Annotated in this window: 54 protein-coding genes (1 of these 54 running past the window's edge); 24 read left to right on the plus strand and 30 right to left on the minus strand. The window is 74.3% G+C overall.

The window, feature by feature from the left end; genetic code table 11:
* Positions 1-164: 164 nt before the first annotated feature.
* Both speD and WCD74_RS24180 read right to left on the minus strand, forming a co-directional pair.
* A complete protein-coding gene (gene speD, locus WCD74_RS24175; protein WP_337697453.1) occupies positions 165-1,418 on the minus strand; it encodes an adenosylmethionine decarboxylase in 1,254 nt (417 codons plus the stop codon).
* Positions 1,415-2,587, minus strand: coding sequence for a type III PLP-dependent enzyme (locus WCD74_RS24180; protein WP_337697454.1), 1,173 nt, complete (start codon positions 2,585-2,587; stop codon positions 1,415-1,417). The genes speD and WCD74_RS24180 overlap by 4 nt, the downstream gene beginning before the upstream one ends.
* Positions 2,588-2,723: 136 nt before the next feature.
* On the opposite strand from WCD74_RS24180, the gene WCD74_RS24185 reads away from it, so the two are divergent.
* From WCD74_RS24185 to WCD74_RS24195, 3 genes are read left to right on the plus strand one after another with little or no spacing between them, the layout of a single operon-like run.
* Positions 2,724-4,544, plus strand: a complete 1,821-nt coding sequence (locus WCD74_RS24185) for a hypothetical protein (protein WP_337697455.1) — start codon at positions 2,724-2,726, stop codon at positions 4,542-4,544.
* Positions 4,545-4,568: 24 nt separating this feature from the next.
* Entirely contained in the window at positions 4,569-5,399 is an 831-nt protein-coding gene (locus WCD74_RS24190) for an SDR family NAD(P)-dependent oxidoreductase (RefSeq protein ID WP_337697456.1), read from the plus strand.
* A gap of 13 nt (positions 5,400-5,412) precedes the next feature.
* Positions 5,413-5,823, plus strand: a complete 411-nt coding sequence (locus WCD74_RS24195; protein ID WP_337697457.1) for a pyridoxamine 5'-phosphate oxidase family protein — start codon at positions 5,413-5,415, stop codon at positions 5,821-5,823.
* Positions 5,824-5,896: 73 nt separating this feature from the next.
* Here WCD74_RS24195 and WCD74_RS24200 read toward each other — a convergent pair whose 3' ends face one another.
* The 3 genes from WCD74_RS24200 to WCD74_RS24210 all read right to left on the minus strand — a co-directional run bounded on the left by WCD74_RS24200 (position 5,897) and on the right by WCD74_RS24210 (position 9,581).
* Positions 5,897-7,888 carry an ArnT family glycosyltransferase gene (locus WCD74_RS24200; protein ID WP_337697458.1) on the minus strand — a complete coding sequence of 664 codons (1,992 nt, stop codon included), beginning with the start codon at positions 7,886-7,888 and terminating at the stop codon, positions 5,897-5,899.
* Positions 7,889-7,953: 65 nt separating this feature from the next.
* Complete coding sequence (locus WCD74_RS24205; RefSeq protein ID WP_337697459.1) at positions 7,954-8,856, minus strand: TIGR03854 family LLM class F420-dependent oxidoreductase; 903 nt, start codon at positions 8,854-8,856, stop codon at positions 7,954-7,956.
* Complete coding sequence (locus WCD74_RS24210) at positions 8,853-9,581, minus strand: glutamine amidotransferase-related protein (RefSeq protein ID WP_337697460.1); 729 nt, start codon at positions 9,579-9,581, stop codon at positions 8,853-8,855. The genes WCD74_RS24205 and WCD74_RS24210 overlap by 4 nt, the downstream gene beginning before the upstream one ends.
* Positions 9,582-9,623: 42 nt before the next feature.
* On the opposite strand from WCD74_RS24210, the gene WCD74_RS24215 reads away from it, so the two are divergent.
* On the plus strand, positions 9,624-10,064 hold the full coding sequence (locus WCD74_RS24215) for an HIT family protein (RefSeq protein WP_337697461.1): 441 nt from the start codon (positions 9,624-9,626) through the stop codon (positions 10,062-10,064).
* A 238-nt stretch (positions 10,065-10,302) separates the two neighbouring features.
* Positions 10,303-10,587 (plus strand): hypothetical protein, encoded by a 285-nt coding sequence (locus WCD74_RS24220; RefSeq protein WP_337697462.1) that lies wholly within the window; start codon positions 10,303-10,305, stop codon positions 10,585-10,587.
* Between the two features lie 30 nt (positions 10,588-10,617).
* Here the strand turns inward: WCD74_RS24220 and WCD74_RS24225 are convergent, their stop codons facing one another.
* Positions 10,618-11,679 carry a tryptophan--tRNA ligase gene (locus WCD74_RS24225; RefSeq protein WP_337697463.1) on the minus strand — a complete coding sequence of 354 codons (1,062 nt, stop codon included), beginning with the start codon at positions 11,677-11,679 and terminating at the stop codon, positions 10,618-10,620.
* Positions 11,680-11,720: 41 nt separating this feature from the next.
* Here WCD74_RS24225 and WCD74_RS24230 point away from each other — a divergent pair, with 41 nt between their 5' ends.
* On the plus strand, positions 11,721-12,368 hold the full coding sequence (locus WCD74_RS24230) for a Crp/Fnr family transcriptional regulator (RefSeq protein WP_337697464.1): 648 nt from the start codon (positions 11,721-11,723) through the stop codon (positions 12,366-12,368).
* 70 nt (positions 12,369-12,438) lie between these two features.
* Here WCD74_RS24230 and WCD74_RS24235 read toward each other — a convergent pair whose 3' ends face one another.
* From WCD74_RS24235 to WCD74_RS24255, 5 genes are all read right to left on the minus strand, one after another.
* Complete coding sequence (locus tag WCD74_RS24235; protein ID WP_337697465.1) at positions 12,439-13,245, minus strand: hypothetical protein; 807 nt, start codon at positions 13,243-13,245, stop codon at positions 12,439-12,441.
* Between the two features lie 175 nt (positions 13,246-13,420).
* Positions 13,421-14,158: a maleylpyruvate isomerase family mycothiol-dependent enzyme gene (locus tag WCD74_RS24240; RefSeq protein WP_337697466.1), complete on the minus strand. Its 738-nt coding sequence runs from the start codon at positions 14,156-14,158 to the stop codon at positions 13,421-13,423.
* Positions 14,152-17,265 (minus strand): adenylate/guanylate cyclase domain-containing protein, encoded by a 3,114-nt coding sequence (locus tag WCD74_RS24245; RefSeq protein WP_337697467.1) that lies wholly within the window; start codon positions 17,263-17,265, stop codon positions 14,152-14,154. Before WCD74_RS24245 ends, WCD74_RS24240 begins: the two co-directional genes overlap by 7 nt.
* A 51-nt stretch (positions 17,266-17,316) precedes the next feature.
* Complete coding sequence (locus WCD74_RS24250) at positions 17,317-17,625, minus strand: DUF3817 domain-containing protein (RefSeq protein WP_337697468.1); 309 nt, start codon at positions 17,623-17,625, stop codon at positions 17,317-17,319.
* Positions 17,622-17,834: a hypothetical protein gene (locus tag WCD74_RS24255; protein WP_337697469.1), complete on the minus strand. Its 213-nt coding sequence runs from the start codon at positions 17,832-17,834 to the stop codon at positions 17,622-17,624. The genes WCD74_RS24250 and WCD74_RS24255 overlap by 4 nt, the downstream gene beginning before the upstream one ends.
* Positions 17,835-17,906: 72 nt before the next feature.
* Between WCD74_RS24255 and WCD74_RS24260 the strand changes: the two genes are divergently transcribed.
* Positions 17,907-18,152, plus strand: coding sequence for a toll/interleukin-1 receptor domain-containing protein (locus WCD74_RS24260; RefSeq protein ID WP_337697470.1), 246 nt, complete (start codon positions 17,907-17,909; stop codon positions 18,150-18,152).
* On the opposite strand, the gene WCD74_RS24265 is transcribed toward WCD74_RS24260, so the two are convergent.
* Positions 18,153-18,722 carry a TetR/AcrR family transcriptional regulator gene (locus WCD74_RS24265; protein ID WP_337697471.1) on the minus strand — a complete coding sequence of 190 codons (570 nt, stop codon included), beginning with the start codon at positions 18,720-18,722 and terminating at the stop codon, positions 18,153-18,155.
* Between the two features lie 79 nt (positions 18,723-18,801).
* On the opposite strand from WCD74_RS24265, the gene WCD74_RS24270 reads away from it, so the two are divergent.
* Positions 18,802-19,689, plus strand: a complete 888-nt coding sequence (locus tag WCD74_RS24270) for an SDR family oxidoreductase (protein WP_337697472.1) — start codon at positions 18,802-18,804, stop codon at positions 19,687-19,689.
* A gap of 4 nt (positions 19,690-19,693) precedes the next feature.
* Here WCD74_RS24270 and WCD74_RS24275 read toward each other — a convergent pair whose 3' ends face one another.
* A complete protein-coding gene (locus WCD74_RS24275; protein WP_337697473.1) occupies positions 19,694-20,566 on the minus strand; it encodes a LysR family transcriptional regulator in 873 nt (290 codons plus the stop codon).
* A gap of 76 nt (positions 20,567-20,642) precedes the next feature.
* Between WCD74_RS24275 and WCD74_RS24280 the strand changes: the two genes are divergently transcribed.
* The 4 genes from WCD74_RS24280 (at position 20,643) to WCD74_RS24295 (ending at position 27,935) form a co-directional block, all read left to right on the plus strand.
* Positions 20,643-21,320: an alpha/beta fold hydrolase gene (locus WCD74_RS24280; RefSeq protein WP_337697474.1), complete on the plus strand. Its 678-nt coding sequence runs from the start codon at positions 20,643-20,645 to the stop codon at positions 21,318-21,320.
* A 6-nt stretch (positions 21,321-21,326) separates the two neighbouring features.
* The gene (locus WCD74_RS24285; RefSeq protein WP_337697475.1) at positions 21,327-23,432 is read left to right on the plus strand and encodes a S9 family peptidase; all 2,106 of its coding nucleotides are present in this window, start codon (positions 21,327-21,329) and stop codon (positions 23,430-23,432) included.
* Between the two features lie 157 nt (positions 23,433-23,589).
* Positions 23,590-26,136 carry a cutinase family protein gene (locus tag WCD74_RS24290; protein WP_337697476.1) on the plus strand — a complete coding sequence of 849 codons (2,547 nt, stop codon included), beginning with the start codon at positions 23,590-23,592 and terminating at the stop codon, positions 26,134-26,136.
* A gap of 137 nt (positions 26,137-26,273) precedes the next feature.
* Entirely contained in the window at positions 26,274-27,935 is a 1,662-nt protein-coding gene (locus WCD74_RS24295) for an acetolactate synthase large subunit (RefSeq protein WP_337697477.1), read from the plus strand.
* 7 nt (positions 27,936-27,942) lie between these two features.
* Here WCD74_RS24295 and WCD74_RS24300 read toward each other — a convergent pair whose 3' ends face one another.
* Positions 27,943-28,386, minus strand: a complete 444-nt coding sequence (locus tag WCD74_RS24300; RefSeq protein ID WP_337697478.1) for a pyridoxamine 5'-phosphate oxidase family protein — start codon at positions 28,384-28,386, stop codon at positions 27,943-27,945.
* A gap of 115 nt (positions 28,387-28,501) precedes the next feature.
* A complete protein-coding gene (locus WCD74_RS24305; RefSeq protein ID WP_337697479.1) occupies positions 28,502-28,717 on the minus strand; it encodes a DUF2795 domain-containing protein in 216 nt (71 codons plus the stop codon).
* 113 nt (positions 28,718-28,830) lie between these two features.
* Between WCD74_RS24305 and WCD74_RS24310 the strand changes: the two genes are divergently transcribed.
* Positions 28,831-30,030: an MFS transporter gene (locus WCD74_RS24310; protein WP_337697480.1), complete on the plus strand. Its 1,200-nt coding sequence runs from the start codon at positions 28,831-28,833 to the stop codon at positions 30,028-30,030.
* Here the strand turns inward: WCD74_RS24310 and WCD74_RS24315 are convergent.
* The 3 genes from WCD74_RS24315 to WCD74_RS24325 form a co-directional block, all read right to left on the minus strand.
* Positions 30,024-31,217: an acyl-CoA dehydrogenase family protein gene (locus tag WCD74_RS24315; RefSeq protein ID WP_337697481.1), complete on the minus strand. Its 1,194-nt coding sequence runs from the start codon at positions 31,215-31,217 to the stop codon at positions 30,024-30,026. The genes WCD74_RS24310 and WCD74_RS24315 overlap by 7 nt on opposite strands.
* Positions 31,218-31,344: 127 nt before the next feature.
* A complete protein-coding gene (locus WCD74_RS24320) occupies positions 31,345-31,977 on the minus strand; it encodes a class F sortase (protein ID WP_337697482.1) in 633 nt (210 codons plus the stop codon).
* A complete protein-coding gene (locus tag WCD74_RS24325; RefSeq protein ID WP_337697483.1) occupies positions 31,974-32,147 on the minus strand; it encodes a hypothetical protein in 174 nt (57 codons plus the stop codon). Before WCD74_RS24325 ends, WCD74_RS24320 begins: the two co-directional genes overlap by 4 nt.
* Before the next feature lie 274 nt (positions 32,148-32,421).
* Here WCD74_RS24325 and WCD74_RS24330 point away from each other — a divergent pair, with 274 nt between their 5' ends.
* Positions 32,422-32,673, plus strand: coding sequence for a hypothetical protein (locus WCD74_RS24330; RefSeq protein ID WP_337697484.1), 252 nt, complete (start codon positions 32,422-32,424; stop codon positions 32,671-32,673).
* 90 nt (positions 32,674-32,763) lie between these two features.
* On the opposite strand, the gene WCD74_RS24335 is transcribed toward WCD74_RS24330, so the two are convergent.
* Both WCD74_RS24335 and WCD74_RS24340 read right to left on the minus strand, forming a co-directional pair.
* Positions 32,764-33,738: an HTTM domain-containing protein gene (locus WCD74_RS24335; RefSeq protein ID WP_337697485.1), complete on the minus strand. Its 975-nt coding sequence runs from the start codon at positions 33,736-33,738 to the stop codon at positions 32,764-32,766.
* Positions 33,735-34,289, minus strand: a complete 555-nt coding sequence (locus WCD74_RS24340) for a hypothetical protein (protein ID WP_337697486.1) — start codon at positions 34,287-34,289, stop codon at positions 33,735-33,737. The genes WCD74_RS24335 and WCD74_RS24340 overlap by 4 nt, the downstream gene beginning before the upstream one ends.
* 56 nt (positions 34,290-34,345) lie before the next feature.
* Here WCD74_RS24340 and WCD74_RS24345 point away from each other — a divergent pair, with 56 nt between their 5' ends.
* The 3 genes from WCD74_RS24345 to WCD74_RS24355 all read left to right on the plus strand — a co-directional run bounded on the left by WCD74_RS24345 (position 34,346) and on the right by WCD74_RS24355 (position 37,996).
* The gene (locus WCD74_RS24345) at positions 34,346-35,104 is read left to right on the plus strand and encodes a phosphotransferase (protein ID WP_337697487.1); all 759 of its coding nucleotides are present in this window, start codon (positions 34,346-34,348) and stop codon (positions 35,102-35,104) included.
* A 48-nt stretch (positions 35,105-35,152) separates the two neighbouring features.
* Positions 35,153-35,920 (plus strand): alpha/beta hydrolase, encoded by a 768-nt coding sequence (locus tag WCD74_RS24350; RefSeq protein WP_337697488.1) that lies wholly within the window; start codon positions 35,153-35,155, stop codon positions 35,918-35,920.
* A gap of 96 nt (positions 35,921-36,016) precedes the next feature.
* A complete protein-coding gene (locus WCD74_RS24355) occupies positions 36,017-37,996 on the plus strand; it encodes an HNH endonuclease signature motif containing protein (protein ID WP_337697489.1) in 1,980 nt (659 codons plus the stop codon).
* Between the two features lie 11 nt (positions 37,997-38,007).
* Here the strand turns inward: WCD74_RS24355 and WCD74_RS24360 are convergent, their stop codons facing one another.
* The 3 genes from WCD74_RS24360 to WCD74_RS24370 form a co-directional block, all read right to left on the minus strand.
* The gene (locus WCD74_RS24360) at positions 38,008-40,020 is read right to left on the minus strand and encodes a S9 family peptidase (RefSeq protein ID WP_337697490.1); all 2,013 of its coding nucleotides are present in this window, start codon (positions 40,018-40,020) and stop codon (positions 38,008-38,010) included.
* Between the two features lie 49 nt (positions 40,021-40,069).
* Complete coding sequence (locus WCD74_RS24365; RefSeq protein ID WP_337697491.1) at positions 40,070-40,390, minus strand: antitoxin; 321 nt, start codon at positions 40,388-40,390, stop codon at positions 40,070-40,072.
* Positions 40,391-40,843: 453 nt separating this feature from the next.
* Entirely contained in the window at positions 40,844-42,211 is a 1,368-nt protein-coding gene (locus WCD74_RS24370) for an NAD(P)/FAD-dependent oxidoreductase (protein WP_337697492.1), read from the minus strand.
* 156 nt (positions 42,212-42,367) lie between these two features.
* Here WCD74_RS24370 and WCD74_RS24375 point away from each other — a divergent pair, with 156 nt between their 5' ends.
* Together WCD74_RS24375 and WCD74_RS24380 are read left to right on the plus strand one after the other, a co-directional pair.
* Positions 42,368-42,775 carry a PPOX class F420-dependent oxidoreductase gene (locus tag WCD74_RS24375; protein ID WP_337697493.1) on the plus strand — a complete coding sequence of 136 codons (408 nt, stop codon included), beginning with the start codon at positions 42,368-42,370 and terminating at the stop codon, positions 42,773-42,775.
* A 25-nt stretch (positions 42,776-42,800) separates the two neighbouring features.
* Positions 42,801-43,496: a DUF998 domain-containing protein gene (locus tag WCD74_RS24380; RefSeq protein WP_337697494.1), complete on the plus strand. Its 696-nt coding sequence runs from the start codon at positions 42,801-42,803 to the stop codon at positions 43,494-43,496.
* Here the strand turns inward: WCD74_RS24380 and WCD74_RS24385 are convergent.
* The 3 genes from WCD74_RS24385 to WCD74_RS24395 are packed head-to-tail and all read right to left on the minus strand — an operon-like array spanning position 43,423 to position 46,843.
* Positions 43,423-43,812 carry a DUF6194 family protein gene (locus tag WCD74_RS24385; protein WP_337697495.1) on the minus strand — a complete coding sequence of 130 codons (390 nt, stop codon included), beginning with the start codon at positions 43,810-43,812 and terminating at the stop codon, positions 43,423-43,425. The genes WCD74_RS24380 and WCD74_RS24385 overlap by 74 nt on opposite strands.
* A 53-nt stretch (positions 43,813-43,865) precedes the next feature.
* The gene (locus WCD74_RS24390; RefSeq protein WP_337697496.1) at positions 43,866-45,053 is read right to left on the minus strand and encodes a cytochrome P450; all 1,188 of its coding nucleotides are present in this window, start codon (positions 45,051-45,053) and stop codon (positions 43,866-43,868) included.
* An 8-nt stretch (positions 45,054-45,061) separates the two neighbouring features.
* On the minus strand, positions 45,062-46,843 hold the full coding sequence (locus tag WCD74_RS24395) for an MFS transporter (RefSeq protein ID WP_337697497.1): 1,782 nt from the start codon (positions 46,841-46,843) through the stop codon (positions 45,062-45,064).
* A 149-nt stretch (positions 46,844-46,992) separates the two neighbouring features.
* Here WCD74_RS24395 and WCD74_RS24400 point away from each other — a divergent pair, with 149 nt between their 5' ends.
* From WCD74_RS24400 to WCD74_RS24415, 4 genes are all read left to right on the plus strand, one after another.
* Entirely contained in the window at positions 46,993-47,637 is a 645-nt protein-coding gene (locus WCD74_RS24400) for a TetR/AcrR family transcriptional regulator (RefSeq protein ID WP_337697498.1), read from the plus strand.
* 71 nt (positions 47,638-47,708) lie between these two features.
* Positions 47,709-49,142, plus strand: a complete 1,434-nt coding sequence (locus WCD74_RS24405; protein ID WP_337697499.1) for a DHA2 family efflux MFS transporter permease subunit — start codon at positions 47,709-47,711, stop codon at positions 49,140-49,142.
* A 41-nt stretch (positions 49,143-49,183) separates the two neighbouring features.
* Complete coding sequence (locus tag WCD74_RS24410; RefSeq protein ID WP_337697500.1) at positions 49,184-50,062, plus strand: polysaccharide deacetylase family protein; 879 nt, start codon at positions 49,184-49,186, stop codon at positions 50,060-50,062.
* Positions 50,063-50,102: 40 nt separating this feature from the next.
* On the plus strand, positions 50,103-51,824 hold the full coding sequence (locus WCD74_RS24415; RefSeq protein WP_337697501.1) for an FAD-dependent oxidoreductase: 1,722 nt from the start codon (positions 50,103-50,105) through the stop codon (positions 51,822-51,824).
* Here the strand turns inward: WCD74_RS24415 and WCD74_RS24420 are convergent.
* Together WCD74_RS24420 and WCD74_RS24425 are read right to left on the minus strand one after the other, a co-directional pair.
* The gene (locus tag WCD74_RS24420) at positions 51,811-52,674 is read right to left on the minus strand and encodes an LLM class flavin-dependent oxidoreductase (protein ID WP_337697502.1); all 864 of its coding nucleotides are present in this window, start codon (positions 52,672-52,674) and stop codon (positions 51,811-51,813) included. The genes WCD74_RS24415 and WCD74_RS24420 overlap by 14 nt on opposite strands.
* Positions 52,671-53,699 (minus strand): aldo/keto reductase, encoded by a 1,029-nt coding sequence (locus tag WCD74_RS24425; protein ID WP_337697503.1) that lies wholly within the window; start codon positions 53,697-53,699, stop codon positions 52,671-52,673. Before WCD74_RS24425 ends, WCD74_RS24420 begins: the two co-directional genes overlap by 4 nt.
* Positions 53,700-53,790: 91 nt before the next feature.
* Between WCD74_RS24425 and WCD74_RS24430 the strand changes: the two genes are divergently transcribed.
* Complete coding sequence (locus WCD74_RS24430) at positions 53,791-54,333, plus strand: TetR/AcrR family transcriptional regulator (protein WP_337697504.1); 543 nt, start codon at positions 53,791-53,793, stop codon at positions 54,331-54,333.
* 167 nt (positions 54,334-54,500) lie between these two features.
* Here the strand turns inward: WCD74_RS24430 and WCD74_RS24435 are convergent, their stop codons facing one another.
* The gene (locus tag WCD74_RS24435; protein WP_337697505.1) at positions 54,501-55,847 is read right to left on the minus strand and encodes an MFS transporter; all 1,347 of its coding nucleotides are present in this window, start codon (positions 55,845-55,847) and stop codon (positions 54,501-54,503) included.
* A gap of 69 nt (positions 55,848-55,916) precedes the next feature.
* On the minus strand, positions 55,917-56,159 hold the final stretch of the coding sequence (locus WCD74_RS24440; RefSeq protein WP_337697506.1) for a TetR-type transcription factor C-terminal domain-containing protein. It continues 387 nt past the right edge of the window; the window shows 243 of its 630 coding nt (coding positions 388-630); its start codon lies beyond the right edge, outside the window; it ends in the stop codon at positions 55,917-55,919.

Consider the following 56,159-nt stretch of genomic DNA (forward strand, 5'->3'; position numbering starts at 1 on the left):
AGGCCGGACCGAGAATGGCCGCGACAAGGCGGCGCCGGTCGACGCCGAGTGGGCGTCCATCCGGCCGAGGACGCCCGCCGAACCCGATGAGCGCCCACTCGACACGACGAGCGAGCACCTACGGCGGTCCGACCGACTGTCCGCCCGCCGTAGGTGCTCGGTGATCAACCCCGACGCACGTCGAATGGCAGGATCGCGCCCCGCACGAGCGCTTCGGCGTCCACCGACGACAACGACGGGAACCGGTCCAGCCGCGAGACCGCCAGCGCCACCGGGTCCTCCACGGCGTCCAACCGACCCGTCAGGTACGCCCACTCGTGCTCGTCGGAGCAGTACGGCAGCACCGTCGAGAACACCGACGAGAACCGGGCCGACATCCGCTTCAACGTGTCGTTGCGCCACACCGTCGGACAGCCGGCCTGCGAACACACGACCCCGCCGGGTGCGAGCACCGACGAACACCGCTCCAGGAACGGCGTGCCGTACAGCCGTGCGTGCTGGGCCGGGTCGTCGACCTCCACGGGCTCGTCGGGCAGGTCCACGATCACGACGTCGTACCGGTCGCCCCGCGCCGCGGCCGCCGCCAGGAACTCCCAGCCGTCCTCGTAGTGCACCCGCACGGGCCCGTCGCCCGATTCGGCGACCTCGAGCTCCGCCGCCGAGTAGCCGTACGGCAGCAGCGACGCGCACCGGCGGACGCATTCGGTGTCGATGTCGACGTGGTCCACCACCGACGCTCCCGCCGCCACCGCGAGCTGGGACACGACGCCCTCAGAGGAGCCCACGACCAGCACCCGGTCCAGCCGGTCGGCCAGCAGCAGCGGCGGCACGGCGAGGGCCTCGTGGTAGACGAGCTGGGTCTGCTCGGTCGACTGCCGCTCGCCGTCGCAGAACAGCGAGATGCCCTGCGCCGTCCGCGCGACGATCATGTCCTGCCACGCCGTGCGGCCCCGGAACAGCACCTCGTCGATCCGCCAGCGCCGGCGCATCCCCTCCGCGAGCGGTTCGTCGACCTCCCGCTGCCCGACGACGTCCGGCGCGAGCCCCGCCCCGCGGGCCACGATCTGCGCGCGGACCTCGACGGCGCCGACCTCCCGGCCCAGCACCTCGACGATCCGCTCCGGATCGGCGTGCTCCCCGCAGGTGAAGACGTCCACGAACGCCGCGCCCGCCTCGGGATAGGCGTGCACCGAGGCATGGGACTCGGCCAGCAGTGCGAGCACGGTCGTGCCCTGCGGCTCGAACCGGTGGGCCACGACGTCGAGCACCGTGGCGCCCCCGGCGTCGAGCGCGGTGCGCAGCGCGCGGGTCACGGCGGCCTCGTCACCGAGCAGCGCGGCGGAGACCCCGCGCAGCTCGGCGAGCACGTGGCGCCCGGCGAACGAGGGGGCAGGAGCGGAGACGGCGGACGTCGTCAATCAGGGGTCCTCTCAGGGGTAGGAGGGCGAACGGTGAACGTCGGCAGCGGTGGCAGGCCGTTGAAGCCGACGGAGGCATAGCTGGACGTGTAGGCGCCCGCGCCGAGGAACTCGACGACGTCGCCCGGGACGAGGTCGACCGGCAGCCGGACGTCCGCACGGCGGTAGAGCACGTCGTCGCCGTCGCAGGTCGGGCCGGCCAGCACCACCGGGCCGAGCTCGGCGTCGGGCGGATGCCCCGGGCAGCGCAGCCGGTACACGATCATCTCGGCCTCGGTCTCGGCGAGTCCCTGGTAGCGGCCGACGTCGAGGTAGACCCAGCGCCGTCCGGCCCGCTCGGTCACGAGCACGACCTCCGCCACGAGCACGCCGGCGTCCGCCACGAGCACCCGGCCGGGCTCGGCGACCAGGTGCGGACGCCACCCGTCGAGCTCGGCGTCCACCGCCGCCGCGATGTCCTGCAGGCCCGGGACGGGGCCCGCCGCGTGCACCGTCGGGAAGCCGCCCCCGAGGTTCAGCTCGGCGACCGGCCCGCCGAAGACCGCCGCGGCGCGACGACAGGCCGCGATGCCCCGTCGCCACGACGACGGGTCGGTCTGCTGCGAGCCCGGGTGGAAGCCGAGGCCGTGCGCGCGGAGACCGGCCTCGTCGGCCCGGCGCAGGAGCGCCGCGGCCTCGTCGGGCGGAACGCCGAACTTGCCCGCGAACGGGGTCGCGGACCCGTCGTCGTCCACGGCCAGCCGCACCGTCACCGCGGCTCCCGGCGCCTCGCGGGCGAGCAGATCGACGTCGGCGGCGGAGTCGGTGGTGAAGCGGGTGACTCCCGCGGCGACCGCGGCGCGGACGTCGGACGGCTTCTTGACGGGGTTGCCCCAGCTCATCCGGCGCGGGTCCACCCCGGCGAGCAGGCACGCGTCGAGTTCTCCCACGGACGCGAGATCCACGCTGGCGCCGAGGCCCGCGAGGAGCGAGAGCACCTCCGGGTGCGGGTTCGCCTTGACCGCGTACGCAGGCTCGATCTGGGGGAAGGCACGCGTGAAGGTCCGGTAGGCATCCCCGACGACGGCGAGGTCCAGCTCCAGACGGGGGCTGGTGCTAGGCCTTCCGGACGACGGATAGGGCCAGGTCAGCGCGCCCTCGTGCGCCTGCACGGCCCGCTGTGCACCCACACGCTCCATCGTGCCTGTAACCGAGCACCCGCGAAGTGCGAAACGACTGACGTGAGACGTATCGGACGCGTACTGTCCGAGATCTCCTGATCTGGCGGGATCGGGAGTGGCGGGTCGGGGAGAAAGCAGGACAGGTATGCCTTCGGGCTCCCAGGGAGGATGGGAGACGGGTCGGCGGCGGCAGCGGTGGCCGCACTGGTCGGCCCGCAGCACGGCGGTCACCGGGCTCTTCGCGGTGGCCGTGACGGCGGCAGCACTCGGGGTGGGGCGCACGGTCGTGGCGCCTCCCGGTCCGAGCGAGCAGGCCGCCGGGACGGCGGGTACCTCGCGCACGCTCGTGCCCGGGACCACCGAGGAGGAGGCCCCGGCCAGGCGCGGCAGCCTGCCGGCGACCACCACCACGCCGCCGCTCGGCGAGCCGGACACGGGCACGGCGGACGACGACGCCCTCGCCCCACCTCTGACCCCCATCCCGGTGCCGGGCTCCCGCGCGCCGTCCAGCGCGCCCGCCCCGGCCACCAGCACCCCCTCAGGATGGGACCCGCCGTTGGCGCCCATCGTCCCCGGAGGCGCAGCCCCGGCGGCGCCGCCGTCGTCGTCCGAGGCGCCGGCGGCCCCCGCGTCACCGGTCGTGCCGGCACCCGCGTCGCCGGTCGTCCCGGCTCCGGTGCTCCCCGGGCCCGGCGCGGGGCAGGCACCGACCGCCGAACGGCCCGGGGTGCTCGACCTGCCGGGCCGGGTGCTCGGCACGCCCGAGCCCGCCCCGGAACGCACCCCGGAGGAGACCCGCGACCGGGCGCCGCGGCCCGAGCGCACCGAGGCGGACCGGCCCGCCGCGAACGACCGCGAGGAGCGGGCTCCCGGTGGTCGGGACCGCGGCGGCGAGCGCGGGGACGACGGCGCCGCGGAGGACCGCGCGCCGCGGACCGCCGCCCTCCCGGCCGCCGCGCCGGCCGGCTGGCCGATCCCGCTGCTCGGCCCGAGCAGCTCCGACGCCCCGTCGTCCTCGGCCACCACCACCGCCGACCTGCCCGGCGAGGCGACCTCCACCGGTACCGGGTCGACGCTCACGCCGAGCCGTGGCACGGCGACCGGCGGCGCCCTCCCCGAGGGCTGGCCGGTCCCGACCCTGGGGACCGCGTCCACGGACGCCCCTCCCGGGTCGTCCGACGCGATCACCACGACGACGGGGCCGGGTGCGGCCACCCGCAGCACCGGCACCGACGACCCGACCGCGACGTCGGCCCCGGGCACCCGCGTCCAGGCCCCGGGGTCAGGTCAGCGGTCGGCGCCGACCACGGCGAGCGCGCCCGCCGACGAGCCGGAGTCCACGCGGACCGACCCGACCACGGGCGTCACCACCACGCGGAGCCGCTCGGTCGACCCGGGCAGCGGGGCGGTGACGACGCGGTCGACCACCACCGATCCCGGCAGCCGCTCGCGGACCAGCCAGACGACGACCCGGTCCGCCGACTCCTCGAGCGTGGAGGTCACCACCACGCGGGAGTCGACCGACGAGGACGAGCCGACGTCCACCCGCTCGGCCGAGCCGTCGTCGGAGTCGTCCCGGGAGTCGCGGGAGTCGCGGGAGTCGTCGAGCGGATCGTCGTCGAGGTCCACCAGCTCGTCCGCACCGAAGTCCTCGTCGTCCCCGAAGTCGTCCCCGAAGTCCTCGTCCTCCTCGAAGGCCTCGCCGACCTCGCGGTCGTCCAGCTCGTCGGTGAAGTCCAGCACCTCGCAGGACTCCGACGGCTCGACCGTCCGCGAGACGACGACCTCCGACGACGAGGGCAACAGCGTCACCAAGCGCAGCGTCACGTCCTCCGACGGCGAGTCGAAGACGGTGTACAGCGCCCAGTCCTCGGACGGGCAGTCGTTCGAGTACGAGACGTCCGCCGGGTCGGTCGCCGACACGGGTGGCACCGAGAGCTGGTGGTCGCGCCTCTGGTCGTGGTGAGCCGCCAGCGGGTACAGGGCCGGGATGCCGCTGCCGCCTCCCGGACCCGACACCCACGTCCTCGTGACCGGCGCCTCCTCCGGGATCGGCGCCGAGATCGCGCGGGTGCTCGCCGCCCGGGGGTACCCGACCCAGCTCGTCGCCCGCCGCGAGGAGGCGCTCGCCGACCTGGCCGCCGAGCTCACGACGACCTCCGGGCTCGCCAACGAGGTGCACGCCGCGGACCTGGGTGACGATGCCGGCCGGGACGCGGTCCGCGACCTCGTGCTCCACGACGAGCGCATCGTCGGGCTGGTCAACGCGGCGGGTTACGGGGTCACCGGGCGCGTCGCGTCCCTCGCCGACCGGGCCGAGGACCGCGCGGCGCTCGACGGCCTGGTCCGGCTCAACGTCCTCGCCCTGCACGACCTCACCGTCGCCGCCGTCGGGGCGTTCGTCGGGCGGGCCCGCGCGACCCGCCGGAGCGCCGCGATCCTCAACGTCTCCTCGATCACCGCCTTCCAGCCGCTGCCCGGCGTCGCGAGCTACGCGGCGAGCAAGGCGTTCGTGCAGTCGTTCTCCGAGGCGGTGCACGCGGAGCTGGCCGGCACCGGCATCTCCCTCACCACCCTCAGCCCCGGCCTCACCCGCACCGGGTTCGCCGACGCGGCCGACACCGACGCGTTCGACAAGGCGCCCGACCTCGTCGTGGGTGAGGCCGCGGACGTCGCCGAGGCCGGGGTCGCGGCCATGGCGGCCGGCCACCGCAGCGTCGTGCCCGGTCTCGTGAACCAGCTCAGCGCGGCGGGAGGACGGCTCGCACCCCGGACCCTGCTGCTCCCGGCCATCAACACCGCGATGGACTGGTTCGGCTGAGATCATCGTCGTCGTGACCGTCACCGCAGCCGACCTGCACGCCCGCGGCGAGGAGTTCGCCGAGTTCTGGCGCGAGTACCACCTCTGCACGCTGACCACCCTGCGCCGCGACGGCAGCCCGCACGTCGTCCCCGTCGGCTGCACGCTCGACCTCGACACCGCCATCGCCCGCGTCATCACGTCCGGCACCAGCGCCAAGGCCCGTCACGTGCGCGCGGCCGGCGAGGGCGGGGCACGGGTTGCCGTCACCCAGGTCGACCGCGCGCGGTGGTCCACGCTCGAGGGCCTCGCCGTCGTCCGCGACAGCCCGGAGGAGGTCGCGGACGCCGAGGCCCGCTACGCCGCGCGCTACCGCACCCCGCGGGAGAACCCGCGCCGCGTGGTCCTCGAGATCAGGCTGACGCGCGTCCTCGGTTCCCGCTGACACGGCTCGCCCGAGGTGAACGGACCCTCACGTGGCGCCGGGAGGGTCGGCGGGACGCGTCAGGGACTGTTGATCATGACGTCGGGTGGGTCAGGTCGTACACGACCGTCCCGCCTACGGTGGTGGGCGTGTAGTGCTGCGTCACCCACGCCGTGATCTGCACGGTCGTGTCCGAGCCACCGGTGTCCGGCACCGACGTGAGGCCCTCGCCGAGGAACCAGTGCACCCGCCCGGCGGCGACGAGCGCCTGGAACTCGGCGAGCGTGGGGGAGGGGTCGGTGCCGTTGAACCCGCCGAGCGGCATGACCGGGGAGCCCGTCGCGAGCTGGTAGCCCGCCGCGGGCATCGAGCCGACGGTCGCGGCCACCCACGTGTACCCCGCCGCTCCGGCCTGCAGGAACGACGTGAGCTCCGCCGACGGTTCGGACGCCCGCAGCAGGGCCATCGCGCCGCCGGGACCACCGCGCCGGGCCCCGCCGTCGCCACCGTCGGATGTCAGCCGTGGGCCACCACTGACACCGGGTGGCAGCTGTGGGCCACCGCTGACACCCGGACCCGGGCCACCCCGTCCTCCCGACCCACCACCGGGGCCCGACGACGGACCTGCCGTCGGGATGATCTCGGTGTGCCCCGTCGCCGCGGTGACCGCGGAGTACGCGGCGGGGCCGCCGAGGCCGGCGACGAGGGCGGTCGTCACCACGCCCAGGGGCAGCGCGCGACGACCGACCCTGCCCGCCAGCACGATCCCGACCGCCGCCAGCGCCCCAGCGACCAGCACCACCACCCGCAGCCACGGCACGAACGACGGCGTCTCCCGCAGGAGCCACCAGGCCCAGCCCGCCGTCACGAGCACCGCGACGGTAAGCGTCCACCGTGCCCGCGCCCGCCACGCCTCGACCACGCCGACGGCGGCCAGCGCCGCGATCCACGGCGCCAGGGCGACCGCGTAGTAGGGGTGGATGATCCCGGCCGCGAGGCTGAACACGACGCCCGTGACCAGCAACGATCCGCCCCACAGCAGCACGGCGGCCCGCCGCCGGTCCGTGCGGGCGGCCCGCCCCACGAGCGCCAGCACCGCGACCCCGAGGACCAGCGCGAGCGGCAGCAGCCACGACACCTGGTCCGCCATCGAGCCGGTGAGCAGCGCCGACCAGGAGTCCGTGGAGGTCGCACCCCCACCACCCGGTCCGCCGCCCCCGCCGCCGAGCTGACCGGTCTCGTCGCCCGTCAGCCGCCCCACGCCGTTGTAGCCGAACGCCAGCGACAGCACGCTGTCGTCCTGCGAGCCGCCGACGTACGGCCGCGCCCCGCTCGGCCACAGCTCGACCACCGCGACCCACCACCCGGCCGACACCAGCAGGGCCGCGGTCGCGGGCAGCAGGGCGAGCAGGCGACGTCGCCCGGTCCCCGGCCCGGCGACGAGGAAGACCGCGGCGAACGCGGGCAGCACCAGGAAGGCCTGCAGCGACTTCGTCAGGAACCCCGTCCCGACGAGCGCCGCCGCGAGCACCAGCCACCACGACGACGCCCGCAGGGAGGGCGCGTCCACGGACCGCACCACGGCGTACGCGGCGGCGACCAGCAGCAGGCACAGCAGGGCGTCCGGGTTGTCGAAGCGGAACATCAGCGTCGCCACCGGCGTCAGCGCGAACGCGAGTCCCGCCAGGAGCCCCGCGACCGGCCCGGACCACCGGCGCACGGCCGCCGTCAGGAACCCGACCGCGCCGACCCCCAGGAGTGCCTGCGGCACCAGCAGCGACCACGACGAGAGCCCGAACAGCCGCACCGACAGGCCCAGCACCCACAGCGACGCCGGAGGCTTGTCCACCATGATCGACGCCGGTGCGTCCGACGCCCCGAAGAACCACGCCGTCCAGCCCTGCGACCCGGACTGCGCCGCCGCGGCGTAGAACGCGTTGCCCCACCCGCTCGCCGACAGCCCCACGAGGTAGAGCGCGGCGGTGCCGAGGAGCAGCGCCGTGACGGCGACCGGGTACCACCGGCGGGCGGGACGAACGACCCGGTCCTCGCGCTCGGGTGCTCGGACGGGCGACAGCAGGCTCATGACGACGAGCCTCGGCGCCCGGGGTGATCACCGGGTGGGACCGACCTGTGCGGCCCCTGTGCACCTCAGGTCTGCAGGGGCGCGAGCTCCGCGGCGAAGCCGTCGAGGAACTCCTCGGTCGACCGTGGCGTCGACGCGGGACGCACCACGAACTTGGTGATGCCGCCCTCGACGAACTCCCCGACGAGCCGGCGAGCCTCCGCCCAGTCGGTCGCCACCAGCCGGGACGGGTCCTCGGCGTCCGGACGGCGGTGCGCCGAGGACGCGCGGGCCCGCTCGACGTCGGCGTCCGAGGCGCCGTCGGGCAGCACGAGCAGGTTCGTCCCGTAGTGGTCGTCCTCGACCTCGCGACCCGCCGCGTCCGCCGCCTCCGCGATCACCCTCCGGGCGGCCGCCGCCTCGGTCGGCGTGACGAAGGAGGCGAGCCAGCCGTCCCCGAGCCGCCCCACGCGCCGGAGCGCCGCGGGGACCAGGCCGCCCAGCCACAGGTCCAGCGGCTTCACCGGGCGCGGCTCGACCGACGCCTCGTCGAGGTCGAAGAACTCCCCGTGGTGCGTGACGACGGGTTCGCCGAGCAGCCGCCGCACGACGACCAGCGCCTCCTCGAACACCGCGGCCCGGCGCCCGTCGACCGGGTACATCGTGCGCTCCGCGGCCGTCGCCGGCTGCAGCCCGAACACGGGCAGGATGCGGCGCGGCGCCAGCGCGGCCAGCGACGCGAGCTGGTGGGCGACGACCGCCGGGTTCCGCCCGGGCAGCACGACCACGCCGGTGCCGAGCTTGAGGTGCTCGGTGCGGCCCGCGGCCCAGCCCAGGGCGATCAGCGGTTCGACGGCGGGTGCGGCGATCCGGTCGGGGAACCACACCGAGTCGATCCCGCGCCGCTCACAGCCGTCGACCAGCTCGAGGGTGGCCGCGGCCGGGTCGTCGCGCGACGGCCCGGCACCGAGGCCCAGACGGACACTCACGCGCCCACCTCCAGCTCCGCGGGCACGAGCCCGGCCCGCTGCCCGAAGTCGTCGAACAGCCGCCACGCCCGGACCCGCGAGGACTCCGCCCGCTCCGCGACCTCGGCCCGCAGCCCCGCCGTCGAGATGCCCAGCTCGTCGAACCGGTCCTCCAGCGGGGTCCCCGCCCAGCGCCCCGCCCAGATCTCGAACTCGGCCGGCGTGATCTCGGGGTGGAACTGCACCCCGAGGTGCGCGCCCAGCCGGAAGGCCTGGTCGCAGCGCTCCGACCGGGCGAGGACCTCCGACGTGGGCGGTGCGGTGAACGAGTCGAAGTGGAACTCCATCCACGGGCCGTCGTCGATGGCGTCGCAGGAGGACACGATCGTCCGGAAGCCGTTCTCGTGCCGCCCGTCGGCGCGGTTCGCGCTCCCGCCGAGTACCCGGGCGAGCAACTGCCCGCCGAAGCAGATCCCGAGGACCGGTGTCCCGGCGGCGATGGCCCGCTCCACGTACGCGATCTCCGACGCCAGCCACGGCACGGAGTCGTCCCACGCCCCCTCGATGGACCCCAGCACCGCGATCGCGTCCACGTCCGACGGCGGCGGGAGCTCCGTGCCCGCCACGGCCGGGAGCACCGTGACGCCGCGATCCCGGGCCCACGACGCGAGGGTGCCGGCCTGGACCAGCACGGTCTCCGGGGTCGTGTCGTGGCCGATCACCAGCAGGGTGGGGGAGGAGGACATACCCGGTGCAACGCACGCGGTGGCGCCGACCATCCTGGGACGGTGCCGAAACCGTGTGCCTTCTGCGCGATCGTCGCCGGGGACGCCCCGGCCCACGAGGTCCACCGCGACGAGGCGACGGTCGCCTTCCTCGACCTCAAGCCGGTCTTCGGCGGCCACGTGCTGCTGGTGCCGCGCGGGCACGTGACGACGCTGGCGGACCTCCCCGCGGAGCAGGTCCCGGGCTTCTTCGCGCTCGCGCAGCGCCTGGAACGGGCGGTGGAGACGGCGATGGACGTGCCCGGGTCGCTCGTGCTGGTCAACAACGTGGTGAGCCAGTCCGTGCCGCACCTGCACCTGCACGTCATCCCCCGACGACCCAAGGACGGTCTGCGGTTCTTCCTCGGGCCCCGTCACCCCTACTCGGACCCGGACGAGGCCGAGTCGGTCGCGCAGCGCATCGGATCGGCGCTCCGGGACGATCACGACGACGACCCCGGCTGAGCCGACCAGCGCAGAGCTGGGAGCGCCGAACAGCGTCCCGTGTGGATGCGAACGGCGCCAAGCGGTGCATGCGACGCGCTCAGCGGTCTCAGGTTGTGCGTCCGATCGAGTGGTTTGGTCGCTTCCTCACAGGTTGTGCTGCGATAGTCACGGTGCGCGGACGGGTCGGGTCGAGCAACCGGCCGGTAACCGTCCGCGACGCCCGACGACGCCGACAGCGCCATCCGTGGAGGTTGAGATGACGGTCCTGACGTGGGTCGCCGTTCTCGTCGGAGCGTGGTGCGCCGTCTCGGTGGTGGCGGCCCTCGGCCTGGGGGCCCTGCTGCGCCGCGGCGCGGCCGTGGACGACGACCTGGTCGAGCAGGGCCGGGACCGTGACGTGTCCCGGGGCGCGATGGCCCTGTGGCTGGCCGAGCTCCCCACCGTGCCCGACACCCCCGCCGAGCTGGTCGACGACCTGCCGGCCCCGCGCCGCCCGCGCGACGTCGACTCCGGCATGAACGAGGTGCCCTCCGCGCGCTGAGCCGCGCCACACACGGGGTCGGGAAGGCCCTCAGGCGATCCCGACCGCGTGGCGCACCGAGCGCAGCACCCGCCCCGCCCGCTCGCGGGCGATCTCGCCGCCCTTCGCGAGCGCGTCGTCGAGCTCGCTGCCCGGCTCCATCAGGGCCTCGTAGCGCTCCCGCATCGGCGCCAGCCGCTCCTCGAGCACGTCGGCGAGCTGGTTCTTCAGGTCGCCCCAGCCCACCCCGCCGGCCTCGAGGCGGGTACGGGTGTCCGCGACGACGTCGTCGGGCGCGAACTGGGCGAGGATCTGGAACACCGCGGACGAGTCCGGGTCCTTCGGGGCCTCGACGGGCGTGGAGTCGGTCGGGATCCGCCGTACCAGCTTGCGCAGCTTCGGCGCGGGCAGGAACAGCGGGATGTAGTTGTCGTAGGACTTCGACATCTTGCGGCCGTCGAGCCCGGGCAGGGTGTGACCCGTCGTCTCCGGCGGGATCACGGCCTCCGGCACGACGAAGCGGTACCGCGAGCCGTAGAGGTGGTTGAAGCTGCCGGCGATGTCGGCGGCGATCTCCACGTGCTGGGCCTGGTCGCGCCCGACCGGCACCGCGTGCGCCTCCATGATCAGGATGTCGACGGCCATGAGGATCGGGTAGTTGTAGAGCCCCATGTTGACCCCGGCGTCCGGGTCCTCACCCGCGGCGACGTTCGCGTCCCGCGCCGCCTTGTACGCGTGCGCCCGGTTCATCAGGCCCTTGCCGGTGATGCACGAGAGGACCCAGGTCAGCTCGAACGTCTCCGGGACGTCGGACTGCCGGTAGAACACCGTGCGCTGCGGGTCCAGGCCGGCGGCGAGCCAGGTCGCGGCGACCGACCGGGTCCAGTGCGCGAGCTGCTCGGGGTCCCGGGCGGTGGTGAGCGCGTGGTAGTCGGCGATGAAGTACAGCGACTCGTACTCCCCGGCCGCCATCTCGATCGCCGGCTCGATCGCGCCGATCAGGTTGCCCAGGTGGGGTTCCCCGGTCGGCTTGATGCCGGTCAGGGAGGTCTTCCGCGTCGCCGCCCCCTCGAGGGTCGAGCTCCGCTGCGCTCCGTCTCCCGCACTGCTCACGGTGATCGAGCCTATCGCCCGCCCGCACTAGGGTTCCGCACGTGGAGCTGCTCGCGGACATGTCGGCCGAGGACCGCCGCCAGGTGCTCGCGAGCGGACGCCGGCGCCGCTTCTCGCCGCGCGAGGTGGTGTTCCACGAGGGCGACCCGGCGGACACGTTCCTGCTCATCGACTCCGGACGGGTGGCCGTCCGGGCGGCGACGCCGATGGGCGACACGGTGACGTTCGCGGTGGTCGGGCCGGGCGAGACCGTGGGTGAGCTCGCGCTGATCGACTCCGGCGCTCGGCGCTCGGCGTCGGTGATGGCGCTGGAGGCGACCGAGGCCTGGTCGTTCTCGGCCGAGACCTTCCACCGGTTGCGCCGCACCAACGCGGGCGCCGACGCGTTCGTGCTCCAGACCCTCGCGGGCCAGGTGCGCCGGCTCTCGGGGCTGCTCGTCGAGGCGCTGCACCTGCCGGTGGAGACCCGCGTGCTGCGCCGGCTCACCGACCTGGAGCGGCAGTACCGCGGCACCTCCTCGCCGACCCTGATCCCGCTGACGCAGGAGGAGCTGGCGTCCCTGGCGGGCGCGAGCCGGGCGACGGTCAACAAGGTGCTCCGTACGGTCGCCGCCGAGGGTCTGCTGGAGCTGCGTCGCGGCCGCGTCGTGGTGCTCGACCCGGCGGGGCTGGAACGGGCGGGTTCCTGACGGCGGGTGCACGGTCCCCGTGCGAGCAATGCGTCACTGCCGGCGCCCGGTGACAGGAAAGGCGGCTCCGTCAGCCCGCCTCGTGCAGCGGCGCGTGCCGGCGGCGGGCCCGCCACTCGCTGCGGTGCGCCAGCATGACGGCGCCCGGGCGCATGCGGCCGAACTCCTTCTGGATCGCGGCGATCCGGTCGAGCACCGGGCCGCGCGTCCCGGTGGCGGACGCGGTGGCGTAGGGACGGGTCGTCGCGAGGTGGCCGACCCCGGTGCGGTCCAGGGCGGCGTCCAGGAACGCCGCGGACGGGCAGCCGGCGCCCGGGACGACCAGCTCGATCGTCGCGACGCCGTCGCACCGGGTCGCCAGGTGGCGCGGGACGTCGGCCGCGGCCGGCACGGTCAGCGCGACGGGGCCGCGGGCGAGGCGCTCGTCGAGGGCGGTCAGGAACTCCGCGGGGGACTGGTGCAGGGCGTCGACGTCGACCAGGTCCATCACCCGGGACCGCGTGGTGATCAGGGCGGGCCGCCACGAGGCAGGGCGGTCCAGGCCGCGGCGCACCGCGTCCACCACCTCGGTGTCCGGGTGGAAGGTCAGCGCGTAGCCGGCGCCGGAGCCGTGGAACACCGGCGTCCCGAAGGCGACGGCCGTCGCGGCCAGCGAGCGGTCACCCGCGTCGGACAGCGAGAGCCGGTGGCTGGACCAGTCGGTGCGCCAGAAGCGGTCGAGCTCGGCGCGCTCGGCGACCGAGAGCCGCCGCCCGAACACGGCCTCGGCCAGGGCGTGCGCGTCCATCGGCTGCTCCTGGGGACGGGGTGCGGAGCGCGCCGGACGCGGGGTCGTCATGAGGCCGGTGAGGTGGGTCGGGTCGGTGGTGACGGGCATCGCCGGGGCCTCCTCGGGTGGGCGGTCGCGCTGGGGATGACCCTGCCCGCCCGGGGCGCGCCCGTCCGTCCACCCGCCGACCCCCGCTGTGTCAGCGATCCGACACAAGGTGGCTCCGCCCTGTGAGTACTTGTGGCGGCGATAGCCGCCACAAGTACTCACGAGGCGAAGCCACCTACGGCCCCGGGAACCACGTCTTGAACGCCCGCGCACCCTCGTCGACCTGCAGCGCGGGATCGTCGGCCCCGACCCGCCCGAGGGCGAAGCGCAGCAGCGCGGTGTCGGAGTCCGAGCGCACGGTGGCGGTCGGCGCCAGGTCGACCGCCGCCCACGCCCCGTCGACCACGCCGAACCGCAGGTCCAGCGTCGGACCCTGCAGCGCCACGACCGTGCCCTCCGCGGTGACCTGCCCCGCCGTCGCGGCCAGCACCGGGAACACCGCGGGCAGCACGACGCCGGTCGCCGTCACGACGTCCGCCCCCAGCTCCCCGTCCCGGCCGAGGGCGGCGGCGAGGTCGTCGGCGTGCACCCCGGCCTCCATCGCGAACACCTGCAGCGCGAACGCCGCCGGGATCCCGCCGAAGGGGATCGTCACGGACCCCTCGCCCACGCCCGGCCGGTCCAGCGCCGCGACCAGGTCGGCCACCGACGCCCGCAGGGCGGCCAGCACCGCGGACGGCCCGCCGTCGGGCTCGATCCCGACGCCCGAGCCGTCCTCGCCCGCCCCCGCGCGCCGCAGCGCGTCCGCCTCCATCGACGTGCCCCACGCGCCGTGCCGGGCGAGGTCGAGCACGCTCCAGCCCGCGCAGCGGGTCGGGAGGGCCCACCCGTCGTCGGGAAGGGTCTCCAGCACCTCGAGCGCCCCGCCCCAGCAGCGGGCGACGGCCTCGCGGGCCTGCACGTCGGTCAGCATCGGCTGCGTCCTTCCACGAGGAGTTCGGCGCGGGAGCGTGCGGCGGCGCGGACGGCGCCCGTGGCCTCGTTGAGGTCCAGGGCGGCCCGGAAGAGCGGGCCAGCGTCGTCCCCGGCCGCGCGGGCTGCGAGCCCGCGGAAGTGGTCGGCCGCGCCGAGGCACAGCGCCCCCGACCCCACGACGACGACGAGCCCGGCCCACGGCTCGAGCAGGTCGCGCAGCCGGGCACCGGCGGCGGCGTCGCCGACGAGCTCGGCGGTCTCCGCGCACTCCGCCAGCAGGAACGCCCGGGCCCCGTCGTCGCCGAGCACCGCGAAGTCGTCCGCCGCGCTCCGGCGCAGCAGGTCGGCGGCCTCCTCGAGCCGCCCGGCCCGTGCCAGGCCCACGGCCACGTGCACCCACGTCCGGCCGCCGACGGCCTGCGCCATGCCCCGCAGCGTCGGGACCGCCCGGTCGGGCGTGCCGAGCGCGGTGTGCAGGGTGAGCAGCTGGACCGAGTGCACCTGCCCGGTGTCGCCGTAGTGCCAGCGCTCGCCCTCGACGCGGAAGTGCTCCACGGCCTCCGCGGCGGCGTCCAGGTCGCCGTGGTGGAGCAGCATCGCCGCCCGCCACATCGCGGGGTACCAGAGCAGCAGGGGGCGTCCGAGCCGCACCGCGAGTGCGGACGCCTCGTCGGCCAGCGCGACCGCCTCGCCGGTGGACCCCAGCTCGAGCAGGTCGACCATCCGCAGCCGCAGCGCCTCGAACTCCCGCTCGCCGTCCCCGGCCGCGCGGGCGGCGTCGACGAGCTCGGAGTCCGCCGCGAGGCGGTCCGCCAGCGCCGACGGGGCGGCCAGGGTCGGACGACGCGCCAGCAGGGCGTAGGCGAGGGCCCCGGGGTCGTGCGCGGCGCGGGCGAGCGCGACCGCCTCCTCGCCGAGCACCCCCGCCGTCGGGACGTCCCCGCCGTAGCCGCGTGCCCGCGCCGTCGCCGCGAGCAGCCGCGCCCGCAGGCCGGTCTCGCCGGTCGGGGTCAGGGCGAGGGCGTCGTCGAGCAGCTGCAGCGAGCGGGCGCCCCAGCGACTGCGCGGCAGGCGGCTGTCGAACAGGGCGTCCTCGTAACCCAGGGCCGCGGCCGCCCGGGCCTCGTGGGTGCCGGGAGCGGCCGCGTCGGCGACCGCGGCGAAGGCCTCCATCGCCTCGGGCAGCCACCCGGCGCGGCGCAACGCCTCCGCGCGGCGCAGACGACGGTGGGCGCGGGCGGCGGACGGTGCCGGGTCGGCGGCGGTCCCGAGGTCGTGGGCGCGGGCGAAGAGCTCCGCGGCGTGCAGCGGCTCGCTCCCGATGGCCGCCTCGCCCGCCTCGGTGAGCGCCAGGGCGGCCCGCCGCGCCAGCGCGGTGCGGTCGAGCTGCCCGCCCAGGACCGGGGCCTCGTCGTGCGCCGCGGCGAGGTGCCGGCCGACCCGTTCGGCCCGGCGCGGCCCCCCGCGCCGGTCCAGCCAGTCCGCGAACCGCTCGTGCAGCACCGCGCGCCGCGCGCGGGGCAGGGTCGCGTACGCGGTCTCCTGCAGCAGGCTGTGCCGGTAGGTGTACGACGACGGGTCGACGACGTCGGGATGCGGCCCGCGCAGCAGCCCGGAGCCGGTCAGCTCGGCGAGCGGGGACGCGGGCTCGGCGACCCCGAGGTCGGGCAGCGCGGAGGCGGGCAGGGTGCGGCCGGCGACCGAGCCCTGCCCGAGCAGCGTGCGCGACGGCGGGGGGAGGGCGTCGAGCTGGCCGAGGTAGATCGCGCGGACCGTGCTCGGCACCGTCGGCTCCCCGGCGCGGCCCGCCTGCTCCCACGCCCGCAGCAGCTCCACGACGAACAGCGGGTTGCCGCCCGCCGCCGCCCGCACCTGGTCGACGACGGTCGGCGGCAGATCCGGGGCGCGGTCGGCGACGATCCCGACGACGTCCTCGTCGGACAACGGGTCGAGCACCAGCACCGGGCCGTCGGGCGCGAGGGCCTCCGGGCGCGCAGTGGTGAGCAGCAGGCGCGCGGTGCGGTGCGGTGCGGCGGTGGCGTGGGCGAGGAAGGCGTGCAGGTCGGCGCCCGCGAGGTGGACGTCGTCGAGCACCCACACCGGGGTCGGGCCGCCCGGTTCGCCGTGCGCGTCGAGCACTGCGGTCCACGAGGTCCACAGCTCCTGCGGCCGACCCGCGAGCTCGCCCCCGGTGAGCAGGGCCTCGGTGTGCGCCGCCGAGAGCTCCGCGCGGGCCCCGGTGTGCCCGTGCCGCGCGAGCCGGGCCCCGATCTCGTCCGGCACGACGCCGGCCGCGGTCAGCAGCGCCGCGACCGGCGCGTAGGTGGGTTCCTCGCGGCGCACCCGGACCAGCCAGACCGGTCCGTCGCCGTGGTCGCGGAACTCCTCGACCAGGCGGGTCCGCCCGACGCCGGGTGGGGCGAGGACGGTGAGGCGGGCGGCGCCGCGCGCGGCGTGGTGTGCGGCCCGGAGCCGGGCGAGGTCGGCGTCGCGGCCCCGGAACCGGTCGGTCGACGGGCGCGCGCGGGTCGACCCGGCCCGCCGTCCGGACACCCGGTAGGCCGCGACCCGCTCGGTCCGGCCCTTGAGCGCGACGTCGCCGAGCGGGTCGAGGGCGACGGCGGTCCCGACGGCGAGCGCGGTCTCCGGCCCGACGACGACGGTGCCCGGCTCGGCCGCGGACTGGAGGCGCGCGGCGGTGTTGACGACGTCGCCGGAGAGCCGCCAGCCGCCGTCGGCGGCCCACGTCACGACGACCTCGCCGGTGTGCACCCCGACCCGGGCCGCGAGGGTGCCCGGCGGCAGCCCGATCCCGGCCTCCACCCCGGCCAGCGAGTCGAGGACCGCCAGACCGGCGCGGACCGCGCCCACGGCGTCGTCGGGACCGAGCACGGGCAGTCCGAAGGTGGCCAGCACCGCGTCGCCGATGTACTTCTCCACCTGCCCGCCCGCGGCCGCGACCAGGGCGGAGACCTGCGAGAAGTAGTGGTCCTGCAGGACGGCGACGTCCTCGGCGTCGAGCTCCTCGACCAGGCCGGTGAACCCGACGAGGTCGACGAACAGGACGTGGACGAGGCGGCGCTCCGGGGGGCGGGCACTCGTCACCCTGCACATTCAACACGGCGAGATCCGTCCGCGCATCGTCCCTCGGTCGGACTACGCGAGCAGGCCCCGCCGATACACGGAGCGCTCGAACCACACCGTGGCCAGGGGAGGGATGCTCGCGACCAGCCCGACGATCGTCGTCGTGGGCCGCCAGCGGAAGGCGCGGGCCGCAAGCAGCGTGACCACCACGTACGCGACGAACAGCGCGCCGTGGACCGGGCCGAAGACCCGCACCCCGACGTCGTCGAACACGACCAGGTACTTGAACACCATCCCGATCAGCAGCCCGGTCCACGAGCAGGCCTCGGCGATCGCGACGGTGCGGAAGACGGTGGCGAGGGTGGAGGACGTGCGGCTCACGGCTCGGCAGTCTTCCCGTCGACGATCCGGCGGACGCTGTTGCGGTGGTACCCGGTCAGTTCGGCGACCTCGGTGACCGTGACCCCGGCGGCCAGCGCCTCGCGCATCGCCTCCCGGAACTCCGCCTCGGCGGCGTCGGCGGCCTTCCGGGCGGCCTCGCGTTCCCGGAGGGCGGCGTCGAGACGCGCGCGCACTTCCCTCGGGTCCACCACAGCACGGTGACGCGCACCAGGTGGTGTGCATGACGGCGGAATACCTGTGCACCAGGTATGGTGCACGGCATGGCCCCGCGCTGGCACCTCCACGCCCGACTGTTCCGGGGAACGCTCGACGCTCCGGTCCGCAACGAGCTGCGCACCGCCGAGGGCGACGACCGGGCGGCCCTCGAGGAGCTGGCCGACGACCTGCGGGAGCGCGGGTGGCGGGTCTGGCTCTACGAGCGGTACGACGGGCGCGCGGGCAGCCTGGGCAGCGCGGCGCAGCCGCCCGGCTTCACCGTGGTCGCGGAGTGGCGCGAGATCTCCTGATCAGTGCAGGGCCGTGGCGGCCGCGTGCAGGGCCTGCAGCTCGGCGCGGGCCAGGTCGCCGAACGAGGGGCCGCCCCCGTCCGACCAGCGGTCGTAGGCGCGGTGGAACGCCTCGACGCCCAGCTCAGCCGCGAGGGTCGCCGTCGGGTCGGGGATCCCGCGCCGGTGCAGGGCGTCGGTGAGCGCCGCGATGAGGTGGGCGCGCTTGAAGGCGGCCCGTTCGCGCAGCTCGTCGGTGCTCCCGACGATCGCACGGAGGCGTGGGCCGAAGTCGCGCTGCTCGGGCGGGAACGACGCGGTCGTGTGATCGAGGGCGGCGGCCACGGCCTCGAGCGGCGAGGCGGCGTCGGGGGCCGCCGCGGCCCCGTCGGCGAGGAGCGTCGCGTGCTGCTCCTGGCCGGCGAAGAGCACCTCCCGCTTGTCGGGGAAGTGGCGGAAGAACGTGGCCTTCGTGAGGCCGGCCCGCTCGGCGACCTGCGCGACCGTCGTGGCCTCGTAGCCCTGCTCGGCGTACAGCTCGACCGCCGCCCGCACGAGGCGCAGGCGCGCGTCCGGTTCCCAGCGGGCCACGGGCTCACTGTAGCGACGAGACGGAGTCTCATCACGCTGCTACGGTGATGAGACATCGTCTCATCACGAGGAGGTCGACATGCACGTGTTCGTCACGGGCGGCACCGGCACCATCGGGGCCGCGGTCGTCGCGGAGCTGGTCGGCGCCGGCCACTCCGTCCTCGGGCTGGCCCGCACGGACGCCTCCGAGCGGTCGCTCACCGCCGCCGGTGCCGCGGTCGTGCGCGGTGGGCTCGCCGACCTCGACGTGTTGCGGGAGGGTGCGGCCGCCGCGGACGGCGTGGTCAGCCTGGCGTTCTCGCACGGCGACGAGACCGGCGACCCGGGCGCCCTCGACCGCGCGATCGCCGAGGAGGCCGCCGCGATGGATACCCTGGGGCGGGCGCTCGTCGGGACCGACCGGCCGATCGTCGTGGCCTCCGGGACGCCGTGGGTGCCGGGCCGCGCGTCCACCGAGACCGACCCGCTGCCGCTGGAGGGTCCCGTGGCCGGCCGCGCCCGCTCGGTGAACGCCCTCCTGGCCCTGGCCGCACGGGGAGTGCGGGCCTCGGCCGTCCGCATCCCGCGCACGGCCCACGACCGGGGGAGGGGCGGGTTCGCCGGGCTGCTCACCGACCAGGCGCGGCGCAGCGGCGTCGCGGGCTTCCCCGGGGACGGCACCCAGCGCTGGCCGGCCGTGCACGCCCGCGACGCCGCGGTGCTCTTCCGGCTCGCCCTCGAGTCGGCGCCGGCCGGGACGGCCTGGCACGCGGTGGCCGACGAGGGGGACGCGGTCCGCGACATCGCGACGGTGATCGGGAAGCGCCTCGGGCTCCCGGTCGAAGCGGTGTCCGACGCGACGTTCGGCCCCTTCGCCCCGATCTTCGCCACCGACCAGCCGTCGTCGAGCGCGTACACCCGCGCGACCCTCGGGTGGGAGCCGACGCACCCGTCCCTGCTGGAGGACCTGGGACTGCTCGAGCCCTGACCGGTCAGCCCGGCACCGCGTCCAGCAGTGCGCGGGTCAGGGTGGCGGCCGCGGGGCTCGACGACCCCCGCGGCCACGCCAGCACCAGGCGGGCCCGCACGTCGGCCGCGAACGGCACCGTGGTCAGCGCCTCCGAGCGCAACGCCGACAGCGACGCGGGGAGCACCGCCACGCCGAGACCGCGCGCCGCCAGGCGCGCCAGCACCGTCGGGTCGCTCGCGGCGCACGCGATCCGGACCGGCACGGCCGCGCACGCGAGGTCGAACGCCTCGCGCAGCGCGTTGCCCTCCGACGGCACGACCACGTCCCGGCCGGCCAGGTCGGCGGGCACGACGGCCGTCGCCGTCGCCAGCGGGTCGCCCGGCGGCACCGCGACCACCAGCGACTCCTCGGTGACGGTGCGGGCCTCCAGGTCGTCGGCGGCCCCTCCGGCGGTGCCGACCAGGGCGACGTCGAGCCGCCCGTCCCGCAGCATCGCCACGAGCCGGCCCGATCCCGCCTCCACCAGCGAGCACGTGACCCCGGGGTGGGCGGTCGCGAAGTCGGCCAGGACGCCGGGCACGTCGAGGAACGGCCCGCTGGTCACCATGCCCACGCGCGCCTCCCCGCGCAGGAGGCCGTCGAGGTCCTCCACCACGCGCCGCACCCCGGCGACGGCGTCGAGCGCGTGGCGCGCGGTCGCGATCACGTCCGCGCCGACGGGCGTGGGTCGCACTCGCGGGCCGGACCGGTCGAGCAGCTCGTGGCCCAGCTCGCGCTCCAGCTTGCGGATCTGCGCGCTGACGCCGGGCTGCGCGATCCGCAGGCGCTCGGCGGCGCGGGTGAACCCTCCCTCGTCGGCGACCGCGACCAGGTACTCGAGTTGGTGGAGCTGCACCCCAGCACTGTCGCTTATGGCAGGGCGAACGACCAGCTCTTGGACTTCTGCGCGCCGGGTGACCAGGCTCGTCGTCATGAAGATCGTGCTCATTCCCGGGGCCTGCCACGGCGCCTGGTGGTTCGAGCCCGTCGTGGACGACCTCGCGGCACGCGGGCACCCGGCCGTCGCGCTCACCCTCCCCGGCCTGTGCGAGCGGGCGGAGGAGCAGGGCACGACCCTCGCCGCGCACGTCGCGGACGTGACCGCGGCCGTCGCCGGACTCGGCGAGCCGGTCGTCCTGGTCGGGCACAGCTACGGCGGCATGGTGGTGGCCGGGGTGGCGGACGCCCTCCCCGGCCAGGTCGTGGGCCTGCTGTCGGTCGACGGGTTCGCACCCCGCGACGGCGATTCCTGCTGGTCCAGCGTCGACGACGCCATGCGGGCCTGGTACGTCGACGCCTCCGGGCGCAGCGGGACCGGCGTCGACCCGATGCCTCAGTTCGACTCCCGGACCACGCCCCACCCGCTCGCGTCGCTCGTGCAACGCATCCGGCTCACGGGCGCCTACCGCGGCCTCCGGCACTACGCACTCGCCGCCGACCCGGCCTGGGTGCCGCACTCGCCGTTCCCCGCGATCGTCGACCGGCTGCGCACCGACCCCGCGTGGACCGTCACCGACCTCCCGACCACCCACAACGTCCTCCGCGACGGCACCGGCCCCCTCGTCGGCGCGATCGAGGCACTCGTGACGGAGGTCGACCGGGCAGGATGACGGGCCGTGAATGCCCCCCAGTCCGACACCTTCCCCCGCCGCCAGGCCGCGACCCGCCGCTTCACCCTCGGGGCACCGCGCGGCATGACCGTCGCGCCGGACGGCTCGCGCGTGGTGTTCCTGCGCAGCCGCGGCGGCGACGACCCGGTGACGTGCCTGTGGGTGCTCGACGTGGCGAGCGGCGAGGAGCACCTGCTCGTCGACCCGTTCACCCTCGACGTCCCAGGGGAGGAGGGCCTGCCGCCGGAGGAGAAGGCCCGCCGCGAGCGGGTGCGCGAGCAGTCCGGCGGCGTCGTGGACTACGCGACCGACCGGAACGTGCTGGCCGCCGTGTTCGTGCTGTCGGGGCGCGCCTTCACCGTCGCGCTCCACCCCGGCTCGACTCCCGAGCCGCTCGCCGTCGAGGGGCCCGTCGTCGATCCCCGTCTCGCGCCGGGCGGCGACGCGGTCGCCTTCGTCCGGGGCGGTGCGCTGCACGTGCTGGCCGGCGGGGAGGAGCGGGTGCTCGCGGCGCCCGAGGCCGACCACGTCACCTACGGCCTCGCGGACTTCGTCGCGGCCGAGGAGATGAACCGGTACCGCGGCTTCTGGTGGGCGCCCGACGGGTCCGCGCTCGCGGTTGCGCGGGTCGACGACAGCGCCGTGACCCGCTGGCACATCGCCGACCCCGCCAACCCGGACCGCGAGCCGACCGTCGTCGGCTATCCCGCCGCCGGCACCACGAACGCGACCGTGACGCTGCACCTGATCGGCCTCGACGGCACCCGCCTCGACGTCGAGCAGCCCGACGAGTACCTCGCCGACGTGCACTGGGACGCCCACGACCTGCTCGTCACCACCTCCAACCGCGACCAGCGGACCGTCACGCTGCGCCGGGTCGACCCGTCGTCGGGAAGGACGGAGGTGGTGCGCGCCGACACCGACGACGCCTGGGTGGACCTGGTGCCGGGCGTCCCGGCCCATCTCGGCGACGGCTCGCTCGTCTGGTGCGCGGACGTCGAGGACGCGCGGCGGCTGGTGGTCGACGGCGAGATCGTGACGGGGCCGAGGCTGCTCGTGCGCGGGGTCGCGGGTATCGACGGGTCGACGGTGCTGTTCACGGCGTCGGAGTACGGGTTCCCGACGTCGGTCGTGCTGGCGACGTGGTCCCGCGAGGCCGGGGTGTCGGTGGTCAGCGCCGAGGACGGGGTGGCGTCCGGCCGGCTCGGCGGTGGGGTGCTGGTGGTGTCGCAGTCCTCGCTCGACCACGAGGGGTCGGTGACGACGGTGCACGGGCCGGACGGGTCGCAGGAGATCCGGTCGTTCGCCGAGTCGCCCGGGCTGGAGCCGCGGGTGCAGCTGTACTTCCTGGGGGAGCGCAACCTCGCGACCGCGGTCCTGCTGCCGCGCGACCACGTGCCAGGTTCGCGGCCGCTGCCGGTGCTGCTCGACCCGTACGGCGGGCCGCACTCCCAGCGGGTGCTCAGCGCGCGTGGTGCCTTCCTGACCAGCCAGTGGTTCGCCGACCAGGGCTTCGTGGTGGTGGTGGCGGACGGTCGGGGGACGCCGGGCCGCGGTCCGGCGTTCGAGCGGGCGGTGGACGGCGACCTGGCGGCGCCGGTGCTGGAGGACCAGCTCGACGCGTTGGCCGCGGCCCGGGAGAAGGTCCGCGACCTCGATCTCTCCCGGGTCGCGATCCGCGGGTGGTCCTTCGGTGGCTACCTCGCCGCCCTCGCGGTGCTGCGCCGCCCGGACGCGGTGCACGCGGCGGTCGCCGGAGCACCCGTCACCGACTGGGCGCTCTACGACACCCACTACACGGAGCGCTACCTCGGCACCCCGCAGTCCCGCCCGGACGCCTACGCCCGCTCCTCGATCCTCGACGACGCCGCCCGGCCGGCCAGCGAGGAGGCCCCGAACCGGCCGCTGCTGCTGGTCCACGGGCTCGCCGACGACAACGTCGTCGCCGCCCACACCCTGCGCCTCTCCTCCGCGCTCCTCGCCGCCGGGCGCCCGCACCGGGTGCTGCCGCTGTCCGGGGTCACGCACATGACGCCGCAGGAGGTCGTCGCCGAGAACCTGCTGCGCCTGCAGGTGGCGTTCCTGAAGGAGTCGCTGGGCGTGCGTCCCTGAGTGTCAGCAGTGCGGCCATGCTGACGCTGGACGTCACATTCGTGGGCGGTACGACCGAACTCGGGCCCACGAGTTTCTCCAAACCGCACCCACGCGCCGCGCCGACCGTCGACCCTGATGCCCGTATCGGGGTCACGGCGGACGGTGGAGGACTCGGGTGGGCGCGGCGGACGTGCGGCTGGAGGTGGTGCGCGCTCCCGGCGGGGCGACGGTGCTCGCCGACGGGCGGCCTCTCCCGGTGCCCCCGGACAGCGACCCGCGGGAGGTCGCGCTCGCGGCGGGACGGCGCCACGCGGCTCGCCTGGGGCGGACTCTGCGGGTGGAGCTCGTCGACGGCGGCACGTCCGCCGTCGTCGAGATCGAGCCCTTCCCGACGGCGGGTGCCGGCGGCCCGGTCTCGCCCGGCCGGGCACGGCAGCACCGGCTACCTGCCGGAGAACCGATTCCATCGGAAGCGGTTCCCGCGCCCGCGCGGAGCAGGACCGTGTCCGCGTGGCGCCGGCCGGAGCCGGTCGCGCCGGGCCCCGACCGTCGCCCGGTGGGGTCGCTCGTCGCCGCGGCGCTCGTGGCGGTTGCCGTGCTCGTCGGGGCGGTCGGCACCGGCGTGGCCACGCTCGCGTCGTCGCAGGCCCTGCCCGACTCCTGCCGTCCCGTCACTCTGTACGCCGTCGGCGGGGCGGGCGGTAACTCCGACGTGCTCACCGCCGTCACCGACCCCCTCGTTCAGCAGTTCGGCGAGAAGGTCTCCGTGGTCACCGTGCCGCCGCCCGCCACCGGAGGCTCGTACGCGTCGGCGGAGTCAGCGGCGGTCGGGGCGCTGTCCGACGCGGTCGGCGACCACGTGGAGGGCTGCCCGACCGGCGCGATCATGCTGTTCGGCTACTCGGCGGGCGCGCAGGTCGCCGGCGACCTGGCCTCGCGCATCGGGACCGGCCTGGAGCCGCGCATCCCGGCGAACCTCGTACAGGCGGTCGGGCTGTTCGGGGACCCGGCGCGCAGCCCGGCCACCCGGGTCGTCCCCGACGGCACGACGGGTCAGGGCGTGCTGCCACCCCGTGCGGTCGAGTTCGGCGCGCTCGACGCGCGCACCATCCAGATCTGTGCGCCCGGCGACCCGGTGTGCGACAACCCGGCGGGCGGCGCCGCGCCCGCCCTGGACGAGGCACTCGCCTCGCCGGTGCACGGCTCCTACACCCAGCTCGCGGTCGCCCAGGGGACGACCGCGCCGCGATGGGCCGCGGACTCGCTCGCGAAGGTGGTCGCGGCCGTCCCCACCGACGCGGGCCCGGCGCCGGCCACCACCACGACGGGTGCGGCGCCGACGTCCGGTTCGGGCGGCACCGGTGCAGCCCCGACGACGAGCGCGGGCGGCGAGGCGGGTGCGGTCCCGACGACGGGTGCCGGTGGCGCGGTCGGGTCGACCGCGGCGGACCCGGGCTCGGAGTACGAGGACGAGCCGGGCGGTGGGGGTGCTGATGTGACGCAGACCCCGGGGTCCGGCGGCAGCGGTGCCACGGTGACGCGGGCCCCGGGGTCGGGCGGCGTGACCTCGACCCGGGCGTCGGAGCCGACGGGTACCGGGTCCGGAGACGTCGAGGTCACGCCGATCCCTGGCTCGGGCGGTGTGACCTCGACCAGGGCGCCGGGCGGAGGCTCCGGGAGCGTGACCACGACGCGTCCGCCGGGAGCGGGGTCGGGCGACGCCACGGTGACCCGCGCGCCGGGGACCGGCGCCGGCCCGTCGTCGACCCGCGCGCCGTCCGACGAGTCCGACTCCGTCACGACGACCCGCGCACCCGGCTCCGGCTCCGGCTCCGTGACGACGACCCAAGCGCCCGGCTCCGACTCCGGCTCCGGCTCCGGCTCTGTGGACGAGGACGCCGGCGCGACCACGACCCGCCGCTCCGGCGAGCCGAGCCCGTCCGCCGGGGACGAGGCCGACCCGCCGTCGGGAAGCGGCCGTGGTGACGAGGGGACGGAGACGGACGCGACCTTCTCGCTCACCGGCGGGCTCGACGGCTTCAAGTCGACCCCCTGGAACAACCAGAACGCCACCGACCCCTCGGGCGCCGAGTCGCCGAACGTGCCGGGTCGCGAGGCGGTGAAGTTCGAGATGCCCGGCGGGGGCAAGCGCACCGAGGCCGAACCGGACGTCCCGGAGTTCCAGGAGGGCGAGACGAAGTTCGTCGGCTACTCCGGCTTCTTCGACCAGGGCTTCCCCACCGACACCGGGACCTGGCAGCTGATCATGCAGTTCAAGCAGCCGGGGACGGGCAGCCCGCCGTTGGCCGTGGAGGTGGGCAACGGCCAGTTGCGGCTCGCGAACAACGGCGGCAGCCAGAGGGACTTCTGTCCCGTCGGCCCGGGCGCCTTCTCCTTCCAGCTGGGCATCACCTTCGGCGGGGGGATCGACGCGTACTGCAACGGCCGGCAGACGCTGTCGGACTACCGGACGCCGGAGTCGAACGTGAAGGGCAGCGCCTACCTCAAGACCGGCATCTACCGCGACGAGTCGATCGGTCAGGACAGCACGCTCTTCCTCAACGACCTCAAGATCGGCGACGACCTGGCCTCGGTGTCCGGGCTCGCGGGCGCCACGACGGAGCCCGACGCCGAGACCACCGACAACGAGTCCGCCGACGCCGCCGGCACCTCCTCGAGGGGTGCGACGGCCCCCGCGGCCGCCACCCGACGCTCCGGCTGACGGAGTCTGGCGGGCCCGGACGCGTGGCGACGTCGACGACGGGACGGCGTGAGCGATCTCGCCCCGTGCGTCACGGGTGATTCCTGCCCTCCTTCGGGTACAGGACGGGGCGTCGGCGAGGAGTGGGGAGCGTGACCGTGAGGGCCAGCGATCTGTTCGTGCGGTGTCTGGAGGCCGAGGGCGTCGAGTACGTGTTCGGCGTGCCGGGCGAGGAGAACGCCGACCTCCTCATGTCGATGCGGGACTCGGCGATCCAGTTCGTGCCCACGCACCACGAGTCCGGCGCGGCGTTCATGGCCGACGTCTACGGGCGGCTGTCCGGCCGGCCCGGGGTGTGCCTGTCGACGCTCGGCCCGGGCGCGTCCAACCTGGTCACGGGCGTGGCGAACGCGAACATGGACAATTCCCCGGTCGTCGCGATCACCGGGCAGGGCGCCACGACGCGGCTGCACAAGGAATCCCACCAGGCGATGAACGTCGTGGAGATGTTCACGCCGATCACCAAGTGGACGACCTCGCTGCGCGACGAGACGACGATCCCCGAGGTCATCCGCAAGGCGTTCAAGCTCGCCGTGGCCGAGAAGCCCGGCGCCACGCACGTCGAACTGCCCGAGGACATCGCCAAGCACGAGGTCGAGAGCGCCCCGATCGTGCCGCCGGAGAAGGTGCGCCGACCGGTGCCCGACGAGAAGTCGGTGCAGGCCGCCCTCGACCTGATCGCCCGCGCGGAGCGCCCGGTGCTGCTGGTCGGGCAGGGCTGCGTGCGCACCCGGGTCAGCCGCCAGCTGCAGCGCTTCGTCGAGGAGACCGGCATCTACGCCGGCATGACGTTCATGGGCAAGGGCGCCCTGTCCGACCGCCACGAGCGCAGCCTCTACGCCGTCGGTCTCGGCTCGCGGGACTACGTGACCGAGGTCTTCGAGGCCGCGGACCTGGTGATCGCGGTCGGCTACGACATGGTCGAGTGGCCGCCGTCGCGGTGGAACATCGGGCGGACCAAGCGGCTGCTGCACATCGACTTCGACCCCGCCGAGGTCGACGGCGCCTACCGGCCGACCGTCGAGATCGTCGGCGACATCGCCGCGGCCCTCTGGGCGATCAACCAGGGCCTCACCGAGCGCCACCACTTCGGCGACGTCGAGGCGCACGCCCGCGCCCGGGCCAACCTCACCGAGGAGATCACCGAGGGCGGTGCGTCGTCGGAGGCCGAGACCGGCGACTTCCCGATGAAGCCGCAGCGCGTCCTGGCCGACCTGCGCGCCGAGATGGACGACGACGACATCCTGATCTCGGACGTCGGCGCCCACAAGATGTGGATCGCGCGGCACTACCCGACCTACACGCCGAACAGCTGCATCATCTCCAACGGCTTCTGCTCGATGGGGATCGCGGTGCCCGGCGGGGTGTCGGCGTCGTTGGTGCACCCCGATCAGCGGGTCGTCGCGATCTCCGGCGACGGCGGGTTCCTCATGAACGGCCCCGAGCTCGCGACCGCGGTGCGCCTCGGCGTCGCCCCGGTCAACCTCGTGTGGGAGGACAACGGGTACGGCCTGATCTCCTGGAAGCAGGAGGTCGAGTTCGGCCGGCACTTCGGCACCGACTTCCCCTCCCCAGACCTCGTCAAGATCTCCGAGGGTCTCGGTTGCCACGCCCGCCGGCTCACCAGCGCCGACGAGCTGCGACCGGCGCTCAAGGAGGCCTTCGACCAGCGCGACCGGCCGTCGGTGATCGTCGTCCCCGTCGACTACCGCGAGAACGTCAAGCTGACCCACCGCCTGGGTCAGCTCATCGCGCGCTGAGGCCCGGTCAGGTCCGCTCGACGCGGCGGACCTGACCACCCGGCGCCCACGACTCGATCACCAGCTTGTCGCCCGTCGCCGCGATGCGCGTCATCGCGACCTCGGTGACGTCCACCGCGAACTGGGCGCCCTCGTCCGACGACGACACCTCGCGCGCCCGTCCGGCCACCTTCGCCTCGCCGGGCCAGTCCGCCGGGTCGTCGGGCGGATCCACGGACGGCGAGTGCAGCGCCACCCGTGGATCGCGGCGTACGTCGGCGAGCTTCACCGAGCCCGGCATCATGCCGAACGTCAGCTCGCCGTCGGCGAACTCCGTCTCCATCCCGCTGATGCGCGGCGAGCCGTCGCGCCGCAGCGTCGCCATCGTCTTGTGCTTCGCGCGCCGGAAACACGTCTGCACCGCCGCGGCCAGCTCGGGAGCCGCCGCCTCGACCTCGCCCCACGTCGTCATGGCGCAGGTCTAGCAGCGACCCCCGACAACCTCCGACGGTGCCGGCTTTCCTGGCACTGGGGGTGCAAGTAATCAGAGGAGCACGCCGATAGGGCATTGCTTGCACCCGGGGTGCTCAGCGGTCCGCGGTCGACCCCGGACGCTGGGGGACGGCGTCCACGACCTCGTCCACCGACGCGTAGTCGCCCGCCGGCAGGTCGCCGAGCGCAACGAGCGTCTTCTCGTCGACCTCGCCCCGGTCGGTCGCGTACGCGACCACGTCGTTCCGGCTCGCCGGGAAGTCCATGCCCTGCAGCGCCTTGCGCACGCGGGCGTCGTCACGATCGGTCATCGTCGGTCCTCCTCGACCTCGGTGTCCTCGACAGCGTCCGCGAGGTGCCCGGGCCGCGTCGTGTTTCACACCCGGTGTCCCTCGCGCCGTCCGAGCGTCCAGAGTGGGGACACGTGAGCACCGCCGCCCCGCACCGTCCCGCCTCCACGGTCGGCGGTCCGCTCCTCGTCGTCGCGATCGTGCTCGTGGCGCTCAACCTGCGGGCGCCGCTCGTCGCAATCAGCCCGGTGATCGAGGCGATCCGCACCGACCTGGGTGTCTCGGCCGGGATCGCCGGCCTCCTGACCAGCCTCCCGGTCCTCGCCTTCGCGCTCGCCTCGCCGCCGGCGTCCTGGATGATCGGGCGGCTCGGGCCGGAGCGGGCGATGCTCGTCGGGCTCGGCGTGCTCGGCGTGGGCACCGTGTTGCGGTCGTCCGACGGCGTCGCGGGCGCGCTGATCGGGACCGCGCTGATCGGGGCCGGCATCACGGTCGGGAACATCGTGATGCCGGTGGTCATCGGCCGGGACTTCCCGCACCGTTCCGGCCCGCTCTTCGGGATCTACACCGCGACCATGAACGTCGGGTCGATGATCACGCTGTCGCTCACGGTGCCCATCGCCGCCGGCACCGGGTGGCGGCTCGCGCTGTGCGTGTGGCTGGTGTTCGCGGTCGCCGCCGTCGTGGTCTGGCGGCTCGCGACCCGCCGTCGGGAAGGAGAGGTCGAGGCCCTTCCCGACGACGGGGCCGGCCCGGCCCGGGCTCCCGCCACACGTCTGGTGCCGTGGCTGCTCCTGATCGGCTTCGGCGGCCAGTCCTTCTCCTACTACGGCCTGACCGCCTGGCTGCCGGAGATCCTGCGCGACCTGCGCGGCCTCGACGCGGCGAGCGCCGGAACGGCGTCGTCCCTGTTCCAGATCCTCGCGGTGGCAGGCGCGCTCGTCACGCCCCTGGTGGCCCGGCGGGCGAGCCTGCGGCTGGCGTTCCTCCCGGTCGCGGCCGGGTTCCTGGCGCTGCCGGGCGGCCTGCTGCTCGCCCCGGCGCTGTGGCCGTTGTGGTGCTCGCTCGCCGGGGCGGCGCAGGGAGGCGGGTTCACCGTGATCTTCGCGGCGGTGCTCGCGGCCAGTCGTGACGCGACCGAGAACCGCCGCACCGCCGCGTTCGTGCAGGGCGGCGGGTACCTCGTGGGTGCGCTCGGGCCGTGGCTCGTCGGCGCCGTGCACGAGGCCGGGGAGCCGCCGAACTGGCAGCTCCCGCTCGCCGTCGTGCTCGGGGCCCTGGTGCTGCTCGCGGTGGCCGGGTGTTCGGCGCTGACCCGCCTGCGCACTCAGTAGCTGCGGGGCATCCCGAGGACGTGCTGGCCGACGTAGGCGAGCACGAGGTTGTTGTTCACCGGCGCCACCTGGTAGAGCCGGGTCTCGCGGAACTTCCGCTCGACGTCCCAGGAGTCGACGAAGCCGTAGCCGCCGTGCGTGTCGAGGCACGCGTTGCCGGCCTGCCAGCTCGCCTCCGAGGCCAGGAACTTCGCGAGGTTGGCCTGCTCGCCGCACTTCTGATCGGCGTCGAACAGGGCGGCCGCGCGATAGCGCATCAGGTCCGCGGCTCCGACCTGCGCGTAGGCGCGGGCCAGCGGGAACTGCACGCCCTGGTTCGCGCCGATGGGGCGGCCGAACACCTGGCGCTCGTTGGCGTAGGAGGTGGCGCGGTCGATGAACCAGTACCCGTCGCCGACCGCCTCGGCCGCGAGCAGGATCCGCTCGGCGTTCCAGCCGTCGATGACGTAGCGGAACCCCTTGCCCTCCTCGCCGATCAGCGCGGAGGCGGGCACCCGCATGTCGTTGTAGTGCACCTCGTTGGTGGCGTAGTTGAACATCGTCCGGACCGGCTCGACCTTCAGCGTGTCCGGCTCGTCGCGGCGGACCTCGCGCAGGTCGACCAGGAACAGGCTGATGCCCTGCGTGCGCTCGGCCGGGTCGTCGCCGCGCGGGGTGGTGCGGGCGAGCACCAGCGCGAGGTCGGACTGCTCGATGCGGCTGGTCCAGTTCTTGTGCCCGGAGATGACGTAGTCGTCGCCGTCGCGGATCGCCGTCGTGCGGATGTCGGTGGTGTTCGACCCGGCCTCGGGCTCGGTGATCGAGAACGCCTGGAGCCGGATCGAGCCGTCCGCGATCCCGGGCAGGTAGGCCTTCTTCTGCTGCTCCGAGCCGTGCTTGAGCAGCGCACCCATGGTGTACATCTGCGCGTGGCAGCCCGCCGAGTGCCCGCCGGAGCGGTTGATCTCCTCGAGCACGATCGAGCCCTCGGTGATCCCCAGCCCGCCCCCGCCGTACTCGGTGGGGATCAGCACCGCCAGGTAGCCCGCCTCGGTCAACGCGTCGACGAAGGCGTCCGGGTACTCGCGGTTGCGGTCCCGCTCGCGCCAGTACGAGTCGGGGAACCGCGTGCACAGCTCCCGCACCCGCCCACGCAGCTGCTCCTGCGCCTCGGTGGTGACGCCGACGGGAGTCGGGGTGCTGGGCATCAGGGGGCGCTCCCTCGGGACGGTTGCCTGGACGACATCCATCCTCCCTTCCCGACGGCCGGTGTGCCCGGGAACGACGAACGGCCGCCGTCCGCGGGGGACGACGGCCGTTCGCGACGCAAGGTGATCAGGCGGGACGGACCTCGGTGAGGTTCGCGTACACGATCACGTTCGCCTCGTAGCTCTGGGCGGAGGGGTCGAAGACGCCGCCACAGGTGATGAGGCGCAGCTGCGAGTCCGGGGTGTCGCCGTACACCATCTCCGCCGGGAAGGCGGCCTTCGGAACGGTGTCGACGTTCGAGACCGTGAACACCCCGGTCTGGCCGTCCTGGCGCTTGACCAGAACCTGGTCACCCGCCTTGACGTCCTTGAGCTTGTAGAAGATCCCCGGCTTCCCGTAGCCGTTCACGTGCCCAAGGATCACCGAGGGCCCGAGAGTGCCCGGCGACGGGCTCTTGTCGTACCAGCTGGCCTGCATCGGGGTCTGCAGGGGCGGCACCTCGAGCTCGCCGTTCGCCTGCTGGCCGGTCTCGATCAGCGAGGACTCCGCCCCGATCGACGGCACGGACACCGTCGTCGGGGTGGAGGCCGCCATGAGCTGGACCCCGGAGCTGCCGGACGAGCCCGACGTCGACCCCGAGGTCCCCGCCACCACGAGACCGATGAGCGCCACGACCACGATCAGGCCGATGCCGATCTTCCCGGTGACGCCGTCGACCTTGGATGGCTCCCGGGTGGGCGGGGTCTCGGTCCCGGTCACTGGAAGGAGCCGTCCCCGGTGTCGACGCCGCCCTTCGGCACCGTCCCGACCTGGGTCGCGACGACCTGGACCGGCGCGACGTAGGTCGGCGCGGCGTAGCGGTCGCAGCCGCAGCCGTGGTCGTAGTACTTGCCGTAGTACCGGTGGCCGTAGTTACCGAACGCCGGCACCGGATACGGGCTCGGGATGTAGGTGATGCCGCTGTTGTTTGTGCTCGCCGTCGACGAGGACGTCGAGGTTGAGCTCGTCGAGCCCGAGACAGAGCCCAGGACGCTGCCGAGGACACCGAGGACTGCACCCTGACTTGCGCCTGCGGTTGCCGCAGTCGACGTCGTCGAGGATGAGCTGGAGGCCGTCGACGAAGTGGAACCCGCGACGCTCCCCAGGACGCCGAGCACTGCGCCCTGCGATGCCCCAGTCCCGGTCGACGTGGAGCCGGTCGACGTGGAACCGGTCGACGTGGAGCCCGTCGACGTGGAACCGGTCGACGTGGAGCCCGTCGACGTGGAACCGGTCGACGTGGAGCCCGTCGACGTGGAGGTGGAACCGCCCGTGTCCTCCTGCGTGCGGACCTCGGCGGTCGCGACGCCCTGCCAGACCATCCCCACCAGCATCATCCCGGCCGCGACCGCGGCCATGCGCTTGACGGTCCTGCGCCGCCCTGGGCTCATCTCGACCCTCTTCCCCTCGAACTGATCTAGGAATTGACCTGGTCCCGCTTCACCGGGAAGTCGGCGCGCGCGGGCGCGGCGTTACACCTAACGACGTGTCAGGGGCAGGGTTCCGTCACGATTCGGATACGGCGGGCTCCCTGGCCTCCGCCGGCGCGGCGGACGGCTTCGCAGCGCGTCGCGCGCGCCACCGGTCGCGGAGCCGCAAGACCGTCCGCTCGGTCCACTCCGGAGAGAGGAACACCAGGTAGAGGACCCACATGGCGATGCTGAAGAAGCCGACCATGATGAAGACCTCGATGCCCAGGTGCAGGAGTGCGCCTGCCCCGAGGACCCACGGCCGCAGACGTCGATTCCAGACGAGAATCCCGACCGACAATTCGATGATCAACGTGCCGAAGGTCAACCATTCGGTGAGCAGCCCGCTCGCGGCGATCACTTCCGGTGACGGCGCGCGGAGCTGGTCGAGCATGCGCAGGGCGAAGGACACCGCGGTCCCGTTGCGCCAGGGGTCGCCCTGCAGCTTCGCCCAGACCGCGGCCACATAGATGATCGACACCTGGATCTGCAGCATCCGTATGGCCCACGGGGCGCGGCAGGGGAACTCCCAGAAGTGCGCGCGGTCTCGCCGCCAGCGATCCCAGGACAACGACTCCCCGGACGGCGCGAAGACCAGGTACACCGCCATGACCCGCAGCAGGATGTCGCCGGAGTTCAGCACGAAGGGGTTGCGGCGCTCGAAGGCGATCAGCCCCAGGAGTACCACGACCGCGGCGATTCTAGGTGCCGCACCGATCGTCAGCGCGATCGAGGCCAGCAGCGTCGCGAGGAAGACCACCGACAGCACGATGACGGTGTTCGTCGACGTGAGCAGGCTCCACTGCCACGGGCCAATGGCGGGCGGCTGGGGCAGCAGCCCGTCAGGCCCGTAGAAGGTGAACAGGTACGGCAGCTGCGTCGCTGTCCACGCTGTGACCGTCAGACCAAAGGCAAATCGGAGGATCGCCAGCGGCGCCGTCGAGGTCGGGGTGAAGAAGAAGCGCTCCCAGCCGTTCCAGGTGGCGAGTGCCAGCCGTCGCAGATCGGTCATGAGCCAACCCCGATCGAGAAGAACGGTCGTTCGGCCCATGGTGTGCGCGGGGCTAGCGAGCCGGGCGGCTGCGACTCTGCGGAGATATTCACGAGGGTGACGACCACGGGGTGCCTCCCTCGGGCGCGTTCCCCGTCGGCGACCCAGCGGGCATACGGCGCCCAACGCGGCTTGTTGTCCGGTCCGTTGAGCACCGTGTCCGCGTAGCGCTGCCACCGATAGTCCCAGTACTCAGAGAGTCCAGCCGTGATCGGGGCAGGTAGCACCGTGGTCGTACCGTCCCGGTCGAGCACTCGGGCCTCCAAGTAATTGGATACGCGGCGCGGAGCTGGTGCGTAGACGGCCCAGCCCTGGTCGAGGCCGACGACGTTGGCAACACGACCGGCAACTGGCGCGAGCGCGTTCTTGGTGATCGACTCCGGCATGTTGACGATGGCCGCAGTGCCTAGCAGCACGACGATCAGCACGCTGATCGCGATCCGTCCGCCGGTCGAGGACTCCAGCTTCTCCTGGAGGTCCGGCTCGGCGACCTCGGTGTCCTGCGTGCTCATCGGACGTTCTCCGGGACGCTCGTCACAGCTACTGGGACCGCGCGACAGTAGCCGACGTGACTACCCGCCAGTACCTCGGCTCCGGCTGGGACAGCGACGCGTGGCTGGTCGACGGCACGTGGGTGGAGCGGACGGCCCGCCGGCTTGACGTCGAGCCGTGGCTGCGGACCGAGACGACGCTGCTGCCGTGGCTCGCGCCGCAGCTCCCGCTCGAGGTGCCCACGCCCGTCGTCGTGAGGGAGTCACCGCTCACGGTCCGGCACCGGCTGGTCCCCGGCCGGCCCTTCCGTCCAGACGACGACGGGCGCGGGCTCGGGGCGTTCCTCGCCGCGCTGCACACCGTCGACCTCGACGCAGCGGTCGCCCGCGGCCTCCCACCTCCCGGGCGGACCTCCGCGATGCGCGACGCGGCCTTCGACCGCTTCGCCGGCGAGGTCGTTCCACGGCTCCCGCGCGGCCGCCGCTCCTGGCTCGCCGACCGGCTCGACGAGCTCCGCGCCGCCCCGGCCTCCGTCGTCGTGCACGGCGACCTCTCGGCCGAGCACGTACTGGTCGACGGCGGCCGCATCTACGGCGTGATCGACTGGGGCGACGCCCGGGCCGGCGACCCGGCGAAGGACCTGGTCTGGCCGCTGCTGCAGGCGGGCCCGGACGTCGCCGCCGACCTGCACACACACGCCGACGTCACCTCCGAGCTCGCCCACCGGGCGCAGGCCTGGCTCGACGTCGCGCCCTGCTACGCCGTCACCCACGGCCTCGACACCGGCGACGACGAGCTCGTCCGGGCCGCCGTCTCGTGGTTTCCGGCGCGCTGAGACCTGGGTAACAGCACCTACGGTTCGTCGGGGAGCGGGAGGTCCGCCATGCGCTGGAGCCCACCGGGATGGAATGCCGTTGTCGGCCTCGGGCTGGCCACGGTCGGCCGCGCGACCATCGGCTACACCGGTCTGCGGCACCGCTCCGTGGGACCGCACGAGGACCTCCCGCACCGCGGCCGCGGCGCCGTCGTCCTGATCGGCGGGCTCTGCGAGACCGGGCCGTGCCTCGAACCGCTGGGCCGCTGGCTGACCCGGCTCGGCTACGACGTCCGGACGTACACGCTCGGGGCGGGGATGGGCTGCTCGCAGCGCACGGTCGACTCGCTGGTCCGGCGGGTCCGGACGATCGCCGAGGAGACCGGCGAGCCGGTCCGCATCGTGGGGCACAGCCGCGGTGGGCAGTTCGGGCGGGCCGTGGGTGCCGCGGCGCCGGAGTCGGTCGCGCAGCTGGTCACGATCGGGACGCCGTTCGACCGTGTCTCCCCGGTGATGACGGCGGTGACGTGGGGCATGGCCGTCGCGGGCACCGCGGGCATGCCGGGGCTGTTCGGGCTGGAGTGCCTGCTCGGCCGCTGCTGCGCGGCCTTCCGGGACTCGCTGCGGGCTCCCTGGCCGACCGACATCCCGTTCACCAGCATCTACAGCCGCTCGGACTTCGCGGTTCCGTGGCACTCCAGCCACGACCCATACGCGCGCAACGTCGTCGTGCCGAGCGGGCACATCGCACAGCTGACCTCCGCCGCCATCCAGCGTGCGGTAGCCGAGGAGCTCGCCGCGGTCGTGGCACTGGAGGGCGTTCGCGCCATCGCCTGACCGCTCGAGATCGTGGCTGTTCCGTGACCTTGCGGACGCGGCTGTCCTGGCCTTTCCCGGGCGTGACTGTCGGGGGTTCGCTCTAGTGTTCGAATCATGACGACGGCGGTGGTGGATCCGGAGAGCCCCGTGTGGCCCGAGGCGCTGTGCGCCGCCGACCCCGCCGACCTGCCCGGGCAGTGGGTGGACGCGGGGATGAGTGCTCAGTTCGCCGCGGTGAACACGGCGGCCTGGCAGCTGTGCCGGTTCGTCCTGGAGTGCTCGCGGGCGAAGGCGGGGACCACCGAGCGGGTCCGGACCCGGCGGCGGGCGGGCAAGATCGTGGCGGAGTCGCTGGGCTGGTCGGAGGGCTACGCCGCCTCCCGCATCGAGTTCGCCCGCCAGGTCCTCGAACGTCTCCCGCGGATCGGGCAGGAGATGGCCGCCGGGCGGCTCGAGGAACGCAAGGCGTTCACGATCGTCGATCTGGTCGCCGACCTGGACGACGTCCAGGCCCGGGAGGTCGTCGACCAGGTCCTCGACGTCGCCTCGACGCTGCCGTACACGGCGCTGCGTCAGCGGGTCGCCCGCGTGGCGGCGGCCGTGGACCCGGACTGGTGGGAGCGGCGGCGCGCGGCCGCGATCGCGCGACGGCGGGTGACGTTGCGCTCCGCGCCGTCCGGCGCGGCGGAGCTGTGCGGGCTGGACCTGCCCGAGGACCCCGCCCAGGACGCCCACGACCGGATCGTCGCCCTCGCGCATGCCGCTCGGCGGCGACTAGCGCGGGCGGGGATCCGGGTGTCGGTCGGGGAGCTGGAGTCCGAGGTGATGCTGACCCTGACCGGGCCGGTCGGGGCGGGGATGTACGACCTCGACGTCGTCGACCACGTCACCACCCTCTACGGCGGCCCCCCGAGCACCGACGACGACGGTGATGACGGGGACCCCGACGACACCGGCCCCGGCGACACCGGGCCCGGCGACACCGGACCCGACGACGAGCCCGATGACCGTGGCCCTGGTCGTGGCCGTTCGGAGCCTGACCACGCGGTGGACCCCTCCGTGACCGGCAACAGCAGAGATCAGCCCCAGACCCACGTGGAGCCGGAGCGCGCTGAGCCGGCGGTGGTCGCGTTCCGGGCGCGCACCGTGCTGCGTCTGGAGCTACGCACCGTCCTCGGCCTCGACCGCCGCCCCGGCGAACTCCCCGGCCACGGCCCGATCGCCAACCCCCAGGCCGTGGCGATGGCCTGGGACCGCCGGCACTGCCGCTGGCGGATCGCCCTCTACGACGACACCGGCACCCTCGAACACGTCCTGTCCGCACGCCCACCGGCCGGCGGTCCGCCCCCGGCCGGCGGGCGCCGCCACGCCCAGATCGTCGAGATCACCGCCCACACCCGCGACCTCGACACCCTCACCACCGCGTTCGGCACCGACCAGCTTCCCCTGGCCGACCTGGGCCCGCTCGGATCGATCCCGACGACCCTGCCCACCGTGCCCGGCGACGCGATCGGGTTCCTGCGCCGCGCCGCCCGGGCGCTGGCCCGCGAACGCGCCCGCCCCGACCACGAGCACCCGTCCCGCACCACCGCCGAGGCCGGGAACCGGTTGCCCTCCACCCGGCTCCGGGACTGGGTCGCCGCCCGCGACCGCACCTGCCGGGCTCCCGGCTGCTCGGTCGACGCCGCCGCCTGCGACGCCGACCACACGCTCGCCGTCATCGACGGCGGACAGACCGTCGCCGACGACCTCGGCGCCCTCTGCCGGTCCGACCACCTCTTCAAGCACGACGACGACGCCGGCTGGACCGTGCACCAGACCAGCCCCGGACGCTTCGAGTGGACCTCCCCCACCGGCCGCGTCCACACCCGGGAGCCCGAGCCCTACCGGCCGTTGCCCGACCCCATCGCACGCACCCGTACCCGGCACCGCCCCGACCACCGGGAATCCCACCCGAAACCACCCGGCACCCCCCGCGCCAACCGCCACGGCCTGATCACCGACGCCTCCCGCGACACCCAGAGCCACCTCTGGCGACGCGCCGAACGACGACGCGACGAGACGACCGACCTCGACACCGGACCGCCCTTCTGATCGAGCGAGCCCTACGGCGCCAGCCACCGCCCGAAGAAGTCCAGGATGATCTCCGCCCGCTGCACCCGGCGCTGCGGCGAGCCGGTGCGGGAGAGCTCGTGGCCCTCCTCGGGGAAGCGCCAGTACTCCACCTCGCGGCCCAGCAGGCGCAGCGCGAGGTAGAGCTGGTCGGCCTGCTCCGGCGGGCAGCGCAGGTCGTGGTCGGCGTGCAGGATCAGCATCGGCGTGTGGATGTCGGCGACGAAGCTCGTCGGCGAGATCCGGCGGTAGACGTCCGGCCGGTCGAGGTGGTCGACGCCCATGAGGAACCGGAAGTAGCCCGCCGCGTCCGACCCGCCCCACTCCAGCGACAGCAGGTTGTTCGCCGCCCGCTCCGAGCAGGCGGCGGCGAAGCGGTCGCAGTGGCCGACCAGCCACGTCGTCATGAACCCGCCGTACGAGCCGCCGAGCACACCGACGCGCGCGGGGTCGAGCGTCGCGTCGTGGGCCAGGGCGGCATCGAGCGCGGCGAGGACGTCGTCGGCGTCCACCCCGCCCCAGCCCGTCCCGGGGACCTGCTCGGCCTCCGGCGTGCGGATCGAGCGCATCGCGGCCTCGGTGTCGCCGGTGGAGCCGTGCGGGTTGCACCAGAGCACGGCGTACCCGCCGCCGGCCCACAGCGCGAACTCGTCGAACCAGGCCGTCGGGTACTGCGTGCTCGGTCCGCCGTGCACGGAGACCAGCAGCGGGAGACGGCCGTCGGTGCCGGCGAGCGCCGAGGTCGACGGCCGGAGCAGCCAGGCGTCGATCTCCCCGCCACCCGACGACGGCACCCGCAGGTGCTCGGGCTCGGCGAGCGGCAGGTCGCGGTGGAAGGCGGCGGAGAACGCCGACAGCACGGTCTCCTGCCCGTTCCGGACGACGGCGAGCTCGGGCCGGTGGCCCGGGTCGGTCACCAGCAGCGCCAGCGTGCCGCCGGCCTCGTCGTACCCGACGACGGCGCGGGTCCCGCCGACCCGCTCCGCCGGCTCTCGCGAGCCGTCCGCCGGCACGGAGTACAGCGGCTGCGTGCCGTGGCTCTCGACGGTGAACAGCAACTCGTCGTCGTGCCAGAGCGGCGGGCGGCCGCCGACGAACGGCGCGGCCTGCCGGTCGAGTCCCGCGGTGAGCACGGTCGCCTCGCCGTCGGCCGCGTCCACCACGGCGACCCGGCCGAACGACGGACCCAGGGCGACGTCCTCGGCGATCGCCGCGATGCGGGTCCCGTCCGGGGAGAAGGCCGGCCGGGAGTACGCGACCTGCGACGGGCGGGTCAGCGGGCGCAGCAGCTCGGAGGGGGTGCCGTCGTCCACGCGCTCGCCGGGCGCCAGGGCGATCAGGTGCAGCGCGTCGACCATGGTCAGGTCGGCGTCCGGCTCGTCGCGCACCGTGGCGACCACGAGCCGCCGTCCGTCCGGCGACCAGGCCGGGCCGGAGATGTCGTAGCGGTGGTGGGCGACGAGGCGTGGCGCGGCCGCGGTGTCGGCGGCCACCACGAACACCGCCCGCGGCCGGTCCACGATCCAGCCCTCGCCGTCGAGCTTCGGGAGGAGCCGGTCGATCCGGCGGGGGAGCTTCGCCGGGTCCGGCCTGCCCCGCACCGTGAACGGCGGGGCGTCCGGCCGCGGCTCGCGCGAGGTGAACGCGAGCGTGGTGCCGTCGGGCGACCAGGCCGGCTCGTCGATCGGCTCGTCGCGCTCGGCCAGCTGCACCGGCTCGCCGGGACCGTCGACCGGCAGCACCATCAACCGGTGCTTCGCGTCGGGTCCGGGCGTGGACCGGGTGAAGGCCAGGCGCGTGCCGTCCGGTGACCAGCGCGGGTTCGCGTCCCCGTCCCCGCCGGTCAGCGGACGCGGCGCGCCGTCGACCGGCGCGACCCAGATCGCGCTGCGGTAGCGGTCGGCCTCGAGGTCGACGCGGGTGACGACGACGGCCACCCGGCGTCCGTCGGGGGAGACCCGCGGGTCGCCGGGGCTGACGAGGCGGGCGATGTCGGCCGGCTGCACGGGGCGCGACGTTAACCGGGCCCGACGGGCACCGCCCGCCGCCTCCGGCTCAGCGGTCGGTGCGCTCGCTCGGGTAGCGCCGGGTGGCCGAGGGGCCCGCGTCGCCGTACGGGTCGTGCCGGAACTGCTGCGGCCCGTACTGGCCGGCCTGGCTCGGCCCGGGGACCGGGCGGCCCGGGACGCTGGTCTCCTTGCGGACCTGGCGCAGCGCCCCGTCGATCTGCTTGCGGAAGCGGCCCTTGGTGCGCTGGTCGATGAAGGACGCCGCCTGGTCGGCGTACCGGTTGACCTTCTCCGGGTTCTGGCGGGCGTACTGGCGGGCCGCGGCGACGGCGGCACCGACGGCGGCGACTCGACGCATCAGAGCCATGTGCTGCACCTCTTGGGGGGTCGGGGACGAACCGGTGTGCACCCCGTGGGTACCACGGCCGGTCGCTGCTCACTCGACCCCGGGCGTCCCGGGGATGGGGCGCGACCGGATGGCGGGCAGTTCGTCTGCGAAAGGATCGAGGCAGATGTGTAGCCGGGCAGCACACCTCCGGGTCTGGGGGGGTGACCCGGATTTCGTCGGGGGGAGACGTTGCTGCCCGGCTACACGCTCCACACTATTCCACGGCCGGTGCGTGAACAAGGTGAACCGTGAGCGGATCGTCACCCTGTGAGCCCTCTGTGCGCGGAGGATCTCGCAGGTCACGGGGCTGGAGTCGCCTCGCGGCCGTTCATTTCGGGAATGGGATCCACGCTCAGGGTGAATGGTGTTCCTGCGAACGCCGATTTCACGTGGCACCTGGACCGATTCCGTCCCCAGAACGGACGAGCGGTTTCAGCTCCCGGTCGCCTCACCGGTCGACGCGTGCGGGAAGCCGAGGTGGTGCTGGGGCACCTCGGGCGAGGCGGTGTCGAGCGGGACGGCCGGCGAGCGCACGAGTCCGAGCTGGGCGCTCTGGCGGGGCTGCAGGGCCTCCATCGCCCAGTCGACCGCGGTGCGCAGCCGGTTCCCCGGCATCGCCGCGAGGTGGTAGCCCCGGGTGACCGCCTTCGCGGGCAGCCCGCGCAGCGGGACGTGCAGCGGTGCGGCCGCCGCCTGCCACCCGCCGAGGTCGACGACGAACCCGAGGTCGCGGTGCCGGTAGGGCCGGACGGTCCCGCACCCGAGCGACGCCGCGACGTTGCGGCCCGCGAGGGTGCCCTGGCGCACGGCGTGCTGCGCGGTGGGCGGCGTGGCCTCGCCGGGGCGGCTCGGGTCGGGGACGGATGCGACGTCCCCGCAGGCGTACAGCTCGGGGCGACCCGGGACCTGCAACGTCGACTCGACCACGACGCGGCCGTCGTCGATCCCGACGTCGAGGCCGGTGATGAGCGGGTCCGCGCGCACCCCGACGCACCACAGCAGGGTCCGCGTCGGGAGCCGCTCGCCGTCCGAGAGCAGGGCGCCCTCCTCGGTCGCCTCCTCCATCGTGGTGTCGGTGCGCACCTCCACCCCCCGCCGGCGCAGGACCTGCGCCGCGGTGTCGGCGAGGTGCTCGTCGAGGCCCGCGAGGATCCGCCCGCGGCTCACGAGGACCCACCGCATGGAGTCCGGGTCGAGCCCGCGACTCCTGGCCAGCGCCTGCGTGAACAGCTGCCCCTGGGCCGCGATCTCGGTGCCGGTGTAGCCGGCTCCCACCACGACGAAGGTGCACCGGGCGGCGATCTCGTCGGGGTCGTCGCTCATCGCCGCGAGGTCGACCTGCCGGACGAGGTGGTCGCGCAGGTAGAGGGCCTCGGGGACGCCGCGGAAGCCGACCGCGTGCTCGTTGACCCCGGGGATCGGCATCACCTTGTGCACGCTGCCCGCCGCGAGGACGAGCCGGTCGTAGGACGTCCGGTGCGCCACGCCCTCGGGGTCGAGCCAGCCGATCTCGCGGCCGTCGAGGTCGATGGCGTCCACCTCGCCGGGCGCGTGCCGCACGCACGGCGGCAGGGCGTCGGAGAGCGCGACCGCGATGCGGCGGGGCTCGAGGATGCCGCCCGCCACCTCGGGCAGCAGGGGCAGGTAGAGGAAGTAGTTGGTGGGGCTGACGACGACGATCTCGACCTCGCCGCGCATGCGCTTCGCCAGCGACTTCGCGGTGTGGAAGCCGGCGAACCCGCTCCCGACGATCACCACCCGGGGCCGCGCGCCGTCCGTGCCGTTGCCGCTGGGCGTCATGCCCGCCGAGGGTGCCCGATCATGCCCGCCCCGCGGAACCGGGCCCGTGACCTCGGCATGTCGTTCGTGTGACGACCGGTCGCTGTGATCGGGAACGCCGTGTGACGTGATCGCGGCGGGCTCGACGCCGGCCCGGTCACGGGTACCGATGGAGGTGTGACTGCCTCGCTCGTGACCCTGGGGGACCAGCGCTTCGTCTCCCTGACGACCTTCCGCCGCTCCGGCGACCCGGTGGCGACGCCGGTGTGGGTCGCCCGCGACGGCGACGGACTGGTCGTCTACACGACCGCCGAGAGCGGCAAGGTCAAGCGGCTGCGGAACGACGCCCACGTCGAGCTGCGGGCCTGCGACCGCCGGGGACGCGTCGCTCCGGGCACCCCGACGGTGGAGGCGACCGCGGTGGTCGACGACTCCGAGGGCGCCGTCGCCGACGCCGAGGGCCTGCTCAAGGCGAAGTACGGCTGGGAGTTCGGCGGCATCCGCCTGCTGCAGACCGCCGAGCGCGCCCTGCGCCGCGGCGGCCCGCCCCGTGAGCGGGTCGTGCTCCGGCTGACGGTGGATTGACGGCGCGACCGGTCATCCTGATCGCGTGACGACCGTGTCGAGCCGCATCCGGCCATCCGTCCCCGGGACCGCGGGCGCGGTCACGGCCCTCGTCGTGGTCGCGGTCGTCGGGCTGATGCACCTGGTCGCGCCGTGGAACCGGCACGACCCGGTGCGGCGCACGATCAGTGAGTACGCGGTCGGGCCAGGCGGCTGGCTCTTCGACGTCGCGGTGCTCGGCCTCGTCGCCGCGACCGTGGCGGTCGTCGTGGCGCTGCACGCCCGCGACCTCGTGACGCCGACCGCGATCGTGCTGTTCGCGGTCTGGTGCGTCGGGCTGGTGCTCGTGGTCGTCTTCGAGAAGACCAACTGGTCGATCGGTCCCAGCGTGTCCGGCTCCATCCACCGCTACGCCAGCCTCGCGGCCTTCGTCGCGCTGCCCGCGGCCGGGCTCCTGGTCGCCCGCGCACACCGCGGCGCACGGTGGGCGACCTGGGTGACGGTGTTCTCCGTCCTCGCCCTGGCCTCGTTCCTGCCGATCATCGGCGCGATCGCGCTGAACCCGGTCCTCGCGACGCCCTGGTACCGCGCCGTGCCCCTCGGCCTGATCGAGCGGGTGCTCTCCCTGGCCGAGGTCATGGTGGTCGTGGTCCTCGGGCTCGGCGCCGTCAGGAGCGCGTCGCGTGGGCGTTCGCCGCGTCGATCAGTTCCTGCACCCGAGGCCACGACGACGACGGGTTGAGGACGCACACGAAGCCGAGGCGGCCGTAGTCGGGGTGGGGCATGACGACGTCGAGGCTGGTCAGCGGCGCGTCCGGGTCGGCCACCTCGGCGGCGAGGGCCTTCGGGAGCCCCAGGTTCAGGCGGTAGACGCCGGGTCGGTCGAGGTCCGACCCGTCGTCGTACGCGTTCGACGTGACGATCGTGGCCCAGGGCCGCTGCTGCGCGGGTGGCGTGGTCCCGTCCGGATCGTGCACGGCGAAGTGGTCGCCGTTCGCCTCGAGCATCCAGGTGCCGGGATAGCCGGCGAGCAGGTCACGGAGTTCCTCGACGTCCATGCCGCCAGGAACTCACGATCGCGGAGATCCATGTGCGGCGCAAGTGACGCACATCACCATGCGACGGGCAGTTCCACCAGGCCGTGGATGGCGCGGTGCGAGGCGAAGCGGACCTCGTCGTCGGGAACGGCGAGACGCAGCGCCCGGAAGCGGCGCAGCAGCGCCGGGAACGCGACCCGCATCTCGAGCCGCGCCAGGGGGGCACCGAGACAGTGGTGGATGCCGTGCCCGAAGGCGACGTGGCTCGTCGTCGGGCGGGTGACGTCGAGGCGCTCCGGGTCCTCGAGCAGCGCCGGGTCGCGGTTGGCGCTCGCCAGGTTGAACGAGACCAGGTCGCCGGCGCGGATCGTCGCGCCGCCGATCTCCACGTCGGCCCGGGCGAGGCGCGGGGACCCCGAGTTCACGATCGTCAGCCAGCGCAGCAGTTCCTCGACCGCGGCCGGGACGGCCTCGTCGTCGTCGCGGACCAGCGCGAGCTGCTCGGGGTGGCGCAGCAGCGCGAGCGTGCCGAGCGCGAGCATGTTCGACGTCGTCTCGTGCCCGGCGACGAGCAGCAGGTTCGCGACTCCCACCAGCTCGTCGTCGGCGACGGTGTCGGCGTGCTCGCGGATGAGCATGCCGATCAGGTCCTCGCCCGGGTCGCGGCGCGCGTCCGCCACGCGGCCCTGCATGTAGGCCAGCGCCTCGGCCGCGAGCGCCACCTTCTCGCTCTCGGGCAGCGTCATGTCCAGCTGGCGCGAGGTCCGCTCCTGGAACTCGTCCTGGTCGGCGGACGGCACGCCGAGCAGCTCGCAGATGACGAGCGAGGGGATCGGCAGCGCGAAGGCCGACACCAGGTCGGCCGGCGCCCCGGCCGCCTCCATCGCGTCCAGGTGCGCGTCGACGATCTCGACGATGCGCGGCTCGAGGCGGCGCATCCGCCGCACCGTGAACTCGGGCGTGAGCAGGCGCCGCAGGCGCGTGTGGTCCGGCGGGTCGAGCGCGAGGAGGTTGCCGGCCCGGTCGCCGGAGAGCTGGCGCGGGTCGCGGCCGGTCTCGCCGAGGTCGGCGGGCGTCCAGCCGTTGGCGAAGTCGTCGGCGTCGCCGAGCATGGTGCGGACGTCGGCGTGCCGGGTCAGCAGCCAGGCGGTCGGCCCGAACGGCGTCGGGACGCGGACGACGCCCTCGCCCTCGCGGACGGCGACGACGTCGGGCGCCGGGCCGAACCCGTCGCGCCGGGTGGTGATCTCGGTGGTGCTCACGATGCTCCTCAGGCGACGGGGGTCGGCGCGGGGTGGGCGGCGGTGGTCCCGCTCAGGTCGATCTCGCGGTGCAGCGGTCCCGGCCCGCCGAGGTGCTCGGCGTGTGCGGCTCCCGCGGCGCGGACCACGAGCAGATGCGGCTCGCCCGGGGCCGTGGCCGCGACGGCGAAGGCGCCGTCCGTCCCCGTGACCGCACGTCCGAGCTGGCGGCCGGCGTTGCTGACGACCGTGACGGTCGCCCCGGCCACCGCGGTGCCCTCGCGGCGCACGTGGCCGTGCACGAGCGCCGTCACGGGGCGGGCCACCGGGGCGGTGACGGGCTCCTCGTCCGACTCCTCGGCCGACTCCTCGTCCGGCTCCTCGGAGACCGCCGACGGGGCCGCCGACGGGGCCGCCGCCGCGTCCGGCGCGGGACGCCGGGGGACGAACACCATGATCGCCAGCGCCACCAGGGCGGCCCCCGCACCGAGCAGCATGACCAGGACGAACGCGCCTTCGGTCGGTGCACCGGAGGCGGTGACGAGCGAGGCCAGCAGGACACCCGCGATCGCGCTCGCGAATGACGTCCCCAGGGCGCGCATGAGGTTGTTCAGGCTGTTCGCCGCCGCGGTCTGGGTCACCGGCACCGCCGCCATGATCAGCGCGGGCATCGCGCCGTAGGCGAGTCCGATGCCGCAGGCGATGGCGATCGAGCTGACCACCAGCTGCCACACCGCGGCGTGGAAGAGCGCGCCGATCCCGTAGCCGACCGCCACCACGACGGCGCCGATCATCAGCGTGGTCCGCGGCCCGGACGCGGCACTGATCCGCGCGGACACCGGCGACATCAGCATCATGCAGAGCCCGCCGGGCGCGAGGACCAGCCCGGCGACCAGGATCGACTGGCCGAGCCCGTAGCCGGTCTCGGCCGGCAGCTGCAGCAGCTGCGGGTAGACCAGCGACATCGCGAACATCGAGAACCCGAACACGATCGACGCGGCATTGGTCAGCAGGACCTGACGGCGCGCGCTGACCCGCAGGTCCACCAGCGGCTGCGGCGTGCGCAGCTCCCAGAACGCCCACGCGAGCAGCACCACGACCGCGACCACGAACAGCGTCACCGTCGTCGCGCTGCCCCAGCCCCAGCTCGAGCCCTTCGAGACGGCGAGCAGCAGGCAGACCAGCGCGATCGCCAGCCCGACGGCGCCGACGAGGTCGAAGCGTCCGCCCGTGCGTTGGGACGACTCCGGCACCAGGGCCAGCACCAGCACGAGGACCAGCACACCGAGCCCGCCGGCGGCCCAGAACAGCACGTGCCAGTCGGCGGTCTGCGCGATCAGGGCGGCCAGGGGGAGGCCGAGGGAGCCGCCCACGCCGAGCGAGGCGCTCATCAGGGCGACCGCCGAGCCCAGGCGCATAGGCGGGAGCTCGTCGCGCATCAGGCTGATGCCGAGCGGGATCAGGCCGGTCGACAGGCCCTGCAGGGCGCGGCCGACGATCAGCGGGACCAGCGAGGTCGACAGGGCGGCGACGACGGAGCCCGCGATGAGCATGACCAGGCAGAACAGCAGCACCCGGCGCTTGCCGATCATGTCCGCGACCCGCCCGACGATCGGCACCGCGACCGCGGCCGTCAGCAGCGTCGAGGTGACGATCCAGGCGGTGTCCGCGGGCGCGGCGCCGAGCAGGCGGGGGAACTGCGGCACCAGCGGGACGACGAGCGTCTGCTGGAGGGAGACCGTGATCCCCGCCAGGGCGAGGACGGCCACGAAGGCGGGCGCCCGGGTGGGCGACGCGGCAGGTGTACTCACGGGACTCCTCGGGTGGCGGTCGCCGCAATAATGGCACGGGGCGCCATAAAGTCGTCCGGTGACCCACGTCTCGTGATCGGGGAGCAGGACGTGGGTATTTTTGTCACTGAGCGCCACAACGGCGTTCGGTGACATCCCGGGGAGGATCGATGGGTGAGACTGCCCTGATGTCGCCACCCCGCGGCCGCCGCCCGATGTCCGACCGCCGCCGGTGGCTGCAGCGCCTGGAGATCTCCCGGGAGGCCATCCGGCTCTTCCGCGAGCAGGGCGTCACCGAGACCACGGGTGAGCAGATCGCCGACGCCGTCGGTCTGTCCGGTCGCACCCTGTGGCGCTACTTCCGCAGCAAGGAGAGCTGCGTGGAGCCGGTGCTCTCCCTGACCACCGATGCGTTCGTCGACACCCTCCGGCGCTGGCCCGCCGGGATCGCGCTCGAGGACCACCTCATCGCCGGCCACCACCCGCCCGAGCACGCGGCCGACGGCGAGGCCAGCCTCGCCGTCGTCGCGATGTCCCGGCACGAGCCCGCGCTGCGCGCGATCTGGCTCGTCGTCTTCGAGCGGGCGGAGCCGGTGCTGGCCGAGGTCGTCGCCGAGCGGCTCGGCCGCGACCCCGACGAGCTCGCCGTCCGCGTCCAGGCGGCGACGCTCGCCGCCGCCCTGCGCCTCACCACCGAGGACATCGCTGCCGACTGCGCCGACGGTCGCATCCGGCCCCGCGAGGAGGGCCTGGCCCGGCTCTCCGAGTCGGTGCGCGCCGCGACCCACGGCGTCCTCGGCGACCTCCCCGCCTGAATCCCCGCCCACCTCTGACGGGTCGAGCTCCGCTCCGCTCCGTCTCCCACCTGCCGTCAGGAAGGCCTGCCATGACCGCGCGCGCCGACACGCGCCCCGACCCCGCCGCGCCGCCGCGCGCGGGGCTGCTGATCGCCGTCCTCGTCGGATCGGCGTTCGTGATGATCCTGAACGAGACGATCCTGTCGGTCGCCCTGCGCGACCTCACGGTCGACCTCGCCGTCCCCGCCACCACGGCGCAGTGGCTGACCAGCGGCTTCCTCCTGACGATGGCCGTGGTCATCCCGATCACCGGCTACCTGCTCGACCGCTTCACCCCCCGCGCGGTGTTCCTCACCTCGCTGTCGCTGTTCAGCGCCGGCACCCTGCTCGCCGCGCTCGCCCCGGGCTTCGGGGTGCTGCTCGCGGGCCGCGTGGTGCAGGCCGCGGGGACGGCGGTGATGGTGCCGCTGCTGATGACGACGATCATGCGGCTCGTCCCGTCCGAGCGGCGCGGGGCCACGATGGGCACGATCACGATCGTCATCGCGGTCGCCCCGGCGCTGGGCCCGACGATCGGCGGCGCGGTCCTCGCCGGGCTGGGCTGGCGCTGGATGTTCGGCCTCGTGTTCCCACTGGCCATCGTCGCCCTGGTCATCGGCGCCCGCTACCTGCGCCTGTCCTCGACCACCCGCCGGGTGCCGCTGGACGTCGTGTCGGTCCTGCTCTCCGCGGTCGGGTTCGGCGGCCTGCTCTACGGGCTGTCGGCCATCGGCGAGTCCGGCGGGGAGCACCCGGTCCCGCCGTGGGTCGCGGTGGTCGTCGGCCTCGTCGCACTCGGGATCTTCGTGGCACGCCAGCTGCACCTGCAGCGCTCCGACGTCGCCCTGCTCGACCTGCGGGTGTTCACCCGCCGCCCGTTCTCGGTCGCGGTGGCCACCAGCGTGCCGCTGTTCATGTGCCTGATCGGGGCCTCGGCGATCCTGCTGCCGCTCTACCTGCAGACCGTCCTCGGCGTCTCGACCTTCGCCAGCGGGCTCGCCGTCCTGCCCGGCGGTCTCGTCCTCGGGCTGCTCGGCCGCCCGGTCGGGGCGCTCTTCGACCGGGTCGGCGCGCGTCCGCTCGTGCTGCCCGGGGCGGTCATGACGGCGGGTGCGCTGTGGCTGTTCGCGACCCTCGGCACCGGCTCGCCGCTCGCGGCCGTGATCGGCATCCACGTCCTGCTCATGGCCGGGCTCGGCCTGATGATGACGCCGCTGATGACCGAGGGGCTCGGGTCGCTGCCCGACCACCTGTACTCGCACGGCAGCGCCGTGCTGTCCACCCTCCAGCAGGTGGCGGGCGCCCTCGGCACGGCGGTGTTCGTGACGGTGGCCGCGCTCGGCAGTGCGGCCGGCGCGCCGGCGCCCGACGCGTCCGGCCTGCGCACCGCGTTCGTCGTCGCCGGGGTCGTCGGGCTGGTCGCCCTCGTGGCGGCCACGTTCGTCCGCGGCCGGCGCCGCGAGCCGGCGCCCGTGGCGGGATAGCGCCGGGTAGACCCGTCAGCCGACCGGGAACTCCTGCTCGTATGCCGAAGGAGATCCTGGTCAGCTACGGAGTCGACATCGACGCGGTCGGGGGGTGGCTCGGCTCGTACGGCGGGGAGGACTCGCCGGGGGACATCTCGCGCGGGTTGTTCGCCGGCGACGTCGGGGTGCCGCGGGTGCTCGAGCTCTTCCGCCGCCACGGGCTGCGGCAGACGTTCTTCTGGCCCGGGCACTCGGTGGAGACGTTCCCCGAGCAGTTCGACGCCTGCGTGGCCGCCGGGCACGAGATCGGGGTGCACGGGTACAGCCACGAGAACCCGATCGCCATGTCGCGGCAGCAGGAGTCCGACGTCCTGGACCACTGCATCGCGCTGATCGAGAAGCGGTCGGGCACGCGGCCGACGGGCTACGTCGCGCCGTGGTGGGAGTTCTCGCCGATCACCAACGAGCTGCTGCTCGACCGCGGACTGCGCTACGACCACTCGCTCATGCACGACGACTTCACGCCCTACTACGTCCGCGTCGGCGACTCCTGGACGAAGATCGACCTGGAGCGCGACGCCGCGGACTGGATGAAGCCGCTGGTCCGCGGGCAGGAGACCGACCTGGTCGAGCTGCCCGCGAACTGGTACCTCGACGACCTGCCGCCGATGATGTTCGTCAAGGGCAGCCCGAACTCGCACGGCTTCGTCAACCCGCGCGACATCGAGCAGCTCTGGCGCGACCAGTTCGACTGGGTGTACCGCGAGATGGACTATGCGGTGTTCACGATGACGATCCACCCGGACGTCTCCGGGCGACCGCAGGTGCTGCTCGCCCACGAGCGGCTGATCGAGTACATCAACGCCCACGACGGGGTGCGCTGGCTGACCTTCGACGAGATCGCGCAGGACTTCCAGGCCCGCTCGCCACGTGGTTGAGGTTGCAACCGGTCGTCGGGAAGCATCAGGATTCCCGACCATGGTGACCACCGACGTCGTCGTCGTGGGGACCGGGCCGGCCGGGGCGTCGATGGCGCTCGCGCTGGCCCGGCTGGGCGTGGACCACATCGTGGTCACCCGCTACGAGACGCTCGCCGCCGAGCCGCGCGCGCACATCACCAACCAGCGCACGATGGAGGTGCTGCGCGACCTCGGGGTGTCCGACCAGGTCGAGGCCCTGTCCACGCCGCAGGACCAGATCGGCACGACGACGTTCTGCACCTCGCTGGCGGGCGAGGAGCTGGGGCGGGTGCGCTCGTGGGGCACCGACCCGCACTCGCAGGCGGCCCACCGCCTGGCGAGCCCCGCCCGCATCTGCGACATGCCGCAGAACCTCATGGAGCCGATCCTCGTGCAGGGCGCCCAGCGGGTGGGCTCGCGGATCCGGTTCTCCACGGAGTACCTGTCGCACGCGGTCGACGACGACGGGGTGACGGTCTCGGTCCGCGACCGGCTGCGGGACGACACCTACGAGATCCGGGCGAAGTACCTCTACGGCGCCGACGGCGGGCGGTCGAAGGTCGCGGAGAACGCGGGCCTGCCGATGCGCGGCGAGATGGGCGTCGCGGGGTCGCTGAACATCGTCTTCCGGGCGGACCTGACGCCGTGGGTCGCCCACCGCCCGAGCGTCCTGTACTGGGTGCTGCAGCCCGGCTCCGACGTCGGCGGCATCGGGATGGGCGTCGTGCGGATGGTCCGGCCGTGGAACGAGTGGCTGACGATCTGGGGCTACGACGTCGCCGACGGCCCGCCGGACCTGTCCGACGAGTACACGCGGGGCCTGGTCCGCCGGCTGGTCGGCGTCGAGGACCTGGACGTGGAGATCGTCGGCAGCTCGGCGTGGACGGTGAACCACATGGCCGCCGAGCACTACGGCCGCGGCCGGGTGTTCTGCGGCGGCGACGCGGTGCACCGCCACCCGCCGTCCAACGGGCTGGGGTCGAACACGTCGATGCAGGACTCGTTCAACCTGGCCTGGAAGCTCGCGTACGTGCTGCGCGGGGCGGCCGGGCCGGCGCTGCTCGACACCTACTCCGACGAGCGCGCGCCGATCGGGCGGCAGGTCGTCGACCGGGCGAACCAGTCCATCGGCGAGACCGGCCGCATCTTCGACGCCCTCGGCGTGAGCGGCACCGACGACCCCGAGGTCATGAGGGCCAACATGGCCCGCCGTCGGGAACCGGGGGCCGAGAAGCAGCGCCGCGAGCTGCGCGAGGCGATCGCGTTCAAGGCCTACGAGTTCGACGCGCACGGCGTCGAGCTCAACCAGCGCTACGTCTCCTCGGCGGTCGTGCCGGACTCGCTCGCGCCGGACCCGCTGGCCTCCGCGGAGGACCCGGAGCTGCACCACGTCGCGTCGACGACGCCGGGCGCCCGCGTGCCGCACGTGTGGCTCGCGGGACGCCACGGCGACGTCTCGACGGTCGACCTCGCCGGGCACGGCCGCTTCACGCTGTTCACCGGCCCCGGCGGCACGTGGCCGTCGTCGGACCTGGTGCACGTGATCGTCGTCGGGCCGGGGGAGGAGATCGAGGACCCCTACGGCGACTGGGCGCGGCTGCTCGCCGCCGAGGGCATCGCCGACTCCGGGGGCGTGCTGGTCCGGCCGGACCACCACGTGGCGGCACGGTTCGCCTCGGTGCCGGACGACCCGGCCGCGGTGCTGGAGCAGACGGTGCGGCGGCTCCTCAGCTCCGCGTGACGATCTCGTCGGCCACCCACCGCACGACCTTCTCCGGGTACGGCGCCGGCAGCGACAGCACGAGGTGGGTGAACCCGGCGTCCACGGCCTGCGCGACGTGGGCCCGGGTCGCGGCGGGGTCGTCGTACGAGACCCCGACGACCAGCGAGCGCCTGATCGTCGCGGGATCGCGGCCGATCTCGGCGCAGTACCGGTCGAGCAGGGCGCCGCGCGCGCTCGCATCGGTGACGTCGCCGCCCGGGTAGTTCCAGACGTCGGCGTGCTCGGCGACCACCCGCAGGGTGCGACCGGCGCGGCCGCCGATCACGAGCGGGGGACCCAAGCGCTGGACCGGCTTCGGGCTGCACCACGCGCCGGTGAGCTGCAGATACTCCCCGTCGACGTCGAACGGCTCGTCGGCGGTCCAGAGTCGGCGCAGCAGGGCGCAGGTCTCGCCGAGCCGGGCGACGGCCTCCGCCGAGTCCCAGTACGGCAGGCCGTGGGCCTCGTACTCGCGGCGGGCGAACGGAACGTCCGGCCGCGACCCGGCGCCGAGCCCCATCTCGAGCCGACCCCCGCTGACGACGTCGACCGTCGCGGCGATCTTCGCGAGGACGGCCGGCGGGCGGAACCGGTTGCTGGTGACGAGCACGCCGAGCCGGATCCGCTCGGTGGCGGCGGCCAGCGCGGCGAGCAGCGTCCAGCCCTCGAAGGTCGGCCCGAGCGGGTCGCCGAAGATCGGCAGCAGGTGGTCGTAGAGCCAGGCGTGCTCGATCTCGGGGACCGTGTCGGCCTCCTGCCACACCCGAAGGAGCTCGGGGTACGCGATCTGGCTGGGCGGGGTGGCGATGCCGAAGCTCGGGGCGCTCACGCGGCCGACCGCGTCGAGGTGGGGCGGCGCCGCAGCCGGGGCTCGGCGAGGGCCGGCGTGCCGTAGGCGTGCGGCAGCGGGCTCGCGTCGGTGCCCGGGGCGACGATCTCGTCGATCCGGTCGAGGATCTCGTCGTCGAGCGTGACCTCGGCGCCGGCGAGCACGTCGTCGAGGTGGGCCATCGTGCGCGGGCCGATGATCGCGCTGGTGACCGCGGGATGCGCCGTCACGAACGCCATCGCGAGGTGCGTCAGCGACAGCCCGGCCTTCTCGGCGAGGGCGATCAGTGCCTCGACGGCGTCGAGGCGGCGCTCGTCGCGCATGTGGGAGAAGCCGTACTGCGCCCGGTGCGTGTCCGGTGCCTGGCCCTTGCGGTAGCGGCCGGTCAGCATCCCGCCGGAGAGCGGGCTCCACACCAGGGCCCCCATCCCGTACCGCTCGATCGCGGGCAGCACCTCGCGCTCGATGCCGCGGTCGAGGATCGAGTACGGCGGCTGCTCGGTGCGGAAGCGCTCCAGGTGGCGCTGCTCGGAGACCCACTGCGCCTCGACGATCTGCGACGCCGGGAAGGTCGACGAGCCGATGGCGCGCACCTTGCCGCTGTGGACGAGGTCCGACAGCGCGGACAGGGTCTCCTCGACGTCGGTGTCCGGGTCGGGGCGGTGCACCTGGTAGAGGTCGATGTGGTCGGTCTGCAGGCGGCGCAGCGAGTCCTCCACCGCGCGGACGAGCCAGCGGCGGGAGCTCCCGCGCATGTTCGGGTCGTCGCCCATCGGGTTGAAGGCCTTCGTCGCGAGCACGACGTCGTCGCGGCGGTCCTTCAGCGCCTTGCCGACGATCTCCTCGGACTCGCCGCGGGAGTACATGTCGGCGGTGTCGACGAAGTTGACCCCGGCGTCGAGGGCGCGGTGGATGATCCGGACCGAGTCGTCGTGGTCCGGGTTGCCGATGGCGCCGAACATCATGGCGCCGAGGCAGTAGGGGCTGACCTGGATGCCGGTGCGGCCCAGCGTGCGGTACTTCATCGGGTTCTCCCTGCGCTATCGTCGTCCCGAAACGGAACGTGCTTCCGGAACTCTAGACGGAACGTCGTTCCGCTTGCAAGGAGGTGCCGTCGTGGTGCGTGCGGACGCGCAGCGCAACATCGGGGCGCTGCTCGAGGCCGCCACCGAGGTCTTCGCGACGGCGGGTGTCGACGCCCCGGTGCGGGCGGTCGCGGCGCGGGCGGGGGTCGGGGTCGGCACGGTGTACCGGCACTACCCGAAGCGCTCCGACCTGGTCGCCGCGGTGTTCCGGCACCAGGTGGACGCGTGCGCGGAGGCCGCCCCGGTGCTCGCGGCGCAGTACGGGCCGGGGGAGGCCCTGGAGCGGTGGCTGGGGCGGTTCGTCGACTTCCTGGCGACGAAGCGGGGGCTCGCGGCCGCCCTGCACTCCAGCGACCCGGCCTTCGACGCCCTGCCGGCCTACTTCGAGACCCGGTTCGTGCCCGCGCTCACGCAGTTGCTCGACGCCGCCGTGGCCGCGGGCGAGGTGCGCGACGACGTCCCGGCGCTCGACCTGCTGAACGCCGTGGCACACCTGTGCCTGCCCGCGGACGGCGTGGGGCCGGATCACGCGCGGCGCATGACGACGGTGCTCGCGCGGGGTCTGCGGGCCTGAGCCCCGCCGAGTGCGGCGTCCGGCAGGAATCCGGGTGCCCGGACCTGCGTGGTGGCGCACTCGGCCCGGAGTCCCGGGCGCCCCGTCGCCGAGTGCGACGTCCGGCAGGAATCCGACCCGCCGAACCTGCCTGGCGGCGCACTCGACGAGCGAGGGTCGCCCGGAGGTCAGGCGACCGGCTCCCGCGTGGGCTCCGACACCTCGTAGAGGTCCCGCTGGAACCGCTCGCGGATCGACGCGACGGCGACGAACGTGATCGCGGCGCAGCCGATGACGTACACCGCCACCGACCAGGACGCGCCGGTCGCCGCCAGGAGCGCCGTCATGATGAAGGGCGCGAGACCGCCCGCGAGGACCGAGGCGACCTGGTAGCCGAGCGAGGCGCCGGAGAAGCGGACGTCGGCCGGGAACATCTCGGCGTAGAGCGTCGCCTGCGGCCCGTACATCGTCGCGTGGATGGTGAAGGCGACGAGCAGGGCGAGCAGCACCAGCGGGACCGACCCGGTGTCGATCAGCCAGAACAGCGGGAACGCGAACACCGCCATGGAGACGCAGCCGACGAGGTAGAGCTTCTTGCGCGAGCCCAGCCGGTCGGTGAGCGCGCCGAAGAACGGCATCGTGATCACCTGCGAGAGCCCGGCGACCATGACGCAGACGAGGATCGACGTCCGCGACATCCCGACCTCGGTCGTCGCGTAGCCCAGGATCCCCGAGATCAGGATGTAGAAGACGGCGTTCACGACGAAGAACGCACCCGCGGCCTGCAGGATCGCGAGGCCGTGGTGGCGGACCGCCTGCACCAGCGGCGCCTTCCGGACGCCGGCCTCGCGCGCGGCCGCGGCGGAACGCTCCCGCAGCTCGTGGAACACCGGGGTGTCCTCGATCTTGAGCTGCACGTACACGCCGATGCCGATCAGCAGCAGGCCGCTCAGGAACGGGATGCGCCAGCCCCACGTGTCGAAGGCCGCGGGGGACATGGTCGCCGTGAGGATCAGGAAGAACAGGTTGCCCAGCACCGCGCCCGCGACGGCGCCGGTCTGCACGAGGCTGCCGTAGTAGCCGCGGCGGTTCGTCGGCGCGTGCTCGACCAGCAGCAGGGCCGCTCCGCCCCACTGCGCGCCGACGCCGAGTCCCTGGACCAGCCGGGCGAGCACCAGCAGGACCGGCGCCCACACCCCGATGCTGGAGTACGGCGGCAGCACCCCCACCGCGAACGTCGCGAGGCCCATGACGAGCATCGCGGCGACCAGCGGGGGCTTGCGCCCGAACCGGTCGCCGACGTGGCCGGCGATGATCCCGCCGACCGGGCGCGCGATGAAGCCGACCGCGAACGTCGCGAACGAGGCGAGCGTGCCGGCCACCGGGTCGGCCGAGGGGAAGAACTGATGGCCCAGCACGAGGGCCGCGGCCGTCGCGTAGATGAGGAAGTCGAACCACTCCAGCGTGGTCGCGAACACCGCGGCGGCGGCGAGCCGCCGCATCTTCGCGGGAGCGACCTCGGTCCCAGCGGGCATGGCGCGTCCTCCGACTTGGTACGAACGATCGTTCGTAACGTAGAGGTGTGACCGGGACCTCGCAAGTCGTCAGTGCGGCAGCGGGGCTTCGAGCAGGGCGAGGGCGTAGCGGGCCTGCTGCTCGGCGAGCTGGCCCCGCGAGAGCCGGCCGTCCGCCCGGTACCACCCGGACACGGCGCTCAGCGCGGTGAGCACCGTGCGGGCCGCGTCGTCCGGGTAGGGCGTGCGGAACGTCCCGTCGGCCACGCCCTGGGCGACGATCTGCTCGAACACGGCCTGGGTGGCGTCGCGCTCGGCCACCAGTGCCACCCG

Origin of the sequence: Actinomycetospora aurantiaca (genome assembly GCF_037401875.1) — a bacterium.
In the GTDB taxonomy this organism is placed as follows: Bacteria; Actinomycetota; Actinomycetes; order Mycobacteriales; family Pseudonocardiaceae; genus Actinomycetospora; species Actinomycetospora aurantiaca.

What these genes read in the sequence shown, in the direction of transcription:
- WCD74_RS24220 (WP_337697462.1), top strand. Translation starts at nt 10,303, where the DNA reads ATGACGGTCCTGACGTGGGTCGCCGTTCTCGTCGGAGCGTGGTGCGCC.
- WCD74_RS24410 (WP_337697500.1), top strand. Translation starts at nt 49,184, where the DNA reads ATGCCGAAGGAGATCCTGGTCAGCTACGGAGTCGACATCGACGCGGTC.
- WCD74_RS24305 (WP_337697479.1), bottom strand. Translation starts at nt 28,717, where the DNA reads ATGACCGATCGTGACGACGCCCGCGTGCGCAAGGCGCTGCAGGGCATG.
- WCD74_RS24425 (WP_337697503.1), bottom strand. Translation starts at nt 53,699, where the DNA reads ATGAAGTACCGCACGCTGGGCCGCACCGGCATCCAGGTCAGCCCCTAC.
- WCD74_RS24355 (WP_337697489.1), top strand. Translation starts at nt 36,017, where the DNA reads ATGACGACGGCGGTGGTGGATCCGGAGAGCCCCGTGTGGCCCGAGGCG.
- WCD74_RS24280 (WP_337697474.1), top strand. Translation starts at nt 20,643, where the DNA reads ATGAAGATCGTGCTCATTCCCGGGGCCTGCCACGGCGCCTGGTGGTTC.
- WCD74_RS24340 (WP_337697486.1), bottom strand. Translation starts at nt 34,289, where the DNA reads ATGAGCACGCAGGACACCGAGGTCGCCGAGCCGGACCTCCAGGAGAAG.
- WCD74_RS24335 (WP_337697485.1), bottom strand. Translation starts at nt 33,738, where the DNA reads ATGACCGATCTGCGACGGCTGGCACTCGCCACCTGGAACGGCTGGGAG.
- WCD74_RS24365 (WP_337697491.1), bottom strand. Translation starts at nt 40,390, where the DNA reads ATGGCTCTGATGCGTCGAGTCGCCGCCGTCGGTGCCGCCGTCGCCGCG.
- WCD74_RS24415 (WP_337697501.1), top strand. Translation starts at nt 50,103, where the DNA reads ATGGTGACCACCGACGTCGTCGTCGTGGGGACCGGGCCGGCCGGGGCG.
- WCD74_RS24400 (WP_337697498.1), top strand. Translation starts at nt 46,993, where the DNA reads ATGGGTGAGACTGCCCTGATGTCGCCACCCCGCGGCCGCCGCCCGATG.
- WCD74_RS24435 (WP_337697505.1), bottom strand. Translation starts at nt 55,847, where the DNA reads ATGCCCGCTGGGACCGAGGTCGCTCCCGCGAAGATGCGGCGGCTCGCC.
- WCD74_RS24315 (WP_337697481.1), bottom strand. Translation starts at nt 31,217, where the DNA reads ATGCCCAGCACCCCGACTCCCGTCGGCGTCACCACCGAGGCGCAGGAG.
- WCD74_RS24350 (WP_337697488.1), top strand. Translation starts at nt 35,153, where the DNA reads ATGCGCTGGAGCCCACCGGGATGGAATGCCGTTGTCGGCCTCGGGCTG.
- WCD74_RS24210 (WP_337697460.1), bottom strand. Translation starts at nt 9,581, where the DNA reads ATGTCCTCCTCCCCCACCCTGCTGGTGATCGGCCACGACACGACCCCG.
- WCD74_RS24370 (WP_337697492.1), bottom strand. Translation starts at nt 42,211, where the DNA reads ATGACGCCCAGCGGCAACGGCACGGACGGCGCGCGGCCCCGGGTGGTG.
- WCD74_RS24385 (WP_337697495.1), bottom strand. Translation starts at nt 43,812, where the DNA reads ATGGACGTCGAGGAACTCCGTGACCTGCTCGCCGGCTATCCCGGCACC.
- WCD74_RS24240 (WP_337697466.1), bottom strand. Translation starts at nt 14,158, where the DNA reads ATGCTGACCGACGTGCAGGCCCGCGAGGCCGTCGCCCGCTGCTGGGGC.
- WCD74_RS24185 (WP_337697455.1), top strand. Translation starts at nt 2,724, where the DNA reads ATGCCTTCGGGCTCCCAGGGAGGATGGGAGACGGGTCGGCGGCGGCAG.
- WCD74_RS24405 (WP_337697499.1), top strand. Translation starts at nt 47,709, where the DNA reads ATGACCGCGCGCGCCGACACGCGCCCCGACCCCGCCGCGCCGCCGCGC.
- WCD74_RS24200 (WP_337697458.1), bottom strand. Translation starts at nt 7,888, where the DNA reads ATGAGCCTGCTGTCGCCCGTCCGAGCACCCGAGCGCGAGGACCGGGTC.
- WCD74_RS24300 (WP_337697478.1), bottom strand. Translation starts at nt 28,386, where the DNA reads ATGACGACGTGGGGCGAGGTCGAGGCGGCGGCTCCCGAGCTGGCCGCG.
- WCD74_RS24260 (WP_337697470.1), top strand. Translation starts at nt 17,907, where the DNA reads ATGGCCCCGCGCTGGCACCTCCACGCCCGACTGTTCCGGGGAACGCTC.
- WCD74_RS24190 (WP_337697456.1), top strand. Translation starts at nt 4,569, where the DNA reads ATGCCGCTGCCGCCTCCCGGACCCGACACCCACGTCCTCGTGACCGGC.
- WCD74_RS24270 (WP_337697472.1), top strand. Translation starts at nt 18,802, where the DNA reads ATGCACGTGTTCGTCACGGGCGGCACCGGCACCATCGGGGCCGCGGTC.
- WCD74_RS24235 (WP_337697465.1), bottom strand. Translation starts at nt 13,245, where the DNA reads ATGCCCGTCACCACCGACCCGACCCACCTCACCGGCCTCATGACGACC.